This is a genomic window from uncultured Alsobacter sp. (assembly GCF_945952055.1).
GTDB lineage: Bacteria > Pseudomonadota > Alphaproteobacteria > Rhizobiales > Beijerinckiaceae > Alsobacter.
The window spans coordinates 54,665-108,963 of sequence record NZ_CAMFHB010000013.1 but is presented as its reverse complement, the minus strand read 5'-3'; the positions used below and the strand labels follow the sequence as shown (position 1 = coordinate 108,963).

General features: G+C 69.1%; 57 protein-coding genes (2 of these 57 running past the window's edge). 24 read left to right on the top strand and 33 right to left on the bottom strand.

Going from position 1 to position 54,299, the window contains the following annotated elements:
• A protein-coding gene (locus Q0Q47_RS12395; RefSeq protein ID WP_293859694.1) for an ATP-dependent acyl-CoA ligase crosses the window boundary here: on the top strand, positions 1-862 show its 3' portion. It extends 731 nt beyond the left edge of the window; 862 of the gene's 1,593 nt are visible here — the last part of the coding sequence; its start codon lies off the left edge, out of view; the stop codon is at positions 860-862.
• A 78-nt stretch (positions 863-940) separates the two neighbouring features.
• Here Q0Q47_RS12395 and Q0Q47_RS12390 read toward each other — a convergent pair whose 3' ends face one another.
• The 10 genes from Q0Q47_RS12390 to Q0Q47_RS12345 all read right to left on the bottom strand — a co-directional run bounded on the left by Q0Q47_RS12390 (position 941) and on the right by Q0Q47_RS12345 (position 10,254).
• Positions 941-1,471 (bottom strand): GNAT family N-acetyltransferase, encoded by a 531-nt coding sequence (locus Q0Q47_RS12390; RefSeq protein WP_293859691.1) that lies wholly within the window; start codon positions 1,469-1,471, stop codon positions 941-943.
• Positions 1,459-1,800: a DUF1778 domain-containing protein gene (locus tag Q0Q47_RS12385; protein WP_293859774.1), complete on the bottom strand. Its 342-nt coding sequence runs from the start codon at positions 1,798-1,800 to the stop codon at positions 1,459-1,461. Before Q0Q47_RS12385 ends, Q0Q47_RS12390 begins: the two co-directional genes overlap by 13 nt.
• 67 nt (positions 1,801-1,867) lie before the next feature.
• On the bottom strand, positions 1,868-2,599 hold the full coding sequence (locus Q0Q47_RS12380) for an SDR family oxidoreductase (protein ID WP_293859688.1): 732 nt from the start codon (positions 2,597-2,599) through the stop codon (positions 1,868-1,870).
• 3 nt (positions 2,600-2,602) lie between these two features.
• A complete protein-coding gene (locus Q0Q47_RS12375) occupies positions 2,603-3,379 on the bottom strand; it encodes a cyclase family protein (RefSeq protein WP_293859685.1) in 777 nt (258 codons plus the stop codon).
• The gene (locus Q0Q47_RS12370; protein WP_293859682.1) at positions 3,376-4,617 is read right to left on the bottom strand and encodes an SDR family NAD(P)-dependent oxidoreductase; all 1,242 of its coding nucleotides are present in this window, start codon (positions 4,615-4,617) and stop codon (positions 3,376-3,378) included. Before Q0Q47_RS12370 ends, Q0Q47_RS12375 begins: the two co-directional genes overlap by 4 nt.
• Before the next feature lies 1 nt (position 4,618).
• The gene (locus Q0Q47_RS12365; protein WP_293859679.1) at positions 4,619-5,800 is read right to left on the bottom strand and encodes a thiolase family protein; all 1,182 of its coding nucleotides are present in this window, start codon (positions 5,798-5,800) and stop codon (positions 4,619-4,621) included.
• A 1-nt stretch (position 5,801) separates the two neighbouring features.
• On the bottom strand, positions 5,802-7,430 hold the full coding sequence (locus Q0Q47_RS12360) for an AMP-binding protein (protein ID WP_293859677.1): 1,629 nt from the start codon (positions 7,428-7,430) through the stop codon (positions 5,802-5,804).
• Between the two features lie 11 nt (positions 7,431-7,441).
• Positions 7,442-7,924: an aromatic-ring-hydroxylating dioxygenase subunit beta gene (locus tag Q0Q47_RS12355; RefSeq protein WP_293859675.1), complete on the bottom strand. Its 483-nt coding sequence runs from the start codon at positions 7,922-7,924 to the stop codon at positions 7,442-7,444.
• 20 nt (positions 7,925-7,944) lie between these two features.
• Positions 7,945-9,261 (bottom strand): aromatic ring-hydroxylating dioxygenase subunit alpha, encoded by a 1,317-nt coding sequence (locus Q0Q47_RS12350; RefSeq protein WP_293859672.1) that lies wholly within the window; start codon positions 9,259-9,261, stop codon positions 7,945-7,947.
• Positions 9,262-9,273: 12 nt separating this feature from the next.
• Entirely contained in the window at positions 9,274-10,254 is a 981-nt protein-coding gene (locus Q0Q47_RS12345; protein ID WP_293859669.1) for a PDR/VanB family oxidoreductase, read from the bottom strand.
• A gap of 287 nt (positions 10,255-10,541) precedes the next feature.
• Between Q0Q47_RS12345 and Q0Q47_RS12340 the strand changes: the two genes are divergently transcribed.
• The 3 genes from Q0Q47_RS12340 to ccoG all read left to right on the top strand — a co-directional run bounded on the left by Q0Q47_RS12340 (position 10,542) and on the right by ccoG (position 14,395).
• Positions 10,542-11,204, top strand: coding sequence for a GntR family transcriptional regulator (locus tag Q0Q47_RS12340; protein WP_293859666.1), 663 nt, complete (start codon positions 10,542-10,544; stop codon positions 11,202-11,204).
• A 34-nt stretch (positions 11,205-11,238) separates the two neighbouring features.
• Positions 11,239-12,672 carry a M20 family metallopeptidase gene (locus Q0Q47_RS12335; protein WP_293859664.1) on the top strand — a complete coding sequence of 478 codons (1,434 nt, stop codon included), beginning with the start codon at positions 11,239-11,241 and terminating at the stop codon, positions 12,670-12,672.
• Positions 12,673-12,937: 265 nt separating this feature from the next.
• Positions 12,938-14,395, top strand: a complete 1,458-nt coding sequence (ccoG, locus tag Q0Q47_RS12330; protein ID WP_293859662.1) for a cytochrome c oxidase accessory protein CcoG — start codon at positions 12,938-12,940, stop codon at positions 14,393-14,395.
• A gap of 209 nt (positions 14,396-14,604) precedes the next feature.
• On the opposite strand, the gene Q0Q47_RS12325 is transcribed toward ccoG, so the two are convergent.
• The 3 genes from Q0Q47_RS12325 to Q0Q47_RS12315 are packed head-to-tail and all read right to left on the bottom strand — an operon-like array spanning position 14,605 to position 17,413.
• Positions 14,605-15,912 carry a TRAP transporter large permease gene (locus tag Q0Q47_RS12325; protein ID WP_293859659.1) on the bottom strand — a complete coding sequence of 436 codons (1,308 nt, stop codon included), beginning with the start codon at positions 15,910-15,912 and terminating at the stop codon, positions 14,605-14,607.
• Complete coding sequence (locus Q0Q47_RS12320; protein ID WP_293859657.1) at positions 15,912-16,448, bottom strand: TRAP transporter small permease; 537 nt, start codon at positions 16,446-16,448, stop codon at positions 15,912-15,914. The genes Q0Q47_RS12325 and Q0Q47_RS12320 overlap by 1 nt, the downstream gene beginning before the upstream one ends.
• Positions 16,445-17,413 carry a TRAP transporter substrate-binding protein gene (locus tag Q0Q47_RS12315; protein WP_293859654.1) on the bottom strand — a complete coding sequence of 323 codons (969 nt, stop codon included), beginning with the start codon at positions 17,411-17,413 and terminating at the stop codon, positions 16,445-16,447. Before Q0Q47_RS12315 ends, Q0Q47_RS12320 begins: the two co-directional genes overlap by 4 nt.
• Before the next feature lie 185 nt (positions 17,414-17,598).
• Between Q0Q47_RS12315 and Q0Q47_RS12310 the strand changes: the two genes are divergently transcribed.
• Genes Q0Q47_RS12310 through Q0Q47_RS12300 form a run of 3 tightly spaced genes read left to right on the top strand, consistent with a single transcriptional unit; the run spans position 17,599 to position 20,650 of the window.
• Positions 17,599-19,224, top strand: a complete 1,626-nt coding sequence (locus Q0Q47_RS12310; protein ID WP_293859651.1) for a thiamine pyrophosphate-dependent enzyme — start codon at positions 17,599-17,601, stop codon at positions 19,222-19,224.
• A gap of 39 nt (positions 19,225-19,263) precedes the next feature.
• Entirely contained in the window at positions 19,264-19,485 is a 222-nt protein-coding gene (locus Q0Q47_RS12305; protein ID WP_367278240.1) for a tautomerase family protein, read from the top strand.
• A 13-nt stretch (positions 19,486-19,498) separates the two neighbouring features.
• Positions 19,499-20,650, top strand: coding sequence for an amidohydrolase (locus Q0Q47_RS12300; protein ID WP_293859645.1), 1,152 nt, complete (start codon positions 19,499-19,501; stop codon positions 20,648-20,650).
• A gap of 284 nt (positions 20,651-20,934) precedes the next feature.
• Here Q0Q47_RS12300 and Q0Q47_RS12295 read toward each other — a convergent pair whose 3' ends face one another.
• The 4 genes from Q0Q47_RS12295 to Q0Q47_RS12280 are packed head-to-tail and all read right to left on the bottom strand — an operon-like array spanning position 20,935 to position 24,691.
• Positions 20,935-22,230 carry a TRAP transporter large permease gene (locus Q0Q47_RS12295; RefSeq protein ID WP_293859643.1) on the bottom strand — a complete coding sequence of 432 codons (1,296 nt, stop codon included), beginning with the start codon at positions 22,228-22,230 and terminating at the stop codon, positions 20,935-20,937.
• Positions 22,227-22,748 (bottom strand): TRAP transporter small permease, encoded by a 522-nt coding sequence (locus Q0Q47_RS12290; protein ID WP_293859640.1) that lies wholly within the window; start codon positions 22,746-22,748, stop codon positions 22,227-22,229. Before Q0Q47_RS12290 ends, Q0Q47_RS12295 begins: the two co-directional genes overlap by 4 nt.
• A 15-nt stretch (positions 22,749-22,763) precedes the next feature.
• The gene (gene dctP / locus Q0Q47_RS12285) at positions 22,764-23,756 is read right to left on the bottom strand and encodes a TRAP transporter substrate-binding protein DctP (protein ID WP_293859637.1); all 993 of its coding nucleotides are present in this window, start codon (positions 23,754-23,756) and stop codon (positions 22,764-22,766) included.
• A gap of 29 nt (positions 23,757-23,785) precedes the next feature.
• Complete coding sequence (locus Q0Q47_RS12280) at positions 23,786-24,691, bottom strand: fumarylacetoacetate hydrolase family protein (RefSeq protein WP_293859634.1); 906 nt, start codon at positions 24,689-24,691, stop codon at positions 23,786-23,788.
• 77 nt (positions 24,692-24,768) lie between these two features.
• On the opposite strand from Q0Q47_RS12280, the gene Q0Q47_RS12275 reads away from it, so the two are divergent.
• Genes Q0Q47_RS12275 through Q0Q47_RS12260 form a run of 4 tightly spaced genes read left to right on the top strand, consistent with a single transcriptional unit; the run spans position 24,769 to position 27,832 of the window.
• Positions 24,769-25,476 (top strand): GntR family transcriptional regulator, encoded by a 708-nt coding sequence (locus Q0Q47_RS12275; RefSeq protein WP_293859631.1) that lies wholly within the window; start codon positions 24,769-24,771, stop codon positions 25,474-25,476.
• Positions 25,477-25,479: 3 nt separating this feature from the next.
• Positions 25,480-25,818 carry an EthD family reductase gene (locus tag Q0Q47_RS12270; RefSeq protein WP_293859628.1) on the top strand — a complete coding sequence of 113 codons (339 nt, stop codon included), beginning with the start codon at positions 25,480-25,482 and terminating at the stop codon, positions 25,816-25,818.
• Positions 25,815-26,786, top strand: coding sequence for an NAD(P)-dependent oxidoreductase (locus tag Q0Q47_RS12265; RefSeq protein ID WP_293859625.1), 972 nt, complete (start codon positions 25,815-25,817; stop codon positions 26,784-26,786). Before Q0Q47_RS12270 ends, Q0Q47_RS12265 begins: the two co-directional genes overlap by 4 nt.
• Positions 26,783-27,832 (top strand): P1 family peptidase, encoded by a 1,050-nt coding sequence (locus Q0Q47_RS12260; protein WP_293859622.1) that lies wholly within the window; start codon positions 26,783-26,785, stop codon positions 27,830-27,832. Before Q0Q47_RS12265 ends, Q0Q47_RS12260 begins: the two co-directional genes overlap by 4 nt.
• Here the strand turns inward: Q0Q47_RS12260 and Q0Q47_RS12255 are convergent.
• The gene (locus Q0Q47_RS12255; protein ID WP_293859619.1) at positions 27,813-28,016 is read right to left on the bottom strand and encodes a DUF1737 domain-containing protein; all 204 of its coding nucleotides are present in this window, start codon (positions 28,014-28,016) and stop codon (positions 27,813-27,815) included. The two genes, Q0Q47_RS12260 and Q0Q47_RS12255, sit on opposite strands and share 20 nt — an antisense overlap.
• A gap of 159 nt (positions 28,017-28,175) precedes the next feature.
• On the opposite strand from Q0Q47_RS12255, the gene Q0Q47_RS12250 reads away from it, so the two are divergent.
• A complete protein-coding gene (locus Q0Q47_RS12250) occupies positions 28,176-29,333 on the top strand; it encodes a mandelate racemase/muconate lactonizing enzyme family protein (RefSeq protein ID WP_293859616.1) in 1,158 nt (385 codons plus the stop codon).
• 68 nt (positions 29,334-29,401) lie between these two features.
• A complete protein-coding gene (locus Q0Q47_RS12245) occupies positions 29,402-29,827 on the top strand; it encodes a MarR family winged helix-turn-helix transcriptional regulator (RefSeq protein ID WP_293859613.1) in 426 nt (141 codons plus the stop codon).
• A gap of 166 nt (positions 29,828-29,993) precedes the next feature.
• Here Q0Q47_RS12245 and Q0Q47_RS12240 read toward each other — a convergent pair whose 3' ends face one another.
• From Q0Q47_RS12240 to Q0Q47_RS12230, 3 genes are read right to left on the bottom strand one after another with little or no spacing between them, the layout of a single operon-like run.
• A complete protein-coding gene (locus Q0Q47_RS12240; RefSeq protein ID WP_293859610.1) occupies positions 29,994-30,926 on the bottom strand; it encodes a 3-keto-5-aminohexanoate cleavage protein in 933 nt (310 codons plus the stop codon).
• A 29-nt stretch (positions 30,927-30,955) separates the two neighbouring features.
• Positions 30,956-31,900 carry a DUF6282 family protein gene (locus Q0Q47_RS12235; protein ID WP_293859607.1) on the bottom strand — a complete coding sequence of 315 codons (945 nt, stop codon included), beginning with the start codon at positions 31,898-31,900 and terminating at the stop codon, positions 30,956-30,958.
• A gap of 10 nt (positions 31,901-31,910) precedes the next feature.
• Positions 31,911-32,699: an aldolase/citrate lyase family protein gene (locus Q0Q47_RS12230; RefSeq protein WP_293859604.1), complete on the bottom strand. Its 789-nt coding sequence runs from the start codon at positions 32,697-32,699 to the stop codon at positions 31,911-31,913.
• Between the two features lie 113 nt (positions 32,700-32,812).
• Between Q0Q47_RS12230 and Q0Q47_RS12225 the strand changes: the two genes are divergently transcribed.
• From Q0Q47_RS12225 to Q0Q47_RS12195, 7 genes are all read left to right on the top strand, one after another.
• Complete coding sequence (locus tag Q0Q47_RS12225; protein WP_293859601.1) at positions 32,813-33,604, top strand: IclR family transcriptional regulator; 792 nt, start codon at positions 32,813-32,815, stop codon at positions 33,602-33,604.
• Between the two features lie 228 nt (positions 33,605-33,832).
• Positions 33,833-34,972 (top strand): ABC transporter substrate-binding protein, encoded by a 1,140-nt coding sequence (locus Q0Q47_RS12220; protein ID WP_293859598.1) that lies wholly within the window; start codon positions 33,833-33,835, stop codon positions 34,970-34,972.
• A 36-nt stretch (positions 34,973-35,008) separates the two neighbouring features.
• The gene (locus Q0Q47_RS12215; RefSeq protein ID WP_293859595.1) at positions 35,009-35,728 is read left to right on the top strand and encodes an ABC transporter ATP-binding protein; all 720 of its coding nucleotides are present in this window, start codon (positions 35,009-35,011) and stop codon (positions 35,726-35,728) included.
• A 16-nt stretch (positions 35,729-35,744) separates the two neighbouring features.
• The gene (locus tag Q0Q47_RS12210; RefSeq protein WP_293859592.1) at positions 35,745-36,692 is read left to right on the top strand and encodes a branched-chain amino acid ABC transporter permease; all 948 of its coding nucleotides are present in this window, start codon (positions 35,745-35,747) and stop codon (positions 36,690-36,692) included.
• A gap of 1 nt (position 36,693) precedes the next feature.
• On the top strand, positions 36,694-37,482 hold the full coding sequence (locus Q0Q47_RS12205) for an ABC transporter ATP-binding protein (RefSeq protein ID WP_293859589.1): 789 nt from the start codon (positions 36,694-36,696) through the stop codon (positions 37,480-37,482).
• Entirely contained in the window at positions 37,475-38,368 is an 894-nt protein-coding gene (locus Q0Q47_RS12200) for a branched-chain amino acid ABC transporter permease (RefSeq protein WP_293859586.1), read from the top strand. Before Q0Q47_RS12205 ends, Q0Q47_RS12200 begins: the two co-directional genes overlap by 8 nt.
• Positions 38,369-38,384: 16 nt before the next feature.
• Positions 38,385-39,290, top strand: a complete 906-nt coding sequence (locus Q0Q47_RS12195; RefSeq protein WP_293859583.1) for a hypothetical protein — start codon at positions 38,385-38,387, stop codon at positions 39,288-39,290.
• A gap of 89 nt (positions 39,291-39,379) precedes the next feature.
• On the opposite strand, the gene Q0Q47_RS12190 is transcribed toward Q0Q47_RS12195, so the two are convergent.
• Complete coding sequence (locus Q0Q47_RS12190; RefSeq protein ID WP_293859580.1) at positions 39,380-40,075, bottom strand: nitroreductase; 696 nt, start codon at positions 40,073-40,075, stop codon at positions 39,380-39,382.
• Between the two features lie 19 nt (positions 40,076-40,094).
• On the bottom strand, positions 40,095-40,577 hold the full coding sequence (locus Q0Q47_RS12185; RefSeq protein WP_293859577.1) for a MarR family winged helix-turn-helix transcriptional regulator: 483 nt from the start codon (positions 40,575-40,577) through the stop codon (positions 40,095-40,097).
• 147 nt (positions 40,578-40,724) lie between these two features.
• Between Q0Q47_RS12185 and Q0Q47_RS12180 the strand changes: the two genes are divergently transcribed.
• From Q0Q47_RS12180 to Q0Q47_RS12170, 3 genes are all read left to right on the top strand, one after another.
• Positions 40,725-42,353 carry a long-chain-fatty-acid--CoA ligase gene (locus Q0Q47_RS12180; RefSeq protein WP_293859574.1) on the top strand — a complete coding sequence of 543 codons (1,629 nt, stop codon included), beginning with the start codon at positions 40,725-40,727 and terminating at the stop codon, positions 42,351-42,353.
• Positions 42,354-42,453: 100 nt separating this feature from the next.
• A complete protein-coding gene (locus Q0Q47_RS12175; RefSeq protein ID WP_293859571.1) occupies positions 42,454-42,723 on the top strand; it encodes a type II toxin-antitoxin system ParD family antitoxin in 270 nt (89 codons plus the stop codon).
• Positions 42,716-43,036 carry a type II toxin-antitoxin system RelE/ParE family toxin gene (locus tag Q0Q47_RS12170; RefSeq protein WP_293859566.1) on the top strand — a complete coding sequence of 107 codons (321 nt, stop codon included), beginning with the start codon at positions 42,716-42,718 and terminating at the stop codon, positions 43,034-43,036. The genes Q0Q47_RS12175 and Q0Q47_RS12170 overlap by 8 nt, the downstream gene beginning before the upstream one ends.
• Positions 43,037-43,046: 10 nt before the next feature.
• Here the strand turns inward: Q0Q47_RS12170 and Q0Q47_RS12165 are convergent, their stop codons facing one another.
• The 10 genes from Q0Q47_RS12165 to Q0Q47_RS12120 all read right to left on the bottom strand — a co-directional run bounded on the left by Q0Q47_RS12165 (position 43,047) and on the right by Q0Q47_RS12120 (position 53,562).
• A complete protein-coding gene (locus Q0Q47_RS12165; protein WP_293859563.1) occupies positions 43,047-43,376 on the bottom strand; it encodes an L-rhamnose mutarotase in 330 nt (109 codons plus the stop codon).
• A complete protein-coding gene (locus Q0Q47_RS12160; RefSeq protein ID WP_293859560.1) occupies positions 43,373-44,425 on the bottom strand; it encodes a Gfo/Idh/MocA family oxidoreductase in 1,053 nt (350 codons plus the stop codon). The genes Q0Q47_RS12165 and Q0Q47_RS12160 overlap by 4 nt, the downstream gene beginning before the upstream one ends.
• Positions 44,426-44,427: 2 nt before the next feature.
• Positions 44,428-45,276, bottom strand: coding sequence for an amidohydrolase (locus Q0Q47_RS12155; RefSeq protein ID WP_293859557.1), 849 nt, complete (start codon positions 45,274-45,276; stop codon positions 44,428-44,430).
• Entirely contained in the window at positions 45,273-46,085 is an 813-nt protein-coding gene (locus Q0Q47_RS12150) for an ABC transporter ATP-binding protein (RefSeq protein ID WP_293859554.1), read from the bottom strand. Before Q0Q47_RS12150 ends, Q0Q47_RS12155 begins: the two co-directional genes overlap by 4 nt.
• Entirely contained in the window at positions 46,085-47,056 is a 972-nt protein-coding gene (locus Q0Q47_RS12145) for an ABC transporter ATP-binding protein (protein ID WP_293859551.1), read from the bottom strand. Before Q0Q47_RS12145 ends, Q0Q47_RS12150 begins: the two co-directional genes overlap by 1 nt.
• Positions 47,053-47,919, bottom strand: coding sequence for an ABC transporter permease (locus Q0Q47_RS12140; protein ID WP_293859548.1), 867 nt, complete (start codon positions 47,917-47,919; stop codon positions 47,053-47,055). The genes Q0Q47_RS12145 and Q0Q47_RS12140 overlap by 4 nt, the downstream gene beginning before the upstream one ends.
• Positions 47,916-48,920 carry an ABC transporter permease gene (locus tag Q0Q47_RS12135; protein ID WP_293859545.1) on the bottom strand — a complete coding sequence of 335 codons (1,005 nt, stop codon included), beginning with the start codon at positions 48,918-48,920 and terminating at the stop codon, positions 47,916-47,918. Before Q0Q47_RS12135 ends, Q0Q47_RS12140 begins: the two co-directional genes overlap by 4 nt.
• Positions 48,921-48,924: 4 nt before the next feature.
• Entirely contained in the window at positions 48,925-50,094 is a 1,170-nt protein-coding gene (locus Q0Q47_RS12130) for an enolase C-terminal domain-like protein (RefSeq protein ID WP_293859542.1), read from the bottom strand.
• 70 nt (positions 50,095-50,164) lie between these two features.
• Positions 50,165-51,943: an ABC transporter substrate-binding protein gene (locus Q0Q47_RS12125; RefSeq protein ID WP_293859539.1), complete on the bottom strand. Its 1,779-nt coding sequence runs from the start codon at positions 51,941-51,943 to the stop codon at positions 50,165-50,167.
• 560 nt (positions 51,944-52,503) lie between these two features.
• Positions 52,504-53,562, bottom strand: coding sequence for a LacI family DNA-binding transcriptional regulator (locus Q0Q47_RS12120; RefSeq protein WP_293859536.1), 1,059 nt, complete (start codon positions 53,560-53,562; stop codon positions 52,504-52,506).
• A gap of 113 nt (positions 53,563-53,675) precedes the next feature.
• On the opposite strand from Q0Q47_RS12120, the gene Q0Q47_RS12115 reads away from it, so the two are divergent.
• On the top strand, positions 53,676-54,299 hold the 5' portion of the coding sequence (locus tag Q0Q47_RS12115) for a DUF1499 domain-containing protein (RefSeq protein WP_293859533.1). Its footprint extends 153 nt past the window's final position; the window shows 624 of its 777 coding nt (coding positions 1-624); the start codon lies at positions 53,676-53,678; the stop codon falls past the right edge of the window.

Below are 54,299 nucleotides of genomic sequence, written 5' to 3'. Positions count from 1 at the left end.
GCAGGTCGTGCTGCCGCGGTTCTCCGCCTCGCAGTTCTGGACCATGATGGGCGATGCGGGCGCCTCCGTCGGCTACCTGCTCGGCGCCATGGTGCCGATGCTGATGGCCCAGCCCGCGACGCCGGCCGAGCGCAACCACCGCGTCCGCGTGGCGCTGGGTCCAGGCGTGCCGCCCGGCATGCACCACACCCTCTTCGAGCGCACCGGCGTGCGCCTCATCGATGGCTTTGGCTCCACCGAGACGAACTTCATCATCGGTGGCACCGCCGACGAGCGCGTGCCAGGCAAGATGGGCACCGTGCAGGTGGGCGTCACCGCGAAGGTCGTCGACGAGAACGACAACGAGGTTCCGGCCGAGACCGCGGGCGAACTGGTGGTGCGCGCCGACGAGCCGTTCTGCTTCTCCAACGGCTATTTCGGCATGCCCGACAAGACCGTCGAGGCCTGGCGCAATCTCTGGTTCCACACCGGCGACCGCGTCGTCCGCCACGCCGACGGCACCTTCTCCTTCCTCGACCGCCTGAAGGACGTCATCCGCCGCCGCGGCGAGAACATCTCTTCTTTCGAGGTCGAGCAGGTCGTGGCCGCGCACCCCGCCGTGGAGACGGTGGCCGTGTTCCCGGTCCCGTCCGACCTCGCCGAGGACGAGGTCATGGCCGCCATCGTCGTGAAGCCCGGCATGGCCTTGCCCCACGCCGAGTTCTTCGCCTATTGCGCCAAGGAACTCCCGCGGCACGCCGTGCCCCGCTACCTCGACATCGTCGAGGCCCTGCCCCGCACCGAGAACGGCAAGGTGCAGAAGTTCAAGCTGCGCGACATCGGCGTGACCGCGACGACGGTGGACCGCACGACGCTGGGGTGAACGGAGAGGTTCTGCGTCCTTCGACACGCCGCCTCTCGGCGCAGCATCAAAGAGCCCAGTGTTGGCAAACCCCAGGGGTCAGCCGAAGGCCGCAACTACCGTTTCGATCGGCAAGAACAACGTTCGGCTATCCTCGGGGTATTCGATGAACTCAGCGCAGCGCAGATAAAACCTCTTGGCGGCATCGCTCTTGGCGTGGACCAAAACCGCGCCGATGCCGATGTTCTGCGATGCCGCGGCAATCCGGCGCAGTGCGTCTGAAAGCAAGTCTGCGCCCAGTCCCTTGCCCGCATGAGAACGACAGACGGCCAATCGTCCGATGACGGACACCGGAACCGTGTCGGGCGCATTGCGGCGGATCTTGCCGGGGACCGCTCGGCGCTCGACGGTCCCTGCCGAAATGCAGAAATAGCCGACGACCTGGTTGTCTTTGCAAACGACATAGGTCCGCGAAAACCGGCCTTCATTCTTCATGGCGCGCAGGCGAAGCCAATCATTCAGCGCAGGCTCGCCACAATCGAACGCCGACGTATCGTGCTCCATCGCCAAAGGAACGGGAGGCGATAGGCCTGGCTCGGGTGGAGTTTGCCTGTCGCCTACTTTTGCCATGCCGGGGTCCGGCGAAGGAGCGCCTTCAGCTTCGGTCCCGGTGCAGGCGGATTGTCGAGCGCCTGCACGAAAGCATCGTAGCGCTCCGGGTCCAGCGTGAACAAACGCTGGTCCAAAAGAACGTCCACGGCCTGCCGTCTCGCGCTTTCGATCATGAACTCGGTGCGAGTCTTTCCGAGAACTGCGGCAGCGTCGTCAATCAGTTGGCGCGTTCCGGCTTCGATCCGCAAATTGATGCTGCCCTTGGCATCAGCCGTCGAAGGGCGCTCCACGAGTCGGGCAGACGTGGAGTGGACAGATCCGGATGCCGTGGCGCGCGCTTTGACCATCGATTCAATATGGAAGAACGTATCCACAGTGTCAATACAACGGGTGGAGCAACGGGTTTGAGTTGCCTCACACCCCCGCCTGCCCCACGCTCGCTCCGCCACACACGTAGAGCGTCTGCCCCGTCACGAAGCCCGACTCGTCGGCGATGAAGAACCGCACCGCGTTGACCACGTCCTCGGGCGTGCCCAGGCGCTTCACCGGGATCGACGCGGCGAGGCCCTCGATGCGGGGGTCGCCCTTCGGCAGGACCTCGTGGAACATGTCCGTGCCGCCAATCGGGCCGGGGGCGACGGCGTTGACGGTGATGCCGTGGCGGGCGAGCTCGAGGGCCCAGGTGCGGACCATGCCGATGACGCCGGCCTTGGTGGCGGAATAGGCGGTACGGGTCACCGTGCCGAGCGCGGCGCGCGAGCTCATCAGCACGATGCGGCCGGTGCCGGCGTCCTTCATGCCGGGGAGCACCGCCTGCGCCAGCGTAAGCGCCGAGCCCAGATGCAGTTGCGTGAGCGCAGCGAGGTCGGCCGGCGTCGCGCTCTCCATGAGGTTGGCGCGAACGGTGCCGGCGTTGTGGACGAAGTGCGTGATCCGGTGCTGCGCTGCGACCTCGCGCGCAACCGCCTCGGTTGCGGCGATGTCGGTGAGATCGCAGACCAGATCGGTGCGGCCCGGAACAGTTGCGGCAGGCTGGTTTCGGTCGATCGAGACGACGGAATACCCATCCGCCAGCAGCGAGGCGCAGAGCGCGGCACCGATGCCGGCGGCGCCCCCCGTGACGAGCGCCGTGCGCTGCCCCGCCATGGTTCAGCCCTCCACCAGCGCGAGCACGCGCAGCGGCGAGCCGGAGCCCTGCCGGATCTTCAGAGGCGCCGCGACGATGATGGCACCGCGGGGAGGCAGCAGGTCGAGGTTGCACAGGCACTGAAGCCCGTAGCGGCCATTGCCGTGCAGGTAGTGGTGTGCCGGATAGGGCGGCACGAAGTGGTGCGCCTGGCCGGCATCGGTGCCGATGGTCTCGGTGCCGAGGCCCAGGATCCCGCGCTCCTCGACGAGGAAGCGCATGGCGGCGGGCGACGGCCCCGGCGTGTGCGCGCCGTCCTCGCGAAGCCCCGCATAGCCGGCCGCGTCGAGCTTCGACCAGTCGGTCCGCAGCAGCACCCACCAGCCTTCGGGGATGCGGCCGTGCTTCGCCTCCCACGCCTCGATGTGGGCGACCTCGAGCGTGAAGTCCGCGTTGGCGGCGGACTCCGCCGAGCAGTCGATGACGCAGGCCGGCGCCACGAAGCGCTCCACCGGGATCGTGTCGACGCTGTTGTTGGGGAGATCCCGCCCCGTCACCCAGTGGATCGGCGCGTCGTAATGCGTGCCGCAGTGCTCGCTCATCGAGATATTGTTCCAGTACCAGGCGGGGCCGCGCGCGTCGTAGCGCGACACCTCCTCCATGCGGAACGGCGCGCACTGGCCGAGCTCCGGCGGCAGGACGAGCGCCGGGAACTCCGGCGCCAGCGTCTGGGTGAGGTCGACGACCTTGATGCCGCCCGAGGCGATGGCGAGCGCGAAGTCAGCGAGCGAGGCGGTCATGCTCCGAGCTCCCGTTCGAGCGCCTTGGGATTGAGATCGAGCCGGGCCCGCACGTCCTGCGCCACATCGCCCACATAGACGTCCTCGATGCCGCGCCTGAGCGCGTCGACGATGGCCCGCGCGATGGGCTCGGCACCGACCTTGGGTGGCGGCAGCGTCTGGAACCACTCGTCCTCGGTGGGCCCGGTGAACACGTTCACCACGCCGACACCGCCGGCCCGCAACTCCGTACGCAGCGACAGCGAGGCGCCGAGCATCGCCGCCTGCGACGCGCACCATGCGCCATAGGCCGGCCACGGCATCAACGCGTAGACAGAGAGCACGTTGACCCAGGCGCAGGCGCTGTTGGCCCCGTCGGCACCGCGGAAGCGCATCACCGGCCCCAAGGCCTGCGCGAGCCGCACGAGGCCGAGATAGCCCGCCTCCAGCTCCTCGCGCGCCACCGCGACGCCGTTGCGGTCGAGGAGGCCGCCCGGCCGGATGTGCTGCGTCGTGTTGACGACGATGTCGACGCGCGCGCCGATCGAGTCCGCCAGTTCCGTGACGCTGTCGCCGTTGGTGACGTCGAGCGGCACGATCTCGACGCCCTTGATCGCCTCGAGCGCCGCCCGCCCCGGGAACGGCTTCCAGGCGTCGGCGATGCCGACGAAGACCAGCGACGCCCCGGCATCGGACAGCGCCTTGGCTACGGCGCGGCCCACCGGCGTGCGGCCGTCGGTGACGAGCACCCGGCGATGCTTGGGATCGAAGGTCATCTCGCGCATCTGCGGATCGTCCATCATGTTGGGCGTCGGCGCCTCGGGGACGGCGAAGGCCACGGCGTTGCCGCTGCGGTCGAGGCGCCATTCCAGGCGCACCCTCCCCTGCTCCGTGCAGTCGCCGTGGACATGGGACACGACGCTCGGCCCGGCGTCCATGACCACGATCCCGCTGCGCCAGGGGCTGCGCTCGCGGTAGTAGACGTTGTTCGACACCGTCGTCGTCGTCACGGCGGCCAGCGTGCCGGCCGGCGAGCACTCCAGCATGGCGATGCGCGACGACAGGCAATGCGGACAGGCATCGCGCGGCGGATAGTGCAGCTTGCCGCAGTCGCGGCAGCCCGGCAGGCCGAAGCTGCCTTCGGCGGCCGCGCGGGTCAGCATGTGCGCCTGGCGGCTGCGCATGTCCGGCGGCGGCACGGGAAGCCGCGTGCGCTTGAGCGGGTTCTTGCGCGGCGGCGGAGCGAGAGGCTTGGTCATCTCACGCCCTCCCGAGCAGGGCCGCGCCGGAGGCGAGGCCGCGGTCATAGGTGATCATGCCGAAGCCCGAGACGAGCCCAAGCCTGGCGTCCTTCACCTGCGTGCCCCGCGCGCTGTCCGTCAATTGGCGGATCGACTCGGTGATCCCGATGAAGCCGCCGCCACACCCCGCCTGCCCGGCGGAGAGCTGCCCGCCCGACGTGTTGTGCGGGCACGTGCCATCCGCGGTGAACGTGTTGGCTCTGATAAAATCCTTGGCCTCGCCCTTGGCGCAGAGGCCGAGGTCCTCGAGCTGCATGGTCGAGATCACGGGATAGTCGTCATAGGTCTGGATGAAGGAGAGGTCGGAGGGCTTCGCGCCCGCCATGGCCCAGAGCTCGCCGATATCGACGGTCCAGCCGCCGCGGTGCTGCATCGGGTCGCCGGCATGGGCGTTGTGACGCTCGATGGTGCCGAGCAGCCGCACGAAGGGCAGGCCCAGCGCCTTCGCCTCGGCCTCGCGCATGACCAGGAACGCCTCCGCGCCCGCGCACGGCATCACGCAGTCGAAAAGCCCGATCGGGTCGGAGATCATCCGCGCGTTGAGGTACTCGTCGAGCGTCAGCGGCTTCTTCATGAGCGCGTTCGGATTGGCGAGCGCGTTCTGGCGCTGCGCCACCGCGAGCTTGCCGAAGTCCTCGCGGGTCGCGCCGTACATCGCCATGTAGTTGCGCGCGATCAGCGCGAAGCTCGCATTCGGCCCGCCCGAGCCGTACGGGAACACGGCGTCCTGCGCGAAGCGGCTGAACGTCGACAGAGACTTGCGGAACATGTCGACGTGGTTGGTGTCGCCCGCGACGCAGGCGGCGATGCTGCAGTCCCCGTTCTGCACCGCGCGCGCCGCCTTGCGCAGCGACAGGATACCGCTCGCCCCGCCCATCGGGATGTGGTCGAGCCAACGCGGCGAGAGCCCGTAGTGCTGGGTGAGCCCGATGGCCGCGTCGGGAAACAGGGAAAAGCTCGACACGAGGAAGCCGTCGAGGTCCTTCGGTTCGAGGCCCGCGGTGTCGACGAGCGCCTTCAGCGCGCGGCCGATCCACCACTGGGCGCTCTGCGGCGAGTAGCGCTCGTAGGGCACGGTCACCGGCGCGCAGAGCACGACGTCGCCGTAGTCCTGGCGCGGGGCCGGGGCGATGCGCGGCATCTCAGGACCTCCGCGACTTCATGGGGCGCGTGTCGACCACGTCGGGATCCTGCAGGAGGTCGAGCACCACCTGCTTCAGCGTGCCGCGCTGGATCTTTTGGGTCGCGGTGACGGGCAGCGCGTCGAGGAAGGCGACGTAGCCTGGGGCCTTGTAGTAGGCGAGCCGCCCGAGGCAGTGGGTCACGATGTCGGCGGCGAGCGCCTGCCGCGCGGCGGCGTCCGCGGGCTTCGTGCGCGCGACGATGCAGGCGAAGACCTCGTCGCCGCGCACCGCGTCGGGCGCCGCGGCGCAGGCGGCGGCCGCCACCTGCGGGTGCTGCAGCAGCACGCTCTCAACCTCGACGGCGGCGATGTTCTCGCCCGAGCGGCGGATCACGTTCTTCTTGCGGTCGACGAAGTAGAGAAAACCCTCGGCGTCGCGGCGCACCACGTCGCCGGTGTGGAACCAGCCGCCGGCCCACGCCTCCTCGGTCGCCTGCGGGTCCTTCAGGTACTCGCGGAAGAAGCCGTGCCGCGGGTCGGGCCCGGCGCGGCGCACCAGCAGCTCGCCCGGCTCCTCGACGGCGCAATCGCTGCCGTCGTCGCGGACGATCCTGTACTCGGTGTCGGCATCCGGCCGGCCGAAGCAGGCCATGCCGAGGCGCCGTGGCTCCTCGTTGGCGACGACGACCACGCCGCCCCCCGTCTCGGTCATCGCCCAGGCCTCGATGAGCGGAAAGCCGAAGCGCTTTTCGAAGGCGCCATGGAGCTTGGCGTCGACCCCCGCGCCGAAGCCGAAGACGACGTGGTGGTCGCGGTCGCTCGGCTGCTCCGGCGCGCCCATCAGCATGGGCGGCATGACGCCGAGATAATGGACGATGGTGGCCTGTGCCTCGCGCACGCTTGCCCACCAGGTCTTGGGGTGGAAACGATCGAGCACGGTGAGGCAGCCGCCGGACATCAACATCGCCATGGTCGAGGTCGCCATGGCGTTCATGTGGAAGAGCGGCAGGGGTGTGAGCATGCGCTCGACGCCGGGCCGCAGCTGCACGAGCCCGCCGACGGTGGCGTACCAGCGGCCGGAGTTCAGGTAGTAGGTGTTGGTGAGCACGCAGCCCTTGGGCTTGCCCGTGGTGCCGGAGGTGTAGAGCAGCGCGCACTCGGTGTCGCGCCCGGCCGCGGCGTCCGGCTCGCGCGGATCGGTGACGGGCGGCAGCGCCTCGTCCGGGCCGACGACCGGGATCGCGCGTCCGTTCGCGGCGGCGGCCGCCACGATGTCGGCGATCCGGTTCGGCAGGACGACCGCGGCGCACATCTCGGAATGGCCGACGAGGTATTCGAGTTCGGCCGAGCGCAGGTCCGGGTTGATCGGCACCACGGAGGCGCCGAGCGCGTTGAGCGCGAACCAGTGCCGGAAGAAGGCCGGCCGGTTCTCCAGCAGCAGGCCGACCCGGTGCCCGGCGCCGATGCCCGCGCGGCGATAGGCGGCCTCCTGGGCCTCCACGCCGGCGAGCATCGCCGCATAAGGGATCTCGCCCGCCGCGATCCCGTAGATCGCCGCCGTTTCCGGCAGGACGCACAGGAACGGGCGGTCGGGGTGGCGTCCCGCGGTCGCGCGCAGCGCCGCGTGGACGGTGGTCGGCTCTGCCATCGCGGGGGGCCTTACATGAAGAGCTGGATGTTGCCGAAGGCGGCGTCGCAGTTCACGAGGTCGACGCGCTTCAGCTTGATGCGCAACGCCCCGTCGCGCAGGACGAGGTGGTGGCGCGCCCAGCCGGCATAAAGCGTCTGCTCGTCCTGCCGCGTCTCGACATAGTGGAACGGCGTGTAGAGATGGTAGTCACCGACCGCGTCGTCGCGGCTGTCCACGGTCGGCGTCTGCAGCACGTGGTGGCAGCGGCTCTTCGGCTTCTGCGAGAAGGTGCGGTTGCCCTTGAGCCGCTCGACACGGATGCGCAGCAGCAGCGGGTCCTCGTACATCAGGGAGCCGGTCAGCACGGGGTCGGTCTGGCCCCATTCGAGCGGCATCCAGTATTTCCCGTCCTCGGCGAAGAGCGTGAGCCACTCCTCGAAGCGGTGCTCGTCGAGCATGCGGGCTTCGCGCACGACGAAGGCGATGAGATCGGCGTCGGAAGGCTGGGTCATGACGGCTGTCTCCTTCCCGCTCACATCGCGGCCGTCATGTACTTGGCCCATGCGCGGAACTGGTTGCGCATCTGCCATTCGGTCGTGCCGTTGCTGACGGCCTCGGGCTGGCCCTGCTCGGCGGGATCGTAGAGGCGCTGCAGGTTGACCCACACGTTGGCGTCGACCGCGAGGCCCTCCTGGGCGCGCTCGTACATCTCTAGGTCGTCATGGCCGACGACCGAGGTCGGGGCGTTGATGAGCCGGTTGTACATGAGCGTGCGCTCGAGCAGCAGGTCCGGCGCCCCGACGAGCCGGTAGGTGTAGCTCTCGACCAGCGTCTTGTTGGCGGCCAGCGGCCGGAAGATGCGCAGGAGCTGGATCGGCCCCTTGATCATGATGTTGGGGAAGTAGACCGTGTTGTGCCGGTTCTCGCCCAGGATCTTGCGGGCCCGTTCCTCGCCATAGGCGGCGACCATCTGGTCGAAGTAGCCGGGGATCGCCGAATAGTCCGAGTGGATCGAATGGTTCACGCCGGTGTGGCCGTGGCCGTTGTCCCACACCCGGATGCCCATGCCCTCGTAGAACTCGTAGGGGCTCATGAAGGGCGCGAAGATCTCGACCGCCATCGGCTTCTTGACGCCGGTGTTCTCGACCGACTTCCAGATGTTCACCGCCGTGCCGGCCGAGCTCTCGTGCGCGACCATCGGGTGGCAGGTGTCGGTCTGGTTCTCGACCAGCATCTTCCAGTTGCAGTTGTGCATGTAGCGCAGCACGCCGCCGGCCACCTCGAGCTTACCGACCGGCGAGCGGTCGATCATGTTGTCGAGGCTCGACAGGCTGTCGCCGAAGAAGGTCTCGAAGTCGGGCCCGCCGTCGTTCATCTTGGCGAAGACGAAGTCGCGGTAGTTCTTCACGTGCTTCACCGGCGCCATGCCCTGCGCCGCGTGGCTGCCTTCGAAGCCGGTGTTCTCGTAGCCCTTCTTCAGCGGGATCGCGAGCAGGCTGCCGTCGGTCTTGAACGACCAGGCGTGGTAGGGGCAGCGGAAGAACTTGCCCGCGTTGCCGCATCCGTCGATGGCGATCTTGGTGCCCTTGTGGGGGCACTTGTTGTAGAGCACCTTCACCGTGTTGTCGGTGTGGCGGACCATGATCACCGGCTGCGAGCCGATGGTCGTCGTGAAGTAGTCGCCGGGATTGGGCACCTGGCTGGCATGGCCCACATGCACCCAGGTGTTGGCGAACAGGTGCTTCATCTCGAGATCGAAGATCTCGGGATCCGTATAGACATCGCGATGAACCTCCGTCTCACGGACGAGGTCACGGATGGCCTGGGGATTGTCGGTGTAGCGTCCCATGGTCAGCCCTCCTTACAGGTCCAGTTTCAGGCGGGGGGATTTGGCGCGGGAGATGCAGATCTGGATGAGCTTGCCGGCGGCACGCTCGCTGTCGCTCAGGATCGAATCCCGGTGGTCGGGAACGCCCTCCAGCACGGTCGTCTGGCAGACGCCGCATTCGCCGCGCATGCAGTCGCACAGCGGGTCGAAACCCGCGTCGAGCATGGCGGCGACGATGGTCTTGTCGGCCGGCACGGTGATGACCTGCCCCGTGCTCGCGATCTCCACCTCGAAGGAACCGTCGCCGGCCATGGCGGCCGGGGCGTCGTCCACCTCGCCGAGGCTGTAGAAGCGCTCGAAGCAGAGCAGGCCCTCGGGCCAGCCGAGCACCCTCGCCGTGTCGACGGCGGCCGCCAGCATGGGCTTCGGGCCGCAGACATGGACCTCCGTGCCAGCCGGGAGCGAGTCCAGTAAGGCGGGAACGTCGAGCACGCGCCCGGCTTCGTCGTCGGCATGCAGGACGAGGTCGTCGCCCGCGAGCGCCCGCAGCACCGGCAGATAGGCGAAGTCCTCGCGCCGGCGCGCCGCATAGACGAACCGGAACGGCCGCCCCTGCGCCTTCATCGCGGCCGCCTTGGCGATGAGCGGTGTGACCCCGATGCCGCCGGCCAGCAGCAGCACCGGGTGGGAGCCGGCCGCCAGCGCGAACTCGTTCAGCGGCGCCTCGGCGCGCACCACGTCGCCCGGGTTGAGCCGGTGCACCCAGCGCGAGCCCCCGCCGCCCTCGGCCTCCAGCCGCACGGCCAGCTCGTAGTGCTTGGGCGGCGTGCCGTGGGCCGCCGGATCGGCATTGACCAGCGAATAGCGACGCCGGCCCACGCCCGGGATGTGCAGGGTGATCGAGGCACCGGGCTCGAAGGCCGGCAGCGCGCCCGAGACGGGTTCCAGCACGAGGCGGCGGATCAGTTCCGTCTCGCGGGCCGCGGTGGCGACCTTCAGGTCCAGAAACGACATCGACAACGCCCCGTCACCTTCCCCGAGCTTCGAGCCACCACCCCGGCCTGTCAACGTGATTGACCGGCTTACCGGATGGCGTCTACCGTATACGTTATGAGAGGCCCATCGAGGCTGCAAGTGGTCATCATGGAACATCGTGCATCCCTCTCTCAGCCGTCCTGGCCGGGCTTGGCCCGGCCATCCACGACTTCGGCCCGGCGCCGCAAAGTCGTGGGTCCCCGGGCCAAGCCCGGGGATGACGCGCGGAGGGAATGGCGCATCACCGACGCGCAGCGGAGACGGCCATGAAAGACAAGATCCAGCGCGTGCCCGACCTCCGCAGCCAGGTCTACGACAACCTGCGCGAGGCCATCCGCCGGGGCGACTTCTCGGCCGATGCGAAGCTGCAGGAGCACGGCATCGCCCGCGACTACGGCGTCTCGCGCACGCCCGCCCGGGAGGCCCTCGCCCTTCTGGCGCGCGACGGCCTGCTGGTTCAGGACGGCCGCGGGTTCCGCTTCCCGCACCACTCGCTCGACGACATCGAGAAGGTGTTCGAGATGCGCCAGCGGCTCGAGCCCTATGCCGTCCGCCGTGCCACCGAAACCGCGAGCGATGAGCAGTTGCAGAGCCTCGCCGCGCTCGCCGACGACGTCTTCGGCGCGAAGCACACCGGCGAGAGCTACCGCGAGGCCAATGCCCGCCTGCGCGCGGCCATGTACGCGCTCTGCCCGAACCAGCGCATCGTCGAGGTCATCGAGCAGCACGAGGACCAGATCGCCTTCATCCGCCAGGCGACGCTCTCGGACCCCAAGTGGCGCAAGAGCTCGATCCGCTTCTTCTCGCGCGTCATCGCCCACATGGTCGCCCGGGAGCCCAGCAAGGCCGAGCAGGCCATGTCGCTGCTGCTGCAGGAATCCTGGCGGTCCATCGAAGCCAAGATGACGGCGGCCGATCCGTCGGCGTAAGCTCGTGCCCGTTCCACCACGAGCGGGCCGAGCCATGCAGAACACCCACAGCATCTGGACCTATGTCGACGCCAAGCGCCAGGAGTTCGAGGCGCTGAGCGACCGCGTCTGGGCCATGCCCGAGACCTGCTACATGGAAGTGCGCTCGGTCGCCGAGCACACGGCCGAATTGGAGCGCCAGGGTTTCCGGGTGACGCAGAACGTCGCCGGCATCCCCACCGCCGTCATGGGCGAGGCGGGCGACGAGGGACCGGTGATCGCCATCCTCGGCGAGTACGATGCGCTCCCGGGTCTCAGCCAGGAGGCCGGTGTCGCCGAGCACCGCCCGGTGGAGGCCAACGGCAACGGCCATGGCTGCGGTCACAACCTGCTCGGCGCCGGCGCCATGCTCGCCGCCACCGCCGTGAAGGACTGGCTCGCCGCCAACGGCGTCAAGGCGCGCGTGCGCTACTACGGCTGCCCGGCCGAGGAGGGCGGCGCCGGCAAGACCTTCATGGTGAAGGCCGGCGCCTTCGACGACGTCGACCTCGCCTTCTGCTGGCACCCGGAATGCTTCGCGGAGGTGACCCAGGCGAGTTCGCTCGCCAACTCCCGCTGTGACTTCACCTTCACCGGCCGGGCCTCGCACGCCGCCGGCTCGCCGCATCTCGGGCGCAGCGCGCTCGATGCCGTCGAGCTGATGAACGTCGGCGTGAACTACATGCGCGAGCACATGCCGTCCGATTGCCGCGTGCACTACGCCATGATCGACGGCGGCGGCATCGCGCCCAACGTGGTGCAGGCCACCGCCAAGGTGCGCTACTCGATCCGGTCGCCCAACCTTCCCGGCATGCGCGACCTCGTGGCCCGCGTACACCGCATCGCCCAGGGCGCGGCGATGATGACCGACACCAAGGTCGAGATGACGGTCCTCAGCGCCGTGTCGAACCTCCTCGGCAACAAGCCGCTCGAGGACCTCATGTGGAAGAACCTCTCGCGGCTCGGCCCGCCCGAGTTCGACGAGGCCGACCGCGCCTTCGCCCGCGACATCCAGAAGACGCTCAGCGAGGACGACATCGCCGATGCCTATGCCCGCTTCGGCCTCGGCGAGCCGCAGGACAAGGCGCTGTGCGACATCGTCGTGGCGCCCGAGATCGTGCGCCCGCCGATGATGGGCTCGACGGACGTCGCCGACGTCAGCTGGGTCGTGCCGCTCGTGCAGATGAACGGCGCCACCTGCGCCATCGGCACGCCCTTCCACTCCTGGCAGCTCACCGCCCAGGGCAAGTCGCCCGCGGCCAAGAAGGGCATGGTCCACGTCGCCAAGGTCATCGCCGCCACCGCCGCCGACGCGTTGATGGACCCGGGCTTCATTCCCGCCGCCAAGGCGGACCTGGCAAGGCGCACGGCCAGGACGCCCTATGTGTGCCCGATCCCCGACGGCGTGGAGGCGCCGGTGGCGGCCATGGCCTCGAAGGGCGCGGCTTAGGCAGGGCGGGGCCGCGACTTCCCAGCAATCTCTCAACCTCTCGGCGTCATGCCCGGGCTTGGCCCGGGCACCCACGACTAGCGCTCTCAACCGCTCGGAAGTCGTGGATCCCCGGGCCGAAGCCCGGGGATGACGGTGAGAGGGAGCATGTGAGAGAGCGCAGATCGGAGGGCCTCAGCTCCCATAACCCTCCCCCTCTTTGCGCCCCGACAAATAGCCCCTCGCCCGCCCCGGCTACCACTTTGGCTCTTCCCCCGGAGCCGCCATGGTCGCCCTCGACATTTCCCACGCCCGCCGCCGTTCCCAGGATGCCGGCGCGCCCCGCCCAGCCCCCTCCCCGCGCAAGGCCGACACGCGGCGTCCCGGTGGCCCCGTCGTCCCCCAGTCGGTGCGCGGACGCTTCCGCCGCATCAAGACGGCGGCCCTGGCCCTCTGCCTCGCGGTCTACGGGCTGCTGCCCTTCCTGCGCTGGGACCGCGGGCCGGACGAACCGGGCCAGGCAATCCTGTTCGATTTCACCAAGGGCCGGCTCTACGCCTTCTTCGTCGAGATCTGGCCGCAGGAGCTCTACTACCTCACCGGCCTCCTGATCCTGGCCTCGGTGCTGCTGATCCTGATGAACGCTGTGGCAGGCCGAATCTGGTGCGGGTTCCTGTGCCCGCAGACCGTCTGGACGGATCTCTTCCTGTGGGTCGAGCGCCTCGTGGAAGGCGACCGGCGGGACCGCCTGAAGAAGCGCGAGGCGGGACTAAGCCCTCGGCGCATCGCCGAACTCGCCCTGAAGCACGCGATCTGGCTGGCGATCGCGCTGTGGACCGGAACGGCCCTCGTCCTCTACTTCGGCGACGCCCGCGAGACGCTGCGCGACCTCGCGACCGGCGAGGCCGGCGTTCTCGCCTATTCCTGGATCGGCATCGTCGCCGCGCTCACCTACACGCTGGCGGGCTTCGCCCGGGAGCAGGTCTGCACCTGGATGTGCCCGTGGCCGCGCCTGCAGGGCGCCATCTGGGATCCCGAGGCGCTCACCGTGAACTACCGCGACTATCGCGGCGAGATCCGCGTCTCGGCCAAGAAGGCCGCCGAGTTGCGCAGCCGCGGCGAGCCCGCCGGCGACTGCATCGACTGCCTGCAATGCGTCGTGGTGTGCCCCGTCGGGATCGACATCCGCGAAGGACCGAGCTTCGCCTGCATCAACTGCGGCCTGTGCGTGGATGCCTGCGACAGCGTCATGGACAAGCTCGACCGGCCGCGCGGCCTCATCGCCTACGAGAGCTGGGCCAATATCGAGCGCGGCCGCGCCGGCGTTCCCGGGCGGCTCCGGGTGCTGCGCCCCAAGACGCTCGGCCTCGCCGCAGTCGTCGTCGTCCTCACCGGCGGCATGGGCGTGGCGCTGGCCCACCGCTCCACCGGCTCACTCACCGCGCTCCACGACCGCAACCCCACCTGGGTGCGGCTCTCGGACGGCGCCATCCGCAACGGCTACACCCTGCGCCTCCTCAACCGCGGCGCCCGCGACCAGGAGCTGACCATCACGATCCAGGACCCACGGCTCACGGCGAAGGTGGTCGGGCAGGCGCACGTGATCGTCGACGCGGATTCAACCGTCGAGGTGCGCGCCACGGTGACGGGCCCGGCCGAGGCCGGCGGGCCGGTGACCTTCGAGGCACGGGACGGCGAGGGTCGCGTGGTCTATGTGGCGAAGGACACGTTCATGGTGCCGTGAGCCAGGCCTCAGCTCGCTCTCTGTCCTCGCTGACGCTCCCACCCCTCCGCACGTCATGCCCGGGCTTGGCCCGGGCACCCACGACGAGAGCTCTCAACCGCTCCAAAGTCGTGGATGGCCGGGCCGAGCCCGGCCAAGACGAACTCAGAGAGCGAGCAAAGACCTCTGCCTCTGTTCAGGACCCATTTGGCGCGTGCGGTGAGACTGTCTCACTTCCCCATCATCTGCCCCGGCAGCCAGGTCGCCAGCCCTGGGAATGCGACGATCAGCGCCACCGCGGCAGCCATCAGCACGAAGAACGGGAAGGACACCTTCGCGATCCAGAAGATGTTCCTCCCCGTCATGCCCTGCAGCACGAACAGGTTGAAGCCGACCGGCGGGGTGATCTGCGCCATCTCGACGACGAGCACGATGAAGATGCCGAACCAGACGAGGTCGAAGCCGACGGCCTGCACCATCGGCAGCAGTACGGCCATGGTGAGCACCACCATGGAGATGCCGTCGAGGAAGCAGCCGAGGATCACGAAGAACACCGTGAGCGCCGCGATCAGCGCCAGCGGGCTGAGGTTCAGGCTCTTGACCCACAGGGCAAGATCGCGCGGCAGGCCGGTGAAGCCCATGGCGATCGTCAGGAAGGCGCTGCCGGCCAGGATCAGCATGATCATGGTGGTGGTGCGCGTCGCCCCCATCAGGCCGGCGATGAAGTTCTGCAGCGTCAGCGTGCGCTGCGCCGCCGACAGCACCAGCGCTCCCACGACGCCGATCGCCGCGCTTTCCGTGGCCGTCGCGATGCCGGTGTAGATGGACCCCAGCACCGCCATGATCAGCAGCACGGTCGGGATGAGCCCGCCCGAGCGCCTGATCTTCTCGCCGAAGCCCAACCCGGCAAAATCGTCGACCGGCACCTCCTGCGGGTTCCGCCACGCCCACCAGGCGAGGTATCCGCCGAAGAGCAGCGCCAGCATGATCCCGGGGATCACGCCGGCGATGAACAGGCGGGCGATCGAGACGTCGGCGGAGACGCCGTAGACGATCATGATCAGCGAGGGCGGGATCAGCAGCCCGAGCGTGCCGGCGCCTGCGAGCGAGCCGATCGCAATGGAATCGGGATAACCGCGCTTCTTGAGCTCCGGCAGGGTCATCTTCCCGATGGTGGCGCAGGTCGCCGCCGACGATCCGGAAATCGCCGCGAAGATGGCGCAACCGACGACGTTGGTCTGCAGGAGCCGCCCGGGGACCCGCCCCATCCACGGCGCCAGTGCCGAGAACATGTTCTCCGAGAGCTTGGAGCGGAACAGGATCTCGCCCATCCAGATGAAGAGCGGCAGCGCGGTCAGCGTCCAGCTCGACAGCGAGCCGAACACGGTCACGGCCATCGCGTCGCCCGCCGGACGCGCGGTGAAGAAGGCCATGGCCATCCAGCCGACGCCGATCAGCGACAGGCCGATCCAGACGCCGCTGCCGAGCAGCACGAACAGCGCAATGATGAGCAGGCCGACGGTGGAAAGCTCGCCCATCAGCGGTCGGTCCTGGCGTCGGACTGGTCTTCGGGCACCGGCCAGCCGGCGAGCACGCAGACGAGGCGGTCGAGCATGGCGACCGCGAAGATGGCGGAGCCCACAGCCATGGCGCTCTGCGGAATCCACAGCGGCAGCGCAATGATGCCCTGGCTGAGGTCGTTGATGGTGTAGCTCACCCAGCAGAGCTTGATCGCGTACCAGGCGATGAACGCCGCGAACACCGCGCCGATGGCGGTCGCGAGCGCCTCGGCAGGACGCTTCAGGATTGCCGGCAGCGACTGCAGGATCAGCGTCATGCGGATGTGCTCGCCCGACCGCAGCGTGTAGGCGAGCGCGAGGAAGGCGCTCGCCGCCATGCAGTAGCCGGCGAACTCGTCGAGGCTGCGGGTGACGACTCGCAGGAGGCTGCCGCCGACATTGCCCAGGATCAGGACGCAGGTCGCCGCCAGGAAGATGGCGCCCAGCACGCCCCCCGCGAAGTACAGCCCGTCGAGGCCGCGCCGCAGGGGGCCCCGCTCCACCGCCGCGGTCACTTGCGGAACGTTGCGAGCAGCGCCGCGCCGTCGGCGCCGGCCTTCTTCTCCCACTCTTCCGTCATCGTCTTGCCGATGGCGGCGAGGCCCTCGGCGAGCGCGGCCGACGGCGGCTGCACCGTCATGCCGTTCTGGACGAGCGTCGCCTTGGTGTCGGTGGCGACCTTCTGGCTGTCGGCCCAACCGGCGGCCTCGGCCTTGGCGGCCTCGGCGAGCACCAGGTCCTGCGTCGCCTTGTCGAGCTTGTCGAAGGCGGCCTTCGACACGATCACCATGTTCTTCGGCAGCCAGGCCTGGGTGTCGTAGTAGAACTTCACCTGCTCCCAGACCTTCGAGTCCACGCCCGTGGCCGACGAAGTCATCATGGCCACGACCTTGCCAGTCGAGAGCGCCTGGGCGAGTTCGGCCGCCTGCACCGTCACCGACTGGGCCTTCAGCAGTTCGCCGATGCGCGCCGTCGCCGGGCTGTAGGAGCGCCAGGGCGCGTTCTCGAGGTCCTTCACCGAGGCCACGGGCTTGGCCGAGTAGATGCCCTGCGGCGGCCACGCGACGGCGTAGAGGAGCTTCATGCCCTGTCCGTCGAGGATCTTCTCGACGTACGGCTTCTGGGCCGCGTACAGCTTGCGCCCGGCGTCGTAGGACGTCGCCAGGAACGGCACGCCGTCCACCTCGAACATCGGGTTCTCGTTACCGAGGTTGGCCATCAGCACCTCGCCGGCCGGCGTCTGGCCGGTCTGCACGGCGCGCTTGATCTCGTTGGCCTTGTACAGCGAGCCGTTGGGGTGGATGACGATCTCGAGCTTGCCGCCCGAGCCGGCCTTCACGGCGTCGGCGAACTTCTGCAGGTTCACCGTGTGGAAATTGCTGACCGGGTAGCCGGTCGGCAGGTCCCATTTGGTCTGGGCGACCGCCGGGGCGGCGGCCAGCGAGGCGGCGAAGGCAACGAGCGCGAGAGAACGAAACATCGGATCTCCTCGGCGAGGCTCCAGGCCTCGCTCCTTTGGCGGGAAACCCTGATTTCATAGGCCTGCCGCAAGCGGGTCAAGCCGCATCCACAGCAAAACGACCGGGGAGCCAGCCGCTTTCGCACTGGCGCGCGACGCGCGGTTGGCCAGAATGGGGCCGGACACGGACAGGGAGCAGCGCTGGCATGAACAGCCGGGAGACCACGGGGCAGGCGCTGGCGCGCTCGCTGGTGCAGCACGGGATCGATACGGTCTTCGGACTTCCCGGCGCGCACCTCTACGATTTCAACGATGCGCTCTACGGCGTGCGCGACCGGGTGCGCTTCATTCAGACTCGGCACGAGCAGGGCGCGGGCTACATGGCCTATGGCTATGCCCGCTCCACCGGCCGCATCGGCGCCTACACGGTGGTGCCCGGACCCGGCGTGCTGAACTCGGGCGCCGCGCTGTGCACGGCCTACGGCGCCAATGCGCCGGTGTTGTGCATCACCGGCAACATCATGTCCCATTTCATCGGCCAGGGCCGCGGCCAATTGCACGAATTGCCGGATCAGCTCGCCACCCTGCGCGGCCTCACGCGGGTGGCGGAGCGCATCGACCACCCCTCGCAGGCAGGGCCCGTCCTCGCCGACGTCATCGGCACGATGCTGTCGGGCCGCCAGGGCCCCGGCGCCATCGAGGCCCCGTGGGACGTCTACGGTCGCAGCGGACCGCGCGCGGACCTGCCCATGGCGTCGCCGCGGCCAGCACCCACGGTCGATCCCGTCGCCATCGAGCAGGCCGCGGCGCTGATCGCCGCGGCCAGGAACCCGCTGATCATGGTCGGTGGCGGCGCCTTCGAGGCCGGTGAGGCCGTGGCGGCCCTGGCCGAACGGATCGGGGCGCCAGTGACCTCGCACCGCTCCGGCAAGGGGGTCGTGCCCGACGATCATCCGCACTATCTCAATTTCGTCGCGGCCTACGCCATGTGGCCGGAAGTCGACCTCGTGATCGGCATCGGCACCCGGCTCGAGCTGCAATACATGCGCTGGCGCTGGCAGCCGCCCGGCCTGAAGATCATCCGCATCGACATCGACCCCACCGAGATGGTCCGCCTCAGGCCGGACGTCGCCGTCGTCGCCGACGCGCGGGAGGGAGCGGTGGCGCTGACGCAAGCCGTTGCCAGGCGCGACCGGCCGGATGCCAGAGAGCGGTTCGCCGCGCTCAACGCCGACGCCCGCGAGCGCTATTCGAGCGTGCAGCCTCAGATCGCCTACCTCGACGTGATCCGGGACGTGTTGCCGCGCGACGGCTTCTTCGTCGAGGAGGTGAGCCAGATGGGCTTCGCCGCGCGCTTCGGCTTCCCGGTCTACGGACCGCGCCGCTACGTGACCTGCGCCTACCAGGACAATCTCGGCTTCGGCTACAACACGGCGCTGGGCGTGAAGGTGGCCAATCCCGGCAAGGCCGTCGTTTCCGTGTCCGGCGACGGCGGGTTCATGTTCGGCGTGCAGGAACTGGCCACCGCCGTGCAGCACCGCATCGGCGTGGTCGCGGTCGTGTTCAACAACCAGGCCTACGGCAACGTTCTGCGCGACCAGACGCAGTCCTATGGCGGGCGCACGATCGGCTCCACCCTGGTCAACCCGGATTTCGTCGCGCTCGGCCGCAGCTTCGGCATCGAGTCCTCGCGCGCGACCTCGCCCGACGCGCTGCGCGCCGCGCTTGCCAAGGCGATCGAACGGGACGAGCCTGCCCTCATCGAGGTCCCCGTTCCCACCGGTTCGGAGACGAGCCCGTGGCCGTTCCTGCACCCTGCCCCGCCCGTCTGAGACGGCAGACACCCTTCGAGGAGCACTCCCTTGCCCCATGTGATCGTGAAGATGTACCCGGGCCGCAGCGCCGAGCAGAAGCAGGCGCTGGCCGACGAGATCACGAAAGCCATCATGGCCGTGGCCGGCAGCTCCGAGGCGTCCGTCTCGGTGAGCATCGAGGACGTCGCGCCGGAGGCCTGGGTCGAGACGGTGTACAAGCCGGAGATCGTGCAGAAGCCCGGGATCCTGTTCAAGAAGCCTGGGTACAACCCGCTCTGACGGCGATGACATCGTGACCTTCCTCATCGATCCGCGCAGCCTGGAACGCGCCGTGGCGTTCCGGCGCGCCCTGCACGCCGCGCCGGAGCTGTCCGGCGAGGAGCAGCACACCGCCGCGACGGTCGTGTCCCTCGTCTCGGCCACGAACCCGTCCCAGGTGCTGACCGGGCTCGGCGGCCATGGCGTCGCGGCCGTCTACGACAGCGGCCAGCCCGGCCCGACCGTGCTCTTGCGCTGCGAGCTCGACGGCCTCCCCATCGAGGACACCGCGACCGCACCCTGGCGCTCGACCATCGCCGGCAAGGGCCACCAGTGCGGCCACGACGGCCACATGGCGACACTGGCCCTGCTCGCGATGACCTTCGGCGAGCAGCGCCCCGCCCGCGGCCGGGTCGTGCTGATGTTCCAGCCCGCCGAGGAGAATGGCGCCGGTGCGCGCGCCGTCGTCGCCGACCCCGCCTTCGCGGCGATTGCGCCCGACATCTCGTTCGCCTGGCACAACATGCCGGGCCTGCCGCTGGGCGAGGCCTGGCTGGCACCGGGCGTGGTCAACTGCGCCTCCCGCGGCATGAAGATCGGCTTCGCCGGCAAGACCTCCCACGCCTCCGAGCCCGAGAACGGCATCTCGCCCATGCCCGCGATTGCCAGCCTGATGACGGCCTTGGCGGCGCTCGGCCCCCGCGCGCAGGGCGGCCCGCTCGCCATGGCTACCGTGACGCACGCCGCGATGGGCGCGGCGGCCTTTGGCGTGTCTCCGGGAGCCGGCGAGGTGTGGGCGACGCTGCGGACCCTGACCGATACCGGCATGGACGACCTCGTCGCGCGCGCCACCCTCCTCGCCCAGGCCGCGGCGGCGGACAACGGGCTCCGCGTGGCGATCTCGTTCCACGAGGTCTTCGCGCATGTCGAGAATGCCCCGGCCGCCGTGGCCGAGCTCGCTCGCGCGATGGACGCCGAGGGTGTGAAGCACTCCCCCGGTCGCCTACCCTTCCGGGCGTCAGAAGACTTCGGCATCTTCGGCCACGCGGCGCCTTCGGCGATGGTGTTCATCGGAGCCGGGGAGAGGCACCCGAGCCTGCACAACCCCGACTATGATTTCCCCGACGCGCTCCTGCCGATCGCCGCCCGCGTGCTGGGACGCGCCGCGCGGCAGCTGGTGGGATAGCGTCGGGGGCGCTTCTCGGGGCCCAGACACACCCACGGTCCTCATCCTGAAAGCTTGTGAAACTTTCTCCCAATCGCCCCCAAGCCCCTCATCCTGAGCCACGGCCCATAGGGCCGTGAGTCGAAGGACGCAAACCGGCGCCTCTTCACCATTCTGCGTCCTTCGACTCGGCCGCGTTGCGGCCGGCTCAGGATGAGGGACATAGGAGCGGGGGAACCGCTAGCGTCGCTCAGATGGACAATTCGCCCAGCGACTTGCTCTCATTCATGAGCAGCCTCTGGCCTTCACTTGATCATCCCGGCCCAGCGCGGCAGCGCGAGGACGAAGTCGGGGAAGACGATCAGCAGGAGCAGCACCGTCATCAGCGGCACGATGAAGATCCAGATCTCGCGGACGATCTCCATCAGCGGCACGCGGCCCAGCGCCGCCAACACGAAGAGCAAGAGCCCGTAGGGCGGTGTTATCAGGCCGATCATCAGGTTCACGATCACGACCACCCCGAAGTGCACCATGTCGAGCCCGAGCGCCTTGGCCGCGGGCAGCAGGACCGGCACGAAGACGAGCAGCAGCACGGAAGCGTCGAGAAAGCAGCCGAGGACCAGGAAGAGCGCATTCACGGCGAGAAGGAACGCGAGCGGCTGCAAGTGCCAGGCCGAGACGGCGTCGGCGAGGCGCACGGCGATCTGCTCGGAGGTGATCGCATAGTTCACGACGAAGGCGCTGGCGATGAGGACCATCACCACCGCCGACTGCCGGGCCGATTCCAGCATGACCGCCATGAGCGTGCGCGGCCCGAGGTTCCGGTAGACGATGATACCGAGCAGGATGGCGTAGATCGCCGCCACCGCGGCCGCCTCCGTCGGCGTGAACACGCCCGAGAAGAGGCCTCCCAGGAGGACGAGCGGCAGCGTCATCGGCACCAGCGCCCGGCCGAGGACGCCGGGCAGCTTGTGCATCGGCACCGCCTCGCCGCGCGGCAGGCCACGCGTGCGCGCCGTGATGGCGATGGCGACCATCAGCGAGCCCGCCATCAGCAGGCCCGGCACGACGCCACCCAGGAACAGCGCGCCCACCGACGCGCCGGAGAGCAGCGCGTAGAGGATCATGGGAATCGAGGGCGGGATGATGGGTGCGATGGTCGAAGCGGCGGCGATCAGCGCCGCCGAGAACCCGGCCGGGTAGCGCGAAACGTCGCGCATCATCTTCATGGCCAGCATGCCGGGTCCGGCCGCGTCCGTAACGGCGCTGCCGCTAATGCCCGAGAAGACGATGTTGACGAGCACGGTGACGTGGCCGACGCCACCGCGCCAGCGGCCGACCAGCGCGTCCGCCGCAGCCCAGAGACGATCGCTGATCGTCGTCGCGTTCATCACGTTGGCGGCCAGGATGAACATCGGCACGGCGAGCAGGACGTAGAGGCCCGACAGCGTGTTCATCGTCTGGTCGACGACGAGGCCCACGTCCTGGCCGCTGACCCACAGGTAGACGATGCTGCCGGAAAACATCGCGTAGGCGATCGGTACCCGAAGCACCGAGAGCAGGACGAAGGTGGCGACGAGGCAGCCAACGGCGAGGCTCATGCCTGGTCTCCCGCCGGCGCGTCACGGCCCTCGACAGCGGCAAGCGTGCGCTGCCAGTCGGCACCCAGCAGCCCGACGATCAGCGCGAGGCGACGGACGACGAGCACGATCAGGAAGAATGCGAAGCAGGCGTAGACCCTGTCGAGCCGCCATTCGAGGACGTTCGTGCGCTCGCGCCACAGGAACGCCGTGTAGGAGATCACCGCCGGCAAGGCCGCGGCGAGGATGGCCGCCAGGAGCGCCGAGCCGACGATCAGCAAGACCCGGCGCCCCGCCGGCGAGAGCCGCTCGTAGACGAGATCGAAGATCACCTGCTCGCGCTCCTGCGTGACGAGCGCTGCGGTGAGGAACGTCACCCAGATCAGGAGCACGACGACGAGTTCGTCGGCCCAGATAATCGGGCGGGAGAAGACGTACCGGGCGACGATGTTGGCCCCGAAGGTGAGCACGATGGCCCCGAACAGGAGCGCGGCGATGAATTCCGCGCTCCGCCTCACGAAGGCTGTCACCCTGGTCACGTGCCTCTCCGCGGATCAGCGCGTCGCGGCGATCTTGTCGGCGAGACCGGGCGCCCACTTTTGGGAGAGGCCGGCCTCCTCGTACTGCTTCTTCACCGAGGCCTGGAACGCGGCGAGGTCCGGCGTCGTCACCTTGAGACCAGCCTTCTCGAAGAAGGCGACCATCTCCTTCTCCTCGGCGAGGCGGCTCGTGTCGTTGAAGGTCGCGGCCTCCTTCGCATGCTTGCGGAAGACCTCCTGCTGGGCCGGGGTCATCTTGTCCCAGACGGGCTTGGCGATGGCGAAGAACACCGGCTGGATCAGGTGCGCGGTGAGCACGATCTGCTGGGTCACCTCGTGGAAATTGTTGACCTTGGTGAGCGACAGCGGGTTCTCCTGGCCGTCGATGGCGCCGTTCTTCAGCGCGAGGTAGACCTCCGGGATGCCCATGGGCGTCGGCGTGACGCCGAGCCCCTTGCCGAGTGCCACCCAGCCCGGCCCGGGCGGCATGCGCAGCTTGAGGCCCGCGAGGTCGGCGGGGGTCTTCACGTCGCGCGCCTTGGCGAGGTTCGTCTGCCGGGTGCCGAGATAGACCGTCTCGATGATCTGGATGCCCATGGTCTTTGCGACGGCCTCGGCATAGTCCTTGCCGATGGGACCGTCGAAGATCTTGCGGAGATGGTCGTGGTCGCGGAACACGTAGCCGGAGGACAGCACGCCGTACTCCGGCAGTTGCTGCTCGACCTCGAAGGTCGTCATGGTGCTCATCTCGAGGTTGCCGCGCTGCAGCGCCGGAACCTCGGTGCCCTGGCGGAACAAGGAGGCGTTCGGGTGAACGGAGACGGCGAACTGCCCCGGCAGATCCTTTTCGATCCCTTCCTTGAACTTGGCGAGAGCCTTGGTCAGCCAGTCGGCTTCGGCCGACGCGGTCGAAATGCGGAACTGGGTCTGCGCGGCCGCCGGAACGGCCATCATCAGGCACGAGGCTGCAGCGGCCGCGAGCAAAGTCAGGCTGCGTCTGGTGAGCATGGTCTTTCCCCTCTCGTTAGTCGTCCGGTTCAGCCTTCCGGCTGGATGGTCACGGCAAAGCCGCCGATGTTTTCGATGTCGACCTCGACCGTGTCGCCGACGGCCAGGAAGGTCTGCTTGGGCACGCCGACGCCGGCCGGCGTGCCGGTGAGCAGCAGGTCGCCGGGATCGAGCGTCATGATCCGCGAGGCGATGGCGATCTGCTCGGCGACGCTGAAGATCATGTCGCTGGAACGGCCGTCCTGCTTCACCGTGCCGTTGACGGACAGCTTCAGGCCGACGTTCTGCGGGTCGGGCAGCGCCGCCTTCGGCACGATGCGCGGACCCAGCGGGCAGCAGGTGTCGTTGGCTTTCCCGGCCACCCAGTCGAGCTTGTAGAAGGTTTCGGGCGCCCGGTTGTGGTCTCGCGCCGAGAAGTCGATCGCCACGGTCCAGCCGGCGACGTAGTCGAGCGCGCTCTCGACGGAGACGTTGCGCGCCGTGCGGCCGATCACGGCGGCAAGCTCGATCTCCCAGTCGAAGGCCTTCGTGCCGATGGGCTTCCTCACCGTCGGCCCCTCGCCGACGACGGCGTTGCGCGGCGGCTTCATGAAGAAGAACAGCCGCTGGTCCTCCTTCTTGGCGCCCGGCATGCCCATCTCGGCGAGATGGTCGAAATAGTTGGCGCCGGCGCACAGGATCTTGCCCGGATAGAGCAGCGGGGCGAGGCGCCGCGACGGCGTGACCCGGTCACTCTCCGCGACCATACCGGCCGCCTTGTTCAGCGCAGCCTCCGAGGCCGCCCAGTCGTCGAACAGGGCCGCCACGCTGCGCTGGCCCGGCAGGCCGGCCCGCGCCAGCGACGGCTCCAGGGCGAAGAGGCCAGCCGTCGTCTCCAGGCAGGCGACGGCCTTGCCGCTCACTTCCACCGTCGCCAAGGACCATGCTGCCGCCATCGTCTCGCTCCCTGCACTTGCCATGAAGCAAGACTGATTTTATAAAATCATCCTGTCAACATGGAATCCCGCCGATCATGTCGGAAAGCTCGAGCGCCCGGTCCAACACCGAACGCGCCTATGACCGCCTCCGGATGGAGATCCTCCACGGCGACCTGATGCCGGGCGACCGCCTCACCGCCGCCGACCTGCAGGACCGCTTCTCGCTCGGCCTCACGCCCATCCGGGAAGCGCTGATGCGCCTGTCCGCGGAAGGGCTCGTCGACACCGAGACCCATCGCGGCGCCCGCGTCGCCGACGTGTCGCGCGAGTCGCTGACGGACCTTATGGCGACGCGGCGCTCCATCGAGCGGCTCTGCCTGGAAGCCTCCATGGCCCGCGGCGACGCCGCCTGGGAGGCCGAGGTTGTGGCCGCCATGCACATGCTGTCGCGCACGCCCCTCCCCTCCTCGACCGAAGATCGCGGCGCCGCGGCGTTGTGGGAAGAGCGTCACCGGCGCTTCCACTACGCCCTCGTCTCGGCCTGCGGGTCGGACTGGCTCCTGCGCTTCTGGAACACGCTCGCCGACCATTCCGAGCGCTTCCGCAAGCTGCGCCTTCTGCACCGCCACGTGGAGGCGGCGAAGGTCCGCGACCTCGAGGCCGAGCACCGCGCCATCATGGACGCCGTACTCGCACGCGACGTGCCCAAGGCCACCACGCTGATGGACCAGCACCTCACCAACACCGAGCAGTCCGTCGCGCGGCTGCTCGACGCCGGCTACGCCCCGCGCGAGGAGACCTGACCCATGATCGTCCGCTCCGCCGTCCTCGAAGGCACCGTCGCGCCCGAGCGACGGACCGCTTTCGACGCCCACATGGCCGATGTCGTGCTGCCCGCCATCGCCGCCTATCCCGGCTTGCGCAAGGTCGCGCTGCGCACCCCCATGGAGACCGACGGGGACGCCCCGGTCATCCACGTCGTGTTCGACCTCTATTTCGACGACCTCGCCGCCATGCACGCCGCCCTCGCCAGCCCCGTGCGCCAGCAGGTCAGGACAGTGATCGCCGCCGGCATGGAAGGCTTCAAGGGCCGCGTCTACCACGTCGTCTACGACGAGGGACCGACGGTAATGGGGAAGGCGTGAGCGTCCTCGTCACGGGCGCGGGCGTCATCGGGACGCTGACGGCGGACCTTCTCGCCCAGCGCGGCGATGTGGTGGTCGTCGCCGACATCCGCGAGCCGGGCATTCTGCCGGGAGGCTGCCGCTTCGCCCGCTGCGACGTGACCGACGGTCCGGCTCTCGAGGCCCTGATTTCCGGCCATGGCATCACGAGGATCGTGCATACGGCCGCGATGCTCTCGACGGCCATCCGCAAGGATCCGGTCCGCGGCATTGCCGTCAACGTGATGGGGACCGCGGCGATCCTCGACGCGGCACGCCTGTTGGGCGTCGGGCGTGTCGTCTGCGCCAGTTCGACGACGGTGGGCTACTCGACATTCGGATCATTCAGGGGCGAAACCCTTCCCGAGGACATTCCGCTTCGCCTCGTCAGCGAACGGCCAGGCAGCATCTACGCAGCCACCAAGATCGCGGGCGAGCACCTCGCCCTGGTCTATGCCGACCTCTACGGCGTCGACGCCGTCGTGCTGCGCTATGCTGCCGTGATCGGAGGCCCGCTCGACGCCCCGACGAGTGTCCCCGGCCGCCTGCTTGCAGAGCTCGTTTCTGCCGCGCGCAGCGGAAACCCGATCCGCCTCGACGACCCCCTGCTGCTCTGGGGAGGAGGCGAGGACTTCGTCGATGCCCGCGATTGCGCGCGCGCCAACCTCGCCGCCCTCGACGCCACCGCACCGCGCCAGAGGGTCTACAACGTCGCCACGGGCCGCTCGGTCGACCTTCCCGCCTTTCTCGCCGCCGTGAAGGCGGCATGGCCAACGCTGGAAGCGAGCGTCAGCGCGATCCCGGAGACCGGGTTCGCCGGCTTCCGCCACCGCCGGCCGGCCCCCACGGACGTCACGGCCGCACTCGCCGAACTCGGATTCGCGTGCCTTCACGACATCGCCGACAGCGTGCGATACTGGTCGCATCCCCGTCGCGCACCGGACCCATGACATCTCCCCAGCGCCCCGCCCGCACCTTCGGCTGGGACTTCGGCCCCCTCCCACCCGGCCCACGCAACGGCATCACCGACGTGCCCGGCGTGCGTGTCGGCCACGCCACCCTCGCCTCGGGTGACCTTCGCACGGGCGTCACGGCGATCCTGCCCCACGCCGGCAACCTCTACCGCGACAAGGTGCCGGCGGCCGTCCACGTCATCAACGGCTTCGGCAAGAGCGCCGGCCTCATGCAGGTCTCCGAACTGGGCAACCTGGAAACGCCGATCCTGCTCACCAACACCTTCGGCGTCGCGGCCTGCACGCAGGCGCTGATCCGCGACGCGATCCGGCGGAACCCGGACATCGGTCGCGAAACGGCGACGGTGAATCCGGTGGTCGGCGAGTGCAACGACGGCTTCCTCAGCGACATTCAGGCGCTCGCGGTGACGCCCGATCACGCCCTCGCCGCGCTGGCCTCGGCGTCGGACGTGGCGGCCAGCGGCTCCGTCGGGGCAGGCACGGGCATGAGCGCCTTCGGCTACAAGGGCGGGGTCGGCACCGCTTCGCGCCGGCTGGAGCTCGGCGGCCGGGCGTACCACATCGGCGTTCTCGTCCTCGCGAATTTCGGGCGGCCCGGCGATCTTCTCCTGCCGGACGGAAGCAAGGCGCCCGATCCCCGCGGCCTCGAGGCTCCGGAGCAGGGCTCGGCCATCATCGTCGTCGCGACGGACCTGCCGCTCGACCACAGGCAGCTGACGCGCGCCATCAGGCGCACCGGGGTCGGGCTCGCGCGGCTGGGATCCTTCTGGGGCCACGGCAGCGGCGACGTCGCCATCGGCTTCACCACGGCCACGCGCATCCGCCACGACGAGACGGCGGACACGGTCTTATGCGCGATGCTCAACGAGGCCCGCATGGATCTCGTCTTCGAGGCGGTCGCCGGCGCCACGCAGGAGGCCGTGCTCGACGCCATGCTGTCGAGCGCGCCGATGACCGGGCGCAATGGACACCATCGTCCATCGCTCGCCGAAACCCTGCGCCTCACTGCTCGCCGAGCTTGAGCTCCCGCGAGTACTCGCCCTCGACCTCCTTCGTGACCGCCTGCCCGCAGATCACGCGCTGCTGGACGGGGTCGAAAGTGAGCGTCGGATGGCCGTAGAGCTGCCAGCCTTTGGCGAGCGCCTCGCTGACGCGATGGCAGAACGAGGCGTCGTCCGGCCCGGTGAGATAGCGGTAGAGTTTCATGAGTTTGCATCCGTGATGAGGGCGCCACGGGCACCTACCCCGGCCCGCGCGATCCCGCAACCCGGCCATGCCCTGCGCGCCTTGACAGCGCTGCCATGGACGCCGCCAATCTCGCGCGGAAAGGCCGCCGGGACAGGCGGGCTGCCGGGAGGACCTGCCATGAAGATCGCCAAGCTCGTGCCCTGGCTCGTGAAGACCAACGCGTCCTATTGGGGCGAGTATTTCTTCATCGAGGTGCGCACCGACGAGGGGCTGTCCGGCTGGGGCGAGATCACCACCACGACACCGATGGCCAACCGCGCCGTCGCCGGCATCATCCGCCAGCTCAACGACCTGCTCGTGGGCGAGGACCCGGCCCGCATCGAGCACATCTGGCACAAGACCTTCCGCTCCTTCACCTACATGGGCACGCGCGGCGCCACGAGCCACGTGGTGAGCGCCATCGACATCGCGCTGTGGGACCTGCGCGGGAAGGTCCTCGGCCTGCCTGTGTACGAGCTTCTCGGCGGCAAGGTGCGCGACGACGTCCTGCTCTACACCCATCCTCTCGGCTCCGCGCTGCAGCAGGACGAGACCCTGGTCGAGGAAATCTCCGCCATCGTCGCGTCCGGCCACACGGCGCTGAAGATCGACCCCTTCCCGCCAGAGCCCGGCCGCTCGCGCAGCTTCGACGACTATCTGGAGGGCGGCTGCGGCCGCACCCAGGAGAACGCGGCGATGAAGCTCGCGGCGCGGGTGCGCGAGGTCGCCGGCCCTGACGTCGAGATCCTCATCGACGCGCATGGCCGCTTCAACGTGCCGACCGCGATCCGCGTCTGCCGGCGGCTCGAGGAGGTCGCCCAGATCGCGTGGTTCGAGGAGCCCGTCCCGCCGGAAAGCTACGGCGCGCTGGCCCAGGTGCGCGAGAAGGTGGGCGCCGCCATCAGCGTCGGCGAGCGCCTGCACACGCGCTGGGAGTTCGTGCCGATCTTCGAGGGCAAGCTCGCCGACTACGTGATGCCGGACGTGACCTGGGCCGGCGGCATCAGCGAGCTCAAGAAGATCGCCACCATGGCCGAGGCCTACTACATCCCGATGTCGCCCCACGACGCCGGCGGCCCGATCAACGTGCTCGCTGGAGCCCACGTGATGCTGACGACGCCGAACTTCTACCGGCTCGAGACGTCGCGCTACGACCTGTCGAAATACGACCCCTTCCTCGAGGAGCCCCTCGACAACAAAGGCGGCCGCCTGCGCGTGCCGATGAAGCCCGGCCTCGGCATGACCATGAACCTCGACTACATGCGCGCCAACGCGGTGGATGGATTCGCGGGGTGAGACGCCCCCTCTAGCCCCGTCGGCGCGTTCATGCCACATCCGGCCTGCCAACGAACCGGGCGGGTCGCATGAGCCACATCCACTCGATGCCGGGTCACCTGATCCGGCGCGCACAGCAGGTGTCAAACGCGCTGTTTGCCGAGGAGTGCGCGGCGTTCGACCTGACCTCGGTTCAGTACGCCGCCCTCACCGCCATCCGAGAGAACCCCGGCATCGACGCCACGCGGCTTTGCGCCGTGATCGCCTTCGATCGCTCGACCATCGGCGACGTGCTGGAACGCATCGAAGCCAAGGGCTGGATTCGCCGCACGCCCAGCGAGACCGACCGCCGGGCGCGGATCCTGACGCTGACCGCCGCCGGCGAGACGCTGCTGCGCGACGTCGAGCCCAGCGTGCAGCGGGTGCAGCAGCGCCTGCTGGAGCCGTTCTCGAAGAAGGAACAGGCGACGGTGCTGGCGCTGCTGGAGCGCCTCGCGCGGATGGGCGAGGGCTGAACCCTCACCCTCTTTGGCCCTGCACCAATCTCTCCGCGTCCTGGCCGGGCTCGGCCCGGCCATTCACGACTTCGGCGGGTGCACACAGCCTTGCGCCGGCAAAGTCGTGGATGCCCGGGCCGAGCCCGGGCAGGACGAGCGGAGGGGGCGCGCCTTGTCAAAACGACTAGAAATTCACCCGGTCGGCGCCCTTCAGCTGCAGGATCTCGCGGGCCTCGGCCGGGCTCGCGATGTCCAGGCCCAGACCCTCGATGATCGAGCGGGCGCGACGCACCTGGGCGGCGTTGGACTCGGCGAGCTTGCCCGGGCCGTCCCACAGCGAGTCCTCCAGGCCCACGCGGACGTTGCCGCCCATGGCAGCCGACAGCGTGATGATCGGCATCTGGTGGCGGCCGGCGCCAAGCACCGACCAGCGATAGGCGTCGCCGAAGAGCCGGTCCGCCGTGCGCTTCATATGCATGACGTCCTCGGGATGGGCGCCGATGCCACCCAGGATTCCGAACACGCTCTGGACGAAGAACGGCGCCTTCACCAGGCCCCGGTCGACGAAGTGGGCGAGCGTGTAGAGATGGCCGATGTCGTAGCACTCGATCTCGAAGCGCGTGCCGTTCTCGGCGCAGGCGGTGAGGATGCCCTCGATGTCGGCGAAGGTGTTCTTGAAGATGCGGTCGCGCGACCCTTCCAGGTAGGGGCGCTCCCAGTCGTGCTTGAACTCCGTCTGGCGCGCCAGCATCGGGTAGAGCCCGAAGTTCATCGAGCCCATGTTGAGGGAGGCGACCTCGGGCTTGAAAACGGCGCAGGGCTTCAAGCGCTCTTCGAGCGACATGCCGGCCGCGCCCCCGGTGGTGATGTTCACCACGGCGTCGCAGCGCTGCTTGATGACCTTCAGGAACGGCGCGAAGGCCTCCGGGCTCTGGTCCGGCCGGCCGTCCTGCGGTTTGCGGGCGTGCAGGTGCACGACCGCCGCGCCGGCCTCGGCCGCGCCGATCGCGGCGTCGGCGATCTCCTGCGCGGTGATCGGGATGTGCGGCGACATCGACGGGGTGTGAATCGAGCCCGTCACGGCGCAGGTGATGATGACCTTGTTCGGCTTGGCCATGTGGCGTTCCAGTCCCTGATCTCGGCGCGTCAGGCGGCCTTGCGGGCCGCGACGTCGGCTTCCATGCCCAGCACGCGGGCGGCGTTGGTCGACACCATCTTGCGGATGTCGTCGTCACTGTAGCCGAAATGCATGGCGAGCCGAATGCCGCGGCGGAACCCGTCGATGGGGTGGAACGTGCCGACCTGGCCGAGGTCCGAGCAGAAGATGGTCATGTCGGGCGTCGCGGCCTTGATCATGTCGTCGAGCAGGCTCTCGTCGCAGGACTTGAACTTGCAGCCTTCCAGGAACATGCACAGGGAGTGCTCGATATAGGCGCCGAGCGCCGCCATGGCCTTCACGTCCGCCACGGTGCCGCCGACGATGTCCTCCGGATGCGTGAAGATGAGCCGCTTCACGCCGCGGCGCTTCGCCTCCTCGAACACGATCGCCGTTTCGCTGGCGTGGATGTGGCCGCTGGCCAGCGCCATGTCGGTGCGCGCGCAGACGTCGAGGATCTCCTTGGCCGCGTCGACGACCTTGCCGCCCACCGTCACCGGGATGGCCGCAGCCGGGCGGATCTTCGTCGTGCTCGCGGGATGGACCCAACCCGACGACTTCTCCCAGCGGAAATGGTTCTCGGCCGTCAGCGTCGGCAGCCACACGACCTTGCCGCCCATCGCCGCGGTGTGCTCGACGGCGTAGGGATTGAGACCGCCGACCACGTTGTTGAGCACGACGCTGGAGTAGACCTTGGTCGTCAGCTCCGGGAAGTGCTTGTTGATCAGCCAGGCGGTCATCACGCCGGCATAGTCGTGGTCCTTGGTCACGATCGCCGCGAAGCCCGCCTTGGAGCAGTCGCGGGCGAGTTCGAGATGGTCCACCGCGCGGGCCGCGATCGAGGGGCCGCTGTGGACGTGGGGGTCGATGGCACCGACGAGCAGGGCGTCGACGCGGGCCTCGACTTCGGGGTTCGAACCGGATTGGTCGATCATGGCGGTGTCCTCAGGCTGGGGCTTTGGCCAGGGGCGCGAAGTCGGCGGCGACCTTGGCCGCCATCATGCGCATGAGACCCTGGTCGGACGAGACGATGAAGGCGGAGGCGCCGAGCGCCTTCCAGTCCGCGGCTTCCGCGGCGGATGCCACCATGATGCAGATCGGCTTGCCGACCTTGCCGGCCGCCGCGAGGATGCGCTCGGCGGCCGAGCGGGTCTCCGGCGACTCCATTCCGGATGCGCCCAGGGCCACCGTCAGGTCGCCGCGCCCGATGAAGGCGCCGTCGAGCCCCGGGGTGGCGAGGATCTCCTCGACATGATCCAGCGCATGCGGATCCTCGATCATGGCGATGACCGCGATCTCGGAATCCTGCGCGTCGACATGCTGCCAGATGCCGCGACCGCCATAGCCGCCGGCGCGGGTCGTGTTCGAGAAGCCGCGCTGCCCGCCGCGGTAGCGGCACAGCGCCACCACCTCGGCGGCGCGTGTCGCGCTGTCGACATGGGGCACCAGCACGCCGGTGGCGCCGTCGTCGAGCGCCGCCAGCAGCCGCCCGGTGTCGCTCACGCGCACGAGGCCGGCGATGTTGCCGGCCCGGGCGCCGAGCAAGGCGAGGTCGATGGTGCCGCGGTCGAAGGGAGCATGCTCCTCGTCGATGACGACGAAGTCGAAGCCGACCCCGCCGAGGATCTCGTTGGCATGCGCGGTCGGCGTCTTCACGAAGGTGCCGAGCAGGACGTCGCCGGCCAGAAAGCGGCTGCGGAACGCCGTGTAGTGGGGCCTGGGGGCGCTTGACATGGCCGGAGGCTTCCTCCCAAATAGTTTCGCACACCAGAACACGGTGCCGTTTTATGGCAGGAAGGTGCGCCGGTCCCCAGGGGCTGTCAAGCACCGCGGAGAGATGCGCAGCCATGCCGAAGGTGGGCGGAGAACCGGAAGAGGGCGTCCAGGCCGTCGCCTTGACCATGCGCATCATCGAGCATGTGGCGCAGGCGCGCCGTCCGGTCGGCGTGACCGTGCTCGCCAAGGAACTCGGCACCACCAAGAGCCGCATCTACCGCCACCTGCAGACCCTCACCCGCGCCGGCTACCTCGCCCAGGAGCCCGAGACCGAGCGCTACCACGTGGGTCCGCGCCTGGTCGGCCTGGCCCGCGTCATCGACGACGGCGTCGACATCGTCGACGTGGCGATGCCGGTGCTCAGGGACCTGCGCGACACGCTCGGCCACTACACCGTCATCTCCCAGATGGAGGACGATGGGGTGCGCGTGCAGGCCTCCGTGTCCGGCCGCTCCGTCGTCGAGATCGGCGTGCGCCGCGGCTCGCTCCTGCTCTTCCACGCCTCGGCCCAGGGCAAGGTCGCGCTGGCCTTCGGCCCCGAGGAGCGGCGCCGCCGCGTGCTCCGCTCCCGCCTCGAGATGCTGACGCCCAAGACCATCGTCAGCGCCGCCGCGCTCGCCGAGGAACTCGACCGGATCCAGGCCCGCGGATGGGCCACCGGCTACAACGAATCCCTGATGGGCCTGAACACGCTGGCCGCACCCGTCTTCGACGCCACCGGCCAGATCGTGGGCGCGGTCGGCATCGTCGATTCGATCCAGTACCTCCAGGAAACGCCCTCCGAGGACCAGATCCGCGAGACGGTGAAGGCGGCGGCACGCATTTCCGAACTGCTGGGGTACAGGCCCGCGAACGCGGCCTGAGCACGTCTGAACCCTGCTGTTGCCGCAGGACTGATCTCCCTCTCACCTCCCCTCCCACGTCCTGCCCGGGCCAAGCCCGGCCATGACGGCCGAGAGATGCGGGGAGCGCGTCAAGCCGACTGCCAAAAGCACACCGCCCATCTGCGTCTTGACTCGCCCCCACACCACTGGCAGCATTCATAATTGGAACGTTGTTTCGAAGAACGGAACACGCGGGGGAGGAAACCCATGTTGCAACGCCACATGACGGCGCTGGCCGTCGCCGTGGGCCTCACGGCCCTTGCCCAGCCGGGCTTCGCGCAGGACACCTACAAGATCGGATCCGCCGTCGGCCTAACCGGCTACGCGGCCGCCAGCGACCGTGCCTGGCGCGACGGGCAGGCGCTCGCCGTCGAGGCGCTCAATGCCAAGGGCGGCCTGCTCGGCAAGAAGGTCGAGTACATCGCCGAGGACAACCGGTCGGAGCCGCAGGAAGCGGTCGTCGTTTACCGGAAGATGATGTCGAACGACAAAGTGAACGTCTTCGCCTCCGGCTGCGTGTCGGCCGGCAACTTCGCGGCCGCCGGCGCTGTGGTTCGCGCCGAGACGCCCATGGTGCTGTGCTCGATCCTGCCGCCGCGGCCGGAAGAGGTGAAGTGGGCCTACTCGATCCTGCCCCCGCCCCGCTTCGAGATGGAGGCGCGCTACAACTGGCTGAAGGCCAACACCCAGGTCCGCAAGATCGGCATCATGCACGACCCGACGCCCTATGCGCAGCTCATGCGCGACGTGGGCGTGAAGTCGGCGCAGGAGGCGGGTTTCGAGGTCGTGGCCGTCGAGTCCTATAAGCCCGACGACGTCGACATGAGCGTCCAGATCGGCCGCATCAACGCCGCCGGCGCCGGCGCCATCGTCAAGATGGGCCAGGGCGGTTCCACGGTGACGATCGCCAAGAACATCAAGCAGCTCGGCCTCGAGAAGATGATCCTGCTGGCGAGCCTCGACGACGGCGCGCCGCTGAAGGCCGCCGGCGAGGAGCTCGGCGAGCGCTTCATGTTCGTGGCTCCGCGCGTCCAGATCCCGGCCGCGCTGCAGCCCGGCGAGCCGAAGGAGGTCGCCGAGGCCTTCCTGAAGATCTGGCGGGAGAAGTTCGGCGATCGTGACCCGAACGCCGGCGCGCGTGGCTGGGACTCGGTGATGGTCATCGCCAAGGCCGTGCAGCTCGCCAACAGCTTCGAGGGGCCGAAGGTCCGCGACGCCGTCGAGAAGATCAGCGGCTTCCAGGGCTCCTTCGCCAAGTACAACTTCTCGCCCGAGCAGCACGTCGGCATCACCGAGAACCCCTACGTGATCGGTGTCCTGCGCGGCGGGCAGTTCCAAGTGAAGTGAAGAAGCTGAAGTGACGAAGCTGAAGTGAGAAGCATCGTGTCGGCCTCCCCTCCCCCGCTGATCGAGGCGCGCGATCTCGCCGCCTCCTACGGCCGCGTCCAGGCGCTGAAGCCCACCAGCCTCAGCGTCGCGGAGGGCGAGCTCGTCACCGTGCTCGGCCCCAACGGGGCGGGGAAGTCGACCATGCTGCGGGCGATGATGCGGCTCACGTCCGCCTCGGGCCGGGTGCTCTTCAGGGGCCGGGACATCACCGGCCTCTCGACCCACGACCGCGCCAAGGAAGGCATCATCCTAGTCATGGAGGGGCGCGGCCTCTTCAGCCAGATGACCGTGCGCGAGAACCTCGTGCTCGGCGCCTACACGCTGACCGGCGACGAGACCGTCGATGGTCGGCTGGACGGCGTGTTCAGGCTCTTCCCGCGCCTCAAGGAGCGCTACGAGCAGGTGGCCGGATCGCTCTCCGGCGGCGAGCAGCAGATGCTCGCCGTCGGCCGCGCCATCATGGCCAAGCCGAAGCTGCTGATGCTCGACGAGCCGTCGCTCGGCCTCGCGCCGCGCGTCGCCTCCGAGATCCTCGAGACGCTCGGCGAGCTCAACCGCCAGGGCCTCGGCATCCTCCTGGTCGAGCAAAAGGCGCCCCAGGCGCTGCGCCTCGCCCAGCGCGTCTACGTGCTCTCGCTCGGCGGCATCGTGGCCGAGCTCCCGGCCAGCGAGATCAAGTCGCACCATGACCTCTCCCGCTACTACCTCCACTAGCCGTTGGGCCCGGGGCGTGGTTCTGCCGGTCGCCGCGGTCCTCGCGGTGATGGTGTTCGCGCTGAACTCGAGCGGCTACGTGGTCACGGTGATCGGCTTCGCTGCCATCTACGCGATCTTCGTCACCGGCCTGAACTTCTTCATGGGCTACACGGGCCAGGCCTCCTTCGGGCAGAACGCCTTCGCCGCGCTCGGCGGCTACGGCTCGGCGATCCTCAGCGGCAACTACTACTGGGATCCGCTGCTCGCCCTCGTCGTGTCGATGGCCTTCGCCGGCGTGGTCGCGGCCATCGTCGGCTACCCGACGCTGAAGCTGCGCGGCCACTACCTCGCCATGGCGACCTTCGCGCTCGGCCTCATCACCTACGAGATCAGCATCGAGTGGACCGGCCTGACGTCGGGCTACATGGGCATCTCCGGCATCCCGCCGCTCGGCGTGGGCCGCTACGAGCTCGGCACCGAGAAGCAGATGCTGGTGGCGCTCACCGCCTTCCTGCTGCTCGGCGTCTGGATCTCGACGCGGCTGCGCGACTCGCGCTTCGGACGGGCGCTCCGCGCCATCGCCGGCAGCGAGCCTGCCGCCCAGGCGCTCGGCATCAACGTGGCGCGCTACAAGCTGATGGCCTTCGTGGTGGCGGCGCTCTACGCCTCCTGCGCCGGCTCGCTCTTCGCCCACTTCGTCGGCTTCATCAGCCCCGAGGTCTTCGGCGGTGCCATGGTGATCCAGAGCTTCACCATGCTGTTCCTCGGCGGCATCGGCACGACATGGGGCCCCGTCATCGGCGCGCTCATGGTGCTGATGCTGCCGGAGTTCCTGCGCGGCCTGAAGGAGCTGCAGGACGTCGTCTATTCCTGCGTGCTGGTGATGATCCTCATCTTCGCGCCGAAGGGCCTCGCGGGCCTCGTCGCGCTCATCCCCACGCGGCGGGCGCCTGCCGCGCCGCGGCCCGCGGAGGCCAAGTGAGATGGGCAAGAGTGACATGGCCCTCCTCTCGGTCCAGAACGTCACCATGCGGTTCGGCGGCCTCGTCGCCAACGACCGCGTCTCCTTCGACGTGCCGGAGGGCGCGCTCTTCGCCGTCATCGGCCCGAACGGCGCCGGCAAGACCACGCTCTTCAACATCATCTCGGGGTTCTTCCCGCCGAGCGAAGGCCAAGTGGTCTTCGCCGGCGACACGATCACCGGCCTGCCGCAGCACGCGGTCGCCTCGCGCGGGCTCATCCGCACCTACCAGCTCGTGCAGCTCTTCAAGGACCTGACCGTACGCGAGAACGTCGCCGTCGGCTGCCACCGCGTCACGCGGGGCGGCATCCCGGCGGCCCTGTTCACGCCCGGCTGGGCCCGCAAGCAGGAAGCCGAGGTCGAGCGCCGGTCGCGCGAACTCCTCGACTTCGTCGGCCTCGGCGCCCAGGCCGACATGGCGGCCGACAAGCTTCCCTACGGCCAGCAGCGCCTGCTCGAGGTCGCCCGTGCGCTGGCCGCCGACCCGAAGCTGCTGCTCCTCGACGAGCCTGCCGCGGGCCTCAACACGCAGGAGACCGCGGCGCTCGCCGACGTCATCCAGCGCGTCAACGCGCGCGGCGTCACGGTGCTGCTCGTCGAGCACGACATGTCGCTCGTCATGAAGGTCGCCCAGCGCATCGCCGTCATCGACTTCGGCAAGAAGATCGCCGAAGGCACGCCGGCCGAGATCAAGGCCCACCCCGACGTCATCGCCGCCTATCTCGGCGGCACGGAGACCGCCGATGCCTGACCTCGTCCAGTTCGCGCAGAGCCTCGTCAACGGCGTCGGCGTCGGCCTCATCTACGGTCTTGTCGGCATCGGCTTCTGCGTCATCTACAACGCCAGCGGCATCGTGAACTTCGCCCAGGGCGTCTTCGTCATGCTGGGCGGCATGGTGTGCCACGCGCTGCTGTCGAAGCTGGGCCTGCCGATGATCGTCGCCGCGGTGCTCACGGTGCCGATCGTGGCGCTTGCAGGCCTGGCCATCGAGTTCCTCGTGGTGCGCCCGATGTGGGACCGCGGCGCGGCGCTCTTCGCCATCATCCTGGCGACGCTCGCCACCCAGATCGCCATCGAGCGCCTCACCATCCTGACGCTCGGCGACCAGCCGCGCACCTATCCGGAGTTCACCCTCGGGGGGCCGCTGAAGCTCGGCTCCATCGCCATCAGCTACCAGCTCTTCTGGATCCTGGGCTGCGGCTCGCTGATGGTCGTGCTGCTGTGGCTGTTCTTCACCCGCACGACCGCGGGCCGGGCGCTGCGCGCCTGCTCGCAGAACCGCGAGGCGGCGGCGCTGCTCGGCATTCCCGTGTCGCGGATGCTGATGCTGTCCTTCGCGCTGTCGGCCGGGCTCGGCGCGGTGGCCGGCATCCTCGTCACGCCGATGCAGGTCACCGCCTACAACATCGGCACGCCCTTCGGCGTCAACGGCTTCATCGCCGCCATCATCGGCGGCTTCGGCAGCGCCGCCGGGGCGCTCGCGGGCGGCGTGCTGCTCGGTGTGCTCCAGGCCCTCGCCATCGTGCTGCTCGGCGCCGGCTTCAAGAACGTCGCGGCGCTCTCCGTGCTGCTGATCGTCCTGTTCCTTTTCCCGTCCGGCATCTTCGCCGCCCTGCAGGGCTCGAAGGGCCACTGATCGACCGAGGTCTGCCATGTACGACAAGTCCGACCCCCGCGCGAGCCTCGCCTCCGCCGCCGCCAAGGCCGCACCGGTCTTCACCGCCTACTCGCCCGCCGACTATGTGCGCTTCTACGAGAACGAGCCGGCCGTCACGAAGGACGGCGAGAAGACCTGGCTCATGCGCGGCCAGAACGGCGTCATCGCCTATTCGGAGGTCGCCAACGGCGCCCGCTTCACCCGCAAGGGCCAGGTCGACGAGTGGGTGCTGCTGCTGCCCGACGCCGACGTCACCGTCACGGTCGAGGCCGGCGGCCAGCGGAAGACGATCCAGGGCTACACCGTGACCTTCGTGCCGCCCGGCGACAGCACCATCACGGTGGACAAGGGCGGGCGCGTGATCCGCATGTTCACGACGCGCTCGAAGGACCTCGCCGACGCCTGCTCCAATGCGTCCGAGTACGCCGCGCCGCACCACAACATCCCGGCCTTCCAGGCCTGGCCGACCCCGCCGGACGGGTTCAAGATCCGCTCCTACACGCTGGATGTCCCGGACGAGCCCGGCCGCTTCGGCCGCATCTGGCGCTGCACCACCTTCATGGTGAACTATCTCGCCCCGCAGGTCGGCCCGCGCGACATCACCAAGCTGTCGCCCCACCATCACGACGACTTCGAGCAGTACTCGCTGTCCGTCGGCGGGGCGTTCATCCATCACCTGCGCTGGCCGTGGACGCCCAACATGAAGATGTGGCGCAACGACGAGCACGAGTATTGCGGCACGCCCTCCGTCGCCGTGATCCCGCCGCCGGCGATCCACACCACGCGGGGCATGGACCCCGGCGTGAACCAGCTCGTCGACATCTTCACCCCGCCCCGCATCGACTTCTCGCAGAAGCCCGGGTGGGTGCTGAACGCCGCCGACTATCCAATGCCGGAGTGAGATCGACCTGCGATCTCTCCGCCGTCATGGCCGGGTTTGGCCCGGCCAGGACGGAGAGAGTTGCAGATGTCAGCCTGACTTTCAGCCGCTCACAACGAACCCGGCAACGCGTCCACGAAGCGCGTGAAACCCTCCGGCGGCTCGCGATCGGTGGAGAACCGGTGCTCCGGAGCATCCGGCGCCGCGTGGCCGAGCGCCATGCCGCACACGACCTGGTGGCTCTCGGGGATCGCCAGCAGCTGGCGGATTTCCTTGTGGTAGGGGGCGAAGGCCGCCTGCGGGCAGGTGTCGAGCCCCCGGCCCCGCGCCGCCGTCATCACGTTCTGCAGGAACATGCCGTAGTCGAGCCAGCTGCCGATCTGCAGCAGGCGGTCGATGGTGAAGATCATTCCCACCGGCGCGCCGAAGAAGGTCAGGTTCCTGGCGTGCTGCGCGGCCATCTTCTCCGTCTCGCCACGGGCGATGCCCAGCACGCCGTAGAGGTCCCAGCCGACCTTGCGACGGCGCGAGAGAAACGGCTCGTGGAACTTGTCCGGGTAGTATCGCCACTCGGACTCCCCGAGATTCCCCCGCAGCGCGTGGGCCTCGAGCTGCCGCCCGAAATCCTTCAGCGCCCCGCCCGTCAGGACGATCGCCTGCCAGGGCTGCATGTTGGTGCCGCTGGGGGCCCGGCTCGCCACGGCCAGGATCTCCTCCACCGTGGCGCGGTCGACGGGCGTGTCGAGGAAGGACCGGATGGACCGACGCGACGTGATCGCCTCGTCCACGGCTTGCGTCGGCGTCATCGGCGTCTCGGCCTCCCGGTCACGGTTCAGGCGTATCGGGAAGGTCCCGCACCACGTCGCGCCAGCGCACGAGGATGGGATCGAGCGCCATGAGGTCGCTCGCCGGCAGGCTGCCGAGCGTGGCCGCCACGAGCCGGCGCTGCAGCGCGAGCCCGCGCTCGGTGATGGCCCGCCCCTCGGGCGTCAGAAAGAGCGCGTAGGAGCGCCTGTCGTTGGGCAGCGCCCGCCGCTCCACGAAGCCCAGGGCCGCCAGCCTGTCGATGAGACCGGAGACGTTGCCCTTCGTCACGTAGAGGCGCTCGGCCACCTCCTGCTGGCTGATTCCCTCGCGCTCGGAGAGCGTCGACAGCAGGTCGAACTGGGGGATCGACAGCCCGATCCGCCGATACTCCGCCGCGGCCCGCGCCGTGATGCGCTGATGCAGGCGCAGGAAGCGGAACCACGTCCTGAGGACATCGGGGTTGGCGCCGGCGCCGGGGGAAGGAACAGTCTCTTGAGACAAAGCGAGATCCATGCATACGCGGTCAAACTAAGGGTCCGGGGCCCGCACTTGCAAGCGCCGCGCCGCCGTCCTTGTGGCGGAGCGCGGGCGGCGCGCTATGATGGTCGGGACAAGGGCCGCACAGCCGGCCCCGCGAGGGAGGATCGCATGCTCGGGCTCATGCAGGATTGGCCGCTTCTCATTCACAAGATCATCGACCATGCCGGCCGCGAGCATGCACACAGGCCGGTCATCTCACGCTCCGTCGAAGGTGAGATGCATTTCACCGACTACGGGACGGTGCGCGAGCGGGCCCTCAAGGTGGCCAAGCGCCTCGAGAAGGACGGGATCAGGCTCGGCGACCGCGTCGCGACGCTGGCCTGGAACACCTGGCGCCACCTCGAGACCTGGTACGGCATCACCGGCATCGGCGCGATCTACCACACGGTCAACCCGCGCCTGTTCGAGGACCAGATCGTCTACATCATGAACCACGCCGAGGACCGCATCCTGCTCCTCGACCTGACGTTCGTGCCCCTGATGGAGAAACTGCAGGACCGGCTGCCGACGGTCGAGCGCTTCGTGGTGCTCACCGACGACGCGCACATGCCGGAAACGAAACTGCGCAACGCCGTCCCCTACGAGACCTGGATCGGCGAGGTGGACAGCGACTTCGCCTGGCATTCCTTCGACGAGAACACCGCCGCGGGCATGTGCTACACCTCCGGCACCACGGGCAATCCCAAGGGCGTGCTGTACTCGCACCGCTCGAACGTCATCCACGCCATGACGGCGGCGTTGCCGGACATGCTGGGGGTCACCTCGAAGGACCGGGTCATGCCGGTCGTGCCCCTCTTCCACGCCAATGGCTGGTCGCTCGCCTTCTCCGTGCCGATGACCGGCGCGTCGCTAGTGCTGCCCGGCCCGCGCCTCGACGGCGCCTCCGTCCACGAGATCCTCGAGACGCAGAAGGTGACCTGCACCGCGGCCGTCCCCACCGTCTGGCTCGGGCTCCTCGCCCACCTCGACAAGACGGGCGGCACGCTCACCACCCTCAAGCGCGTCGTGATCGGCGGCTCGGCCTGCCCGCGCGCCGTCACCGAACGCTTCGAACGGCAGTTCGGCGTCGAGGTGCTGCATGCCTGGGGCATGACAGAGACCAGCCCTCTGGGAACGGTCTGCTCCATCACCGACGACTACGCCCATCTGGAGGGCGAGGCGCTCCTCGACATCAAGATGAAGCAGGGCCGCACGCCCTTCGGCGTCGAGATGGTGATCAAGGACGACGCGGACCGGCTCCTGCCGCGCGACGGCAAGACCTTCGGCAGGCTGAAGGTCCGCGGCCCCGCCATCAGCAGGGCCTATTTCCGCGGCGAAGGCGGCAACCCGCTCGATGCCGAGGGCTATTTCGACACCGGCGACGTCGCCACTATCGACGAGTTCGGCTACATGCAGATCACCGATCGCGCCAAGGACGTCATCAAGTCCGGCGGCGAGTGGATCTCCTCCATCGACCTGGAGAACCTCGCCGTGGGTCACCCCGACGTGGCGGAGGCCGCCGTCATCGGCGTGGCCCACCCAAAGTGGGATGAGCGGCCCCTGCTGATCATCGTTCCCAAAGCCGGCAAGGAGCCCACCAAGGAGGACCTCCTCGCCTTCATGCAGGGCAAGATCGCCAAGTGGTGGATGCCCGACGATGTCGTTCTGGTCCCCGACCTGCCGCATACGGCCACCGGTAAGATCCAGAAGATGGCACTGCGGGACCGGTTCAAAGATTACAGGCTGCCGACCGCGTGAGCCGCGAGCAGGCGGGCACCTGACTTTCGCCAGGCACCTCACTGTGCTATCTATTGACATCAAATGTGATCGCGATGCGATGCCAGCGAGGAGCCTGCCAATGCCGAACGTCAGCCTTGGGGAGCATTTCGATATCTTCATTGCTCGACAGATCGCCGAGGGACGATTCCAGAATGCTAGCGAAGTCGTTAGGGCTGGGCTTCGTCTCCTGGAGGACCAAGAACTGACGCGCGCCGAGCGCCTTGCAGCTTTGAGCCGCGACATCAATAGGGCGTTTGAAGAAGAAGGTCCGGACAGGCCACTGGAAGACGTTTTCGCCCGACTGGAGAAACAAGCGGCGCAGGACGTAAAAGCGCGTCGCCGTGGTTAAGCACGTCGTTCTCAGGCCTGCGGCCCAACGCGACCTCGATGCTCTCTACGCCTACATTCGCGACGCGCGAGGCGATCCAGCTGTCGCGATCGGGTATCTCAGACGCATTCGCACCTTCTGTCAGGGCCTCGCCACGTTAACTCTTCGTGGCCACCAGCGAGATGACATCCGCGCGGGCTTGAGGATCGTCAGCTTCGAACGGCGGGTCGTGATCGCCTTCATTGTCGATGGCGACACTGTCGTCATCGGTCGCGTCTTCTACGGCGGAAGGGACTACGAAACCCTCCTGAACGAGGAGCCTGGCGGCTTCTGAAAAGACGGTCCTAGCCCGGCGGATTGAACACATACATCCGTTCCAGCAGCTCTCGGACCGGCCGACCGTCGTCCTGTACCAGCACGTCTGCCATGTGCACGCGCCAGCGCTGCATGACCGGGTGGTCCATGATGGCGCCAAGGTCGGCGTCAATGTCCACCAGCCGGAACGCAAAAAGCAGCCCGGTCTCGCGGTGCAGGTGGATCTCGTAGCGCCGGATGCCGTTCGCGAAGAACAGCTGCTCCAGCTCCGGCCAGATCGCGGAATGCCGCGCCAGATACTCCTCCTCGCGCCCGGGCTGGACGCGCAGCGCGAAAACCTCCGCCCGCTGCCCGGTCATGACAGAGCGCCCACCAGCGGCACCTCGCGCCCTCCCTCGCCGGCCGAGGCGAGCAGGGCCGCAATCATCGAGACTGTCGCGGCGCCGAGCGTTCCCGGCGAGCGATTGGTGCCGTGCCCCAGGGCGAGATCGACGAGCGCATTCACCGGCCCCTCGCAGCCGTAGACCCACGCGCCGGGCGCCACGTCCCAGCCTCGCCGGCCGCCGTCGAGACGACGCAGCACGGCCCGGTCGCGGTCGAACTCGAGCTCCATGACGCCCTGCGATCCGGTGATCACGAAGCGCAGCATGCCCCGCTCCCCTTCCGGCATGGCGGCCGCCCCCGAGAGCGCCGCCACGGCCCCATTGGCGAAACGCACCACGGCCGCGTCACAGAGATCGACCCCGTCTTTCGAGACGGTGCGCCCGCAGACCGCCACCGGGTCGAGCCCCGTGAGCAGCAGCAGCATCGCGATCGAATGGGACATCTGTCCGAAGGCGAACCCGCCGCCCTGCCCCGGTGCCTGCCAGGTGGACACGTCCGGCCGGAAGAAGGTCGTCTCCCAGCGCTTCATGCCGACGTCGCCCTCGAACACGGCACGCGTCGCCGACACGAAGGTGCACAGCACGTGCTCGATCGTGCCGACCGCGCCCTGCGCCAGCGCCTCGCGGATGGAATCCAGATGCGGCAGGTAATGGTAGCCGTTGGCCACCACCAGATGGCGGCCCGCCGCCTCGGCCCGGGCAACCAGGTCCCAGGCCTGCGCCGGGTCCAGCGTCATGGGTTTCTCGACCATCACGTGGCAGCCCGCCGCCAGGGCCGCGCAGGTCTGCTCGTAGTGGAGGTGATGCGGTGTCGAGATGACGACCGCGTCGGGGCGACGGGCGAGCACCTCGCGGTAGTCCTCGCTGGCGAAAGGGAACCCGAAATGCGCGCGCACCCGCTCCAGTTCGGCGACGCCCAGGCGGCAGACGCCGTCGAGCACGACCTCCGGGCGCCTGGCGAGGACCGGGATGTGGTTCTGGGCGCCGAACCAGCCGGCGCCGATCACCGAGACCTTGAGCGGCATCGTCATCTCCCTCGTGAGCTCGCGCGCGTCAGCAGCCTGTCCATGGTGCCGCCGAGGATGGCGGCCCGTTCCGCCGGGTCGAGGAACGGACACAGGCTGCGCACCACCTCGAGGCTTTGGCGGTAGGTCATGAACTTACGCACGACCGGGTAGTCGGAGCCCCAGCAGAGCCGGTCGGCGCCATAGGCGTCGCGCAGCGCCCGTGCCACCTCCTGCATGGGCGCGTACGGAAACGCCCAGCCCTCCTCGACGCCGTAGCCGAAGCCGGAGACCTTGACGTGGATGTTGGGCCGGGCCGCCCCGGCGAGCACCGCCTGCAGCGCGGCGCCGTCGCCGGCCCTGGGTCGGCCCATGTGATGGAGCAGGATCGTCAGCCGGGGGTGCCGCTCGGCGGCCTTCGCGACGGTGGGAACCTGCAAGGGTCCGCAGGCGAGGCTCAGGACGACGCCGCGCTCCTCCAGCAGGGCGAGGCAGGCATCGCCCTCCTCCCCGAGGAACCAGCCGGGGTCCGCGGTCTCGTCGACGTAATGAGTGATGCCGATCGGGCGAAGCCGGTCGAGCTCCGCCCGGAAGCGGGCCGGCGCGCCCGGGGCGTGGTGGTGATCCCACCAGCGCGAGTCGACATCCGCGAAGGCGATCAGCCGACCGCCGGAGGCTCGGGCGGCCTCGGCGACGTAGTCGTTGTTGCCGGGATTGCCTCCCAGGCCCGCGCAGATGACGACGGCGCGCTCGACCCCGTTCTGCTCCATCTCCCACAGGAGCTGCGCGGCGCTGCCCCGGCTCGCCGGATCGGGCACCGGCGGCTGGTAGGGCCAGTGCGCCCACGCATGGCAGTGTGCGTCGATGATCATGCGGCGACCTCGTCCGTCTCGTCCTCGAGCCCCCAGTCCACGGAAGGATCGGGCGGCGGCACGGCACCGACAAGCGCCTTCGTGTAGGGATGCGAGGGGCTGTGGATCACCGCTTCCGGCGCGCCGCTCTCGACGATCTCGCCGCCCACCATCACCACGATGCGGTCCGCGATCTGGTAGGCCGTCGTCAGGTCGTGGGTGACGTAGACGATGGAGATTCCGCGCTCGGTCTTCAGCTTCCAGAGGCTCTCCAGGATGGTGGCCCGCAGCGAGGCGTCGACCATCGACACCGGCTCGTCGGCGACCAGGACCTGTGGCTTCAGCAGCAGGGCCCGGGCGATCATGATGCGCTGCCGCTGGCCGCCGGACAGCTGGTGCGGGAAGCGCCCCAGGGTTTCCGCCGGCCGCAGTCCGACCGCCTCGAGCCCGCGCGACGCGAGATCCATCGCCTCGCCCTTGCTGCCCGCCAGCCCGAAGCGCATCAGCGGGAGCACGAGCGCCCGGTCGACCCTGTAGAACGGGTTGAACACGCCGAAGGGGTCCTGGAACACCGCCTGGACCTCGCGCCGAAAGCGCGCGGGATCGGCTCCGGGCGGCGCGCCCCGATAGAGCACAGTGCCGGCCGTGGGCTCCTGCAACCCGAGCAGGATGCGCATGAGGGTCGTCTTGCCGCTGCCGCTCTGGCCGACGACGGCGACGATCGACGGCTCGTCCGGCAGGGCGAGGCTCACGCCCTTGAGCGCATGGGTCTCCGGGCGGCCGAAGCCGCCGAAGGTCATGCTGACGTCGCGCGCCGCGATGAGCCCCATCACCCGACCTCCGTCGCGTAGTGGCAGCGCACGCGCCGACCGTCCGCGAGGGTCTGCTCGGCGGGCGTCTCGACGCGGCAGCGGGCGTCCGCCCGCGGACAACGCGGGTGGAACGGGCAGCCTTCCGGCCTGTCCACCAGCGAGGGCGGCAGGCCGGGGATGCCCCGGAAGGTGAAGCGTCGCTCGAAGCTCGGCAGGCTGGCGATCAGCATGCGCGTGTAGGGATGGCGCGGGTCGGCGAAAAGCGCCTTGGTCGGCCCGATCTCGACCAGCTGGCCGGCATACATGACGCCGACCACATGGGCGAACTGGGCCATCAGCGCCATGTCGTGGCCAATGAGGATCACGCCGGCGCCGAGCCGCTTCTGCACGCCGATCAGCGTGCGCAGCACCTGCTTCTGCACGATCACGTCGAGCGCGCTGGTGGGCTCGTCGGCAAGGATCACCGATGGCGACAGCGCCACCGCCATGGCGATGCAGACGCGCTGCTTCATGCCGCCGCTGAGCTGGTGCGGGAAGAGGTCGCCGGTCTCCGCCTTCAGGCCGACGCCGTCGAGCAGCGCGTCGATGCGGGCCCGCCGCGCCGTCTTGGCCTCTGCCGAACCGTGGGCCAGCAGCAGGTCGTCGATCTGCGCCGCCACGCTGAGCACCGGGTTCAGCGCGTTCATCGCGCCTTGTGGCACGAGGGCGATGCGCGAGAAGCGGGACTGGCGGACCTCGCTCGGCGAGGCGGCCAGCATGTCCACGTCGCCGAGCCGCACATGCCCGCGCGCGATGCGACCGGGCGGCCGGATCATCCGCATGAGGGCGAGCACCGTCGTGGACTTGCCCGAGCCCGACTCGCCCACGAGCCCGAGCCGCTGTCCGGGCTCGAGCGCGAAGGTGACGCCATCGACGGCACGGGCCGGCCCCTTCGGCGTGGCGAAGTGGACCGCGAGATCCTCGACGGAGAGGACGGGCGCGGCGCTCACGACTCGACCCTCAGGCGAGCGTTGACGATCCGGTCCATGCCGGCGGACGTCATCAGGAGGCCGATGAAGATGATGGCCAGCATGACGACGGGCGGCAGCCACCACCACCAGATGTTGCGCAGGATCGCGCCGTAGTACTGCGCCCAGTAGATCATCATGCCCAGCGTGAGATCGTTCTGCGGGCCGAGGCCCAGAGCCTCCAGGCCGATGGTGGCGAGCATGGCGCTGGACACGGCCGTCACGAAGCTCGCCGCGATGTAGGGCAGCAGGTTCGGCAGGATCTCGGTAAGCACGAGGCGGATGCCGCCGATGCCGTTGATGCGGGCGATGTCGACATAGGGACGCTCGCGCATGGAAAGCGTCTGCGCCCGGATGGTGCGCGTCGGATACATCCAGGCGAGCCCGGCCACGATGATCGCCATCAACGCCACGCTCATGGTGCGGACGTTGGTGGCGACGAGCACCAGCACGGCGATCCCCGGGATCGTCATCATCACGTCGGCGGCCGTGCGGATCACCGCGTCGGCGACGCCGCGAAAGAAGCCCGCGACAAGCCCCAGCAGCACGCCCACGCCGAGCCCGATGATGCCGGCGAAGAGACCGATCTTCAGCGTCTGCGGGGTCGCGAGGATGAGGGCCGCGAGGATGTCGCGGCCCTGCGCATCCGTCCCGAGCGGGTTGTCGCCGCCAGGCGGCCGGCGCGGCCGGTTGGTGCCGATGCCGGCGAGCGCCGTATCGTGCAACAGCGGTCCGACCAGCGCGATGAGCACCACGGCGCCGAGCAGCACGAGGCCCGCCACGAGCATGGGCTGGCGCAGAGCGCCGCGCAGGGCGAGCGCGAACGGAGACGCCGGCCGGCTCATGTGCGCCTCGCCCCGATGCGGGGGTCGATGAGCGGGTAGATCAGGTCCATGACCAGCATGGTCACGGCGATGGAGATGCTCAGCAGCAGGACGATGCCCTGGATGACGAAGTAGTCCTTGGCCTGGATCGCCTGGTAGAGGCGGTAGCCGATGCCCGGATAGGCGAAGATCACCTCGACCAGGATCGCGCCCGACACGATGTGGCTGAGCGTCAGCGCGAGATGGGTGAGCTGCGGCAGCATGGCGTTGCGCAACCCGTAGCCGAAGAAGATGCGCGCCGGCGACAGGCCCTTGGCCTCGGCCAGCATGATGTAGTCCTCGCCCAGCACGCTCACGATCATGCCCCGCATCGCGATGGCCCATGTGCCGAGCGAGGCGAGGATGATGGAGAGCGACGGCAGGATGGCGTGGACCGCGATCATCCGCGCGCTCTCCCAATCCCAGCGCAGGTTGGCGCTGAAGGGATAGCCGCCGCCCACGGGCAGCAGCGGCCAGGCGAGCGCGAGCAGGAACAGGAGCACGATGCCGAGCACGAAATAGGGCACGGCGGAGAGCATCAGCAGAGGCACGCCGACGAGCCGCACCAGCCGGCCGCTGCCGGGCCAGGCGAGCAGCCCCCCGAGCAAGGTCCCGATGGTGAAGCTGATCAGCGTCGAAACACCCAGCAGGCCCAGCGTCCACGGCAGCCCCGCCGCGATGCTCTGCGAGACGCGCTCGGGGTAGTTCGCCAGCGAGAAGCCGAGGTCGAAGTGGGCGAGATCGCCGAGATAGGAGAGGAACTGGCGCCACAGCGGCTGGTCGAGGCCGAAGCGCGCCCGGTACGACGCGACCATGGCCTGCACGTCGCCGACATTGCCGCCGGAGCTTGCCGCGAGCTGGTTGAGCTGCTGCTCGATCGGGTCGCCCGGCATGGCGCGCGGGATCAGGAAGTTGATCCCGATCGCGAGCACGATGACCAGCAGCGTCATGCCGAGGCGACGCGCCAGGAAGGCGAGCGGCACGGCGTCAGGCCCGCATGGCTTCGATGTCGTCGAGCGTCACGCCCAACCCGAAGCCCGGCCCCTCGCGCGGCACGAGCTTGCCGTCCACCGGGACGGCCATGCCCTTGAACAGCGTCATTTCCGTCGTCGGCACGCCGGGCGGGGTCGTCATGAAGAACTCGCCCCAGGGCGCGTTCGTCATGGCCAGGCCGAAGTGCTGGCCGTAGGGCGTGTTCATGCCGGCATGCGGGATCACCGACACCCCGGCCCCCTCGGCGATGTGAGCGATCTTCAGGCAGGGCGTCAGCCCGCCGACCCACGCTATGTCGGGCTGCAGGATGTCGACGCTGCGCCGTGCCACCGCGCTCGCGAAGGGGATCGGCGTGTACCAGTGCTCGCCGGTGGCGAGCGTCATCCAGGGCAGGCGCCGGCGCAGCTCCGCCTGGCCGTCATAGTCCTCCGGCAGCAGGCAGTCCTCGATCCACTTGAGGCCGTAGGGGCGCAGACGCTCGGCGAGCCGCACCGCGAACTCCACGTCGAAGGCCATCCAGCAATCGAGCATCAGCTCGACGTCCTTGCCGATCAGGTCGCGCGTCTTGGCGACCAGCTCCTCGTTCCAGGCGAGCGCGTCGATCCCGTCCGTCGGGCCGTAGGGGCAGGCGAGCTTGGTGGCGCGGAAGCCCTGCTCCATGTGCCAGTCGGTGTCGTTGCCCGTGGCGTAGCAGGTGATCGCATCCCGGCTCGGCCCGCCGATGAGCTCGTAGACCGGGCGGTTCAGGGCCTTGCCCTTGAGGTCCCACAGCGCGAGGTCGATGGCGCTGATCGCGTAGGTGCCGAGCCCCGACGCGCCGTAGGGCGAGGTCATGCGCATCATCATGTCCCACAGGCGCTCGGTGGCCATGCAGGGCTCGTCGATGAGGAGCGGCGCCAGGTGGTCGTTGATGATCGAGATCACCGGCGCCCCGTAGCGGCTGATGCCGAAGCCCCAGCTGCCGTCGTCGGCCGTGACGATGCAGCCGACGCTCGGCCACTTGGCCCGCCACACGGCGCGCAGCTTCTTGTAGCGCGGGTAGCGCGACATGGGCCCGGCCACCTCGGCGTCCGCGCTCCAGGCCGGCCGGCGGGCGGGCGTGGTGGCGGCCGAGCCGACGAGGTCGCTCTTGATGGCAAAGGCCTTGATGGAGGCGATCTTCACGCGCGGTCTCCCGGGCTGTGCTGGGGGATGGGGCCACCCGCTGGCGGCCCCCTGCGGGCGAACGCGGCCGTCAGCTGCGCGGCTTCAGGCGGCTCACGACGAGGTTGAAGCCTTCCCACGGCAGGTAGGGCGCCACGTAGGGATCCTTGGCGTTGGGGAAGCCGGTCCAATAGGTCGTGTTGAAGGTCAGCGCGTGCATCTCTTCCGCGACCGTGATCTGCGGCAGGTCACGCAGGATAATGGTGGTGGCGGCCTTCACAAGCCCGACATACTCGGCGTCCTTCGGCGAGGGCTGCCGGGCCTCCATCTTGTCGAGCAGGGCGTTCAGCTCGGGATTGTTGTACCGGGTCGGGGCCCGCGGATTGGTGCCCTTCGCGCCCGGCGCTGCAGCATACTTTCCGTGGAAGTGTTCGAGCGTCTGCCACGGGTCGTAGATGCTGCCGCAATGGGGGTTCACGGCGACCTCGAAATTGCCCGTGCCAAGCGCGTCGAAATAGGCGGCGTCCTGCGTCGGCCGGAATACGGCGTCGAAGCCGGCCGCCTGCAGCTGCTTGGCCACGACCGGGGCGATCGGGTCGCCGTTCTGCGTCAGGATGGTGATCGGCCAGGCCTGTCCTCCGGGAAGAGTCCACTTGCCGTCGCTACCCTTGGCAAAGCCCTTGGACTTCAGCAGCTCCTCGGTCTTCTTGGCGTCGGTCTTGTCGAGCGCGGCGGCGTCGATGATGTCCTTCATCTGGCTCGTGTAGGCCTTCACGCCGTCATAGGAGGCGAAGGGCACCAGCGCCTTCGGCATCGAGCCCTCGAAGGCGAGGTCAACGATCTGGTCGCGGTTGAGCGCGCTGTTGATGGCGCGCCGCACCTCGACCGAATCCCAGGGCGCCTTCTGGTTGTTGAACACGACACGGAAGGTGCAGCCGTCCGCGGCACCCCACACCGGCCCCTGGGCGTTCCAGGAGGCGATGTTGGCATTGCGCGCCTTGCTGGCCTCGAAGTTGCCGACCTGCAGCGCGCGGCCGATGTCGACCTCGTTGTTGCTGAAGAGCTGCGGCAGGGCGTCGACCGTCGCGGGGCGGTAGACGATGCGCTCGGGCGCCGGCATCGCCGGCACGACCTTCGCCTTCACGGCCCACCAGTCGTCACGCCGGTCGTAGACCAGCGACCCGCTGTCGGCCTTCACGAGCTTGTACGGCCCTGTGCCGACGGGCCAGCCCTTCGCCACGTCGAAGAAGCCGAAGGTCTTCGGGTCCTGGCCCTGCCAGATGTGCTTCGGCACGACCACGAAGCGCGCCGCCTGCCCCGTCGCCAGGAAGTCCTGCGCCCAGCGCGGGCCGGGCTTGGTCAGCTTGATGCGCACGGTGCGCGGGTCGACCGCTTCCTCGGAGGCCACCCACTCCTTGATCGCCGCCGACATCACGAGGTCCGGCGCGGCGCCGCGCAGCATGCCCAGCGAGAAGGTGACGTCTTCGGCGGTGAAGGGCTTGCCGTCGCTCCACGTGACGCCGTCACGCAGCTTCAGCGTGACCTCGGTGAAGGTGGGGTTGTAGCTGAAGCTCTCGGCCTGCCAGGGGATGATCTCGTTGGTGTTGTGGTTCGTGTAGAACAGCATCTCGTTGACGGTGTAGTGGAGGCTGTTCCGCTGGTGCAGCAGCACGCCCGCATAGGGGCTGAAGTTCGTCGGCGACGGCACCTGGTTGTAGAAGTCCCAGCCCTGGCTGATCAGGGTCCGGTTGCGCGGCACGGACTTGAGATCCTGCGCGAGCACCGTGGACGACAGCAGCGCCGCACCGACCAGGGCGACCGTCCCGGCGGTCGCGGACCAAGCAGCACGGACAGGTGATTTCCCCAGCATGGCATCTCTCCCCAGAAGCGCGATGTCCCCCGCGCGTTAGCGCTAACATGGTGCATCGAAGGGGTGCCCGTGTAAAGGGGCGGATTGCCCGGAATGGTTCTGAAGCAGGCGCCCCCTCCCCGCGTCCTGCCCGGGCCTTCACGGCCTTGCCTGGACGATCCTCAGAGCCCGTGAATGCTTCGGCAGTCCAGCTGGCCCCTCCTTCCCCGCGTCCTGGCCGAGCGCGCTTTCCCTCCCCTGCAGGGGAGGGTGGATCGCGCGAAGCGCGAGACGGGTGGGGGCGGTGCCGCAGGACTTGGCGCGACGACAGGGCCGGCCCCGGCATATCCGCTCTTTCTTTGCCGCTGTCCCCACCCGTCAGCCGCTTTGCGGCTGCCACCCTCCCCTGCAGGGGAGGGAGAGCGCCCTTCCTTGGGCTCGAGTGAGATGTGTAAATCCCGAAGGGCCGAGCCCGGGCAGGACGGCGGAGGGGTGGTCGGCCACGGGAAGGCAAGCCGGCCTGGAAGGCACGCGACCTGGGCGTCAGCAAGCAGCGGACTGGAGGCGGTGCGCCGGCTCGGTCAGGTGCTCTGCCTAACCACCAGCTTGAAGCCGAGGTCCACCACCGAGCGGGCGGGACCGGTGCCGGCCAGGCGCTCCATCAGCATGGTCCCGGCGGTCTGGCCGAGCTCGTAGCGGGGAATGCGGACCGTGGTGATCGCCGGCGTCACCATGGCCGCCAGGTCGCTGTCGCCCACGCCGGCGATGGCGAGGTCCTGCGGAACCCGCACCCCGGCGCGATGGCAGGCCAGCACCAGGCCGACCGCGAGGGGATCGTTGACGCAGAAGATCGCGTCGGGCTTCGGGCGCATGCGCAGCAGCCGGGCCAGGAGTTCGGGCGTCGCCGTCATGTCGTTCGGCCGCGCCACCTCGATGATGGCGGGCGCCTTCACCCCCGCTGCCGCGAGCACCTCGCGAAAGCCGTGCACGCGCGCCGCCGCGCGGGTGTCGGTCACCGCCGCGTGGGCGATGATGGCGAACCGCTTGCGCCCCCGCTCGAGCAGGTGCCGCGCGACGGTGCGGCCGATCTCGTAGTTCGAGTGGCCGACCACCATGTCGACGGGATTCTCGGGCAGTTCCCAGACCTGGACTGTCGGCAGCCCGCTGCGCTTCAGGAGATCGACGGTGTCCTGGCGCAGGTGCGCGCCCACCAGCACGATGCCGTCCACCCGCCGGCCGAGGAAGGTCTCGACCAGCCGGTGCTCGGTGTCCCGGTCGTAGTCCGTGGTGCCCACGAACACCTGGTATCCCTCGGCGCGCACCGCATCGCTCAGCCCCTGCACTTGCGTGGCGTGGACCGGGTTGGCGACGGTCGGCACGATCACCGCGATGATCCGGCTGCGGTTGGAGGCGAGGCTCCCGGCCACCAGGTTGGGGACGTAGCCCGTGGCCGCGATCGAGGCGCGGATCTTGTCCGCCGTCGGCGCGCTGACGCTTCCGGGATGCCGGAAGTAGCGGGAGACGGTCTGCGCGGACACGTTCGCGGCCCGGGCCACGTCCTCGATCCGGACGTGCCCGGTGCTGCGGGAGCGCCGCCCCGCCGGCCGCTCGGCCCTGTGCTTTCCGTCCGTGCCGTCCACGCGCGACCTCACCTTCGACAGCCGACCCTAGCGGAAGCGCGGCGAAGAGCACACCGTGTCGCCGCGTCTCCTTTCCCGTTGCCGCTCCCCGGCCGGCGACCTATCACTAGCCCATGCGCCGACTCGTCGTCGAAATGCCGCCCTCGCTCGCTGCCGGCTGGAGCCGCCGGCTGGCGTGGTTCGCGGTGCTCGTCGTCGGCATCGCCGTCCTGCTGGCCCGACTCGACAGGATCGAGGTCGCGGCCGCCCTGGCCGTCCTGGGGGCCGGGCTGTTCATGGCCGTCACGGCCGTCGTGCTGGCGGTCTCGGGGTTCGTCGCCATCTGGAACGAGGGGCGGCCGGGCTTCGGCGCGGCAGCGGCGGGCCTGTTCCTGGCCACCGCCCTGCTCGCCTACCCCTGCTTCCTGGCCGTGCAGGCGCTGCGGCTGCCGCGCCTGACCGACATCTCGACCGACCTCAACGAGCCGCCGGCCTTCTCGCGGTCGCGCAGGGCGCTGGAACTGCGCAACGGGCGCACGCCGCCGGAACGCACGCCCCAGAGCCGGGCGGAGCAGAGCCAGGCCTATCCGGGGATCGCCCCGCTCACGCTGGAGATGCAGCCGTCCGAGGTCTATGCCCTGGTGCAGAAGGCTGCGGCCCAGCGCGGCTGGCTCGTCTACGAATCGGCCTCTCCGGGCGGGCGGACGGGCGTGGGCCGCCTCGAGGCGATCGACCGGTCGCTGATCATGCGGTTCCCC

Bases quoted from the DNA above. Each gene is read 5' to 3' on its own strand.
- Q0Q47_RS12390 (WP_293859691.1), bottom strand. From the start codon at position 1,471: ATGGCAAAAGTAGGCGACAGGCAAACTCCACCCGAGCCAGGCCTATCG.
- Q0Q47_RS12385 (WP_293859774.1), bottom strand. From the start codon at position 1,800: ATGGTCAAAGCGCGCGCCACGGCATCCGGATCTGTCCACTCCACGTCT.
- Q0Q47_RS12380 (WP_293859688.1), bottom strand. From the start codon at position 2,599: ATGGCGGGGCAGCGCACGGCGCTCGTCACGGGGGGCGCCGCCGGCATC.
- Q0Q47_RS12375 (WP_293859685.1), bottom strand. From the start codon at position 3,379: ATGACCGCCTCGCTCGCTGACTTCGCGCTCGCCATCGCCTCGGGCGGC.
- Q0Q47_RS12370 (WP_293859682.1), bottom strand. From the start codon at position 4,617: ATGACCAAGCCTCTCGCTCCGCCGCCGCGCAAGAACCCGCTCAAGCGC.
- Q0Q47_RS12365 (WP_293859679.1), bottom strand. From the start codon at position 5,800: ATGCCGCGCATCGCCCCGGCCCCGCGCCAGGACTACGGCGACGTCGTG.
- Q0Q47_RS12360 (WP_293859677.1), bottom strand. From the start codon at position 7,430: ATGGCAGAGCCGACCACCGTCCACGCGGCGCTGCGCGCGACCGCGGGA.
- Q0Q47_RS12355 (WP_293859675.1), bottom strand. From the start codon at position 7,924: ATGACCCAGCCTTCCGACGCCGATCTCATCGCCTTCGTCGTGCGCGAA.
- Q0Q47_RS12350 (WP_293859672.1), bottom strand. From the start codon at position 9,261: ATGGGACGCTACACCGACAATCCCCAGGCCATCCGTGACCTCGTCCGT.
- Q0Q47_RS12345 (WP_293859669.1), bottom strand. From the start codon at position 10,254: ATGTCGTTTCTGGACCTGAAGGTCGCCACCGCGGCCCGCGAGACGGAA.
- Q0Q47_RS12340 (WP_293859666.1), top strand. From the start codon at position 10,542: ATGAAAGACAAGATCCAGCGCGTGCCCGACCTCCGCAGCCAGGTCTAC.
- Q0Q47_RS12335 (WP_293859664.1), top strand. From the start codon at position 11,239: ATGCAGAACACCCACAGCATCTGGACCTATGTCGACGCCAAGCGCCAG.
- ccoG (WP_293859662.1), top strand. From the start codon at position 12,938: ATGGTCGCCCTCGACATTTCCCACGCCCGCCGCCGTTCCCAGGATGCC.
- Q0Q47_RS12325 (WP_293859659.1), bottom strand. From the start codon at position 15,912: ATGGGCGAGCTTTCCACCGTCGGCCTGCTCATCATTGCGCTGTTCGTG.
- Q0Q47_RS12315 (WP_293859654.1), bottom strand. From the start codon at position 17,413: ATGTTTCGTTCTCTCGCGCTCGTTGCCTTCGCCGCCTCGCTGGCCGCC.
- Q0Q47_RS12310 (WP_293859651.1), top strand. From the start codon at position 17,599: ATGAACAGCCGGGAGACCACGGGGCAGGCGCTGGCGCGCTCGCTGGTG.
- Q0Q47_RS12295 (WP_293859643.1), bottom strand. From the start codon at position 22,230: ATGAGCCTCGCCGTTGGCTGCCTCGTCGCCACCTTCGTCCTGCTCTCG.
- dctP (WP_293859637.1), bottom strand. From the start codon at position 23,756: ATGCTCACCAGACGCAGCCTGACTTTGCTCGCGGCCGCTGCAGCCTCG.
- Q0Q47_RS12280 (WP_293859634.1), bottom strand. From the start codon at position 24,691: ATGGCGGCAGCATGGTCCTTGGCGACGGTGGAAGTGAGCGGCAAGGCC.
- Q0Q47_RS12275 (WP_293859631.1), top strand. From the start codon at position 24,769: ATGTCGGAAAGCTCGAGCGCCCGGTCCAACACCGAACGCGCCTATGAC.
- Q0Q47_RS12270 (WP_293859628.1), top strand. From the start codon at position 25,480: ATGATCGTCCGCTCCGCCGTCCTCGAAGGCACCGTCGCGCCCGAGCGA.
- Q0Q47_RS12260 (WP_293859622.1), top strand. From the start codon at position 26,783: ATGACATCTCCCCAGCGCCCCGCCCGCACCTTCGGCTGGGACTTCGGC.
- Q0Q47_RS12255 (WP_293859619.1), bottom strand. From the start codon at position 28,016: ATGAAACTCTACCGCTATCTCACCGGGCCGGACGACGCCTCGTTCTGC.
- Q0Q47_RS12250 (WP_293859616.1), top strand. From the start codon at position 28,176: ATGAAGATCGCCAAGCTCGTGCCCTGGCTCGTGAAGACCAACGCGTCC.
- Q0Q47_RS12245 (WP_293859613.1), top strand. From the start codon at position 29,402: ATGAGCCACATCCACTCGATGCCGGGTCACCTGATCCGGCGCGCACAG.
- Q0Q47_RS12240 (WP_293859610.1), bottom strand. From the start codon at position 30,926: ATGGCCAAGCCGAACAAGGTCATCATCACCTGCGCCGTGACGGGCTCG.
- Q0Q47_RS12235 (WP_293859607.1), bottom strand. From the start codon at position 31,900: ATGATCGACCAATCCGGTTCGAACCCCGAAGTCGAGGCCCGCGTCGAC.
- Q0Q47_RS12230 (WP_293859604.1), bottom strand. From the start codon at position 32,699: ATGTCAAGCGCCCCCAGGCCCCACTACACGGCGTTCCGCAGCCGCTTT.
- Q0Q47_RS12225 (WP_293859601.1), top strand. From the start codon at position 32,813: ATGCCGAAGGTGGGCGGAGAACCGGAAGAGGGCGTCCAGGCCGTCGCC.
- Q0Q47_RS12220 (WP_293859598.1), top strand. From the start codon at position 33,833: ATGTTGCAACGCCACATGACGGCGCTGGCCGTCGCCGTGGGCCTCACG.
- Q0Q47_RS12205 (WP_293859589.1), top strand. From the start codon at position 36,694: ATGGGCAAGAGTGACATGGCCCTCCTCTCGGTCCAGAACGTCACCATG.
- Q0Q47_RS12200 (WP_293859586.1), top strand. From the start codon at position 37,475: ATGCCTGACCTCGTCCAGTTCGCGCAGAGCCTCGTCAACGGCGTCGGC.
- Q0Q47_RS12195 (WP_293859583.1), top strand. From the start codon at position 38,385: ATGTACGACAAGTCCGACCCCCGCGCGAGCCTCGCCTCCGCCGCCGCC.
- Q0Q47_RS12190 (WP_293859580.1), bottom strand. From the start codon at position 40,075: ATGACGCCGACGCAAGCCGTGGACGAGGCGATCACGTCGCGTCGGTCC.
- Q0Q47_RS12180 (WP_293859574.1), top strand. From the start codon at position 40,725: ATGCTCGGGCTCATGCAGGATTGGCCGCTTCTCATTCACAAGATCATC.
- Q0Q47_RS12175 (WP_293859571.1), top strand. From the start codon at position 42,454: ATGCCGAACGTCAGCCTTGGGGAGCATTTCGATATCTTCATTGCTCGA.
- Q0Q47_RS12165 (WP_293859563.1), bottom strand. From the start codon at position 43,376: ATGACCGGGCAGCGGGCGGAGGTTTTCGCGCTGCGCGTCCAGCCCGGG.
- Q0Q47_RS12160 (WP_293859560.1), bottom strand. From the start codon at position 44,425: ATGCCGCTCAAGGTCTCGGTGATCGGCGCCGGCTGGTTCGGCGCCCAG.
- Q0Q47_RS12155 (WP_293859557.1), bottom strand. From the start codon at position 45,276: ATGATCATCGACGCACACTGCCATGCGTGGGCGCACTGGCCCTACCAG.
- Q0Q47_RS12150 (WP_293859554.1), bottom strand. From the start codon at position 46,085: ATGGGGCTCATCGCGGCGCGCGACGTCAGCATGACCTTCGGCGGCTTC.
- Q0Q47_RS12140 (WP_293859548.1), bottom strand. From the start codon at position 47,919: ATGAGCCGGCCGGCGTCTCCGTTCGCGCTCGCCCTGCGCGGCGCTCTG.
- Q0Q47_RS12125 (WP_293859539.1), bottom strand. From the start codon at position 51,943: ATGCTGGGGAAATCACCTGTCCGTGCTGCTTGGTCCGCGACCGCCGGG.